Consider the following 57,671-nt stretch of genomic DNA (forward strand, 5'->3'; position numbering starts at 1 on the left):
GCAATCAGCAACGCAACCACCCAAATCGTTGCATTGCTACCTTTTGTATCTTCGGGAGTAGCAAATGTGCCTTCCGTTTGCACCTCTGCTTGAACTTGCGGTGGGCCAGGATCAGGCTTACCCGACAGTACTGCAATTAAGCGATCGCTCGCATCAAGAAACGCCTGGTTGTAGCGATCGCCCTTCCGCAAGGGTTCCATCAACGTATCCTGGGCAATGCTGGCAGCAATACCATCCGTTAGCAGGTGCTTCACTTGATCACCCGCTCGAACGGCGGCATTGTTGGTGAGGGTATCTAACACTAATAATGTTTGATTGGCCTGCTCTTCAGCAGTAGGAAACCAGGTTTCGAATAAATCATTCGTAAAACTTTCAACGGTTTCCCCATAATCCAACCGATGGATCGTCACCAGATGCACCTGATTTCCTGTGGAACTAGCCAAATTTGCTAAGGATCCAGTAATGCTGCTCTGGTTAATACGACTCAGTACATCCGCCTGATCTAACACCCACATAGGTTCATCAGGTGATTGAAGCGGCATTTCATAAACCCCCGTTGCCATAGCGGGTGGTACTATACCGAACCAAGTCTGTAACACTAGAAAACAGGTGGCGATCGCCATCAAACCTTGTTTTGTCCAGCGTTTAAACCCTATTTCCTGATCAAAAAAACTCATTGTTATCCTTTCCTGGCAACCTCATTTTTCACCATACAACAGCCCATGGTGAAATGCAGAAACTTCACTCCGGACTCTTGCATTTTCATGATGAGCTCGAACGGCTCCCTACATGATTCAAAGCCGGTGTATTTTCAAAGCTGCTAGATATGGAGCACGAATGCCAGATTTAGTAGACTTCATCTACTAAATCTGGCATTCAGTAGCGATTACGTTGCTACTCTCACAAGCAAGGATTACAAATTTTTTGTACGCGCTTCCCAGCTCGCCTTTACCCACGATTGAGGAGGGCAAACAGTGCATTGATGACAACCTGAGCTGCTCCCTCAAAAAATTCTGGATCGAGGGTTTCAGGGGTATCTGTTGATTGATGGTAATGGGGATTACGGAAGTTGGCTGTATCGGTCACCAACGCAGCCCCGATGCCTTCATCCCAAAAGGGGGCATGATCACTGCGCAACATATCAGGACGCAACGGCCCCAGGAGTGGCACATTCAGGGTAAAAACAGGAGGAAGGGCTGCATCCAGATATTGATGAAAGGCTGAAGCAATATATCCGTGCCCTTGATCTCCAATAACCGCCAAGAAAGTGCCCGTCTCAGAAGGAGCGGGAATCGGCAAGGGCGGATAGGACTGGCAACCGGGTTCCGTGCAGCGATAGCCAATCATGTCCAGCACAACTGCATCCATCTGACCTGAGTCAGCGAGATTCGTCACAAACGCCTGGCTCCCTAACAACCCTGCTTCTTCCAGGTCAAACAAAACCAGTCGCAGAGTACGCCGCGTATCTAAGCTATGGAAGATACGGGCAGCCTCCAGCACCGCAGCCAAACCTGTTGCATTGTCATCTGCTCCAGGCGATCGCACCACCGTATCGTAATGTGCCCCCAGTATCACCACCCCAGCCATAGGGTCGGTTCCAGGCCGATCTGCCACCAGGTTAACGCCCCATTCAAAGGTCTGCTCAGTCACCGCCCATCCGGCAGTTTGCAGCGCATCGGTCAGGTAACTACGCGCCTGCTCACGACTCACAGGGTCAGCCCGCTCAAAAGCCAGAGCTTCAACATGGGCCAGGAGGCGATCGCCATCCACCCGTAACGCCTCCACCGGATACTCCACCTTCACCTGAGGTGCTGGCTCTGACAACCCTCGAAACCAGCTCCACCCCCCTAGGCTGATCAGCAGAGCCAGAGTAAACAACCCTATTAAGAGCTTAAACCGCCTCATAATTTTCTACTACGTCAAGGGTGCGCCTCCATTCTAGAGACACAGCCCTCAAGCAGCATTTCCAACGTATCCCTTCTCAGAATCTATGTGAAGCTGTTTTTACCCTCAAGCGCAAAAATAACCTTAGAACTTACGCAAGCCCAACCTATTTGGAGCATTGATGTTGTGTGTGGGGTGCTTCGTACAACACATACAACATCAACGCGTAAGCCCTGAAGCAGCTATCGAGGACAGAGGCGATTGCCTTCCCCAGGCTCAGTGTACAAACATCCCCGATAAGTCCCCTCTGGATGATTTGTTGTCGTATAAACCAGCAGCGCTTCGCCCCCCGACGCATCTCCGTGCTGAATCAACAGCTCATTATTCAAATAACCCAACCCAGTAATGCTGTTGAGAGGATACGTCGTGAACTCATCCTGAGGAACCGTCTGCCCTGGAGCCTGCACTCGATACAGTGCATAACCACTATTTTGAGGATCCACCACAAACACAGCGCTCACTTGAGTTTCATAGCACTCTTGCAAAAGCACCGCGACGGCTACATTACCCGTTTGCGCATCGACCGCCACAGATGGGAAAAAGCGGGTCCCTGCAAGCTGCTGCTCAGGGGAAACCTGAGCTTCCTGACAATTCACAGCATTCAACACACGAACATTAAAATCATTTGGGCTCAGAGTGATCCGCTGACGATTCGCGCGGATTTCCAGAGTCATGCCGTCATCACGCACGCGAGCTGTTACCCCATCCTGAGAACGGGAAGCCATTAAGCTAGGAGCGATCGCCCCCAACAGAAGCACAGTCCCCAGAGACATCCACCGGGAAAGCATGGAACGATTCATTTTTTCTTCCTAAGCAATTTAGATCTGATTAAAGTAGCAGACCATCCCGCTCAATTTCTTCGATTACCTGCAGGCCCCGTGCATCACCTACTTTCAAGACCGACAGACGCGCATCTTCGCGGACTCCCAAGTCTTCATCTTCGGCAAACGCCTCAATTAGGGCATCTACTGCCGTGGCATAGATGACGTTAGAAGGTAACTCACGCGCTAGCTGCCCTACTGTCCAGGCACAATTACTACGCACCGCCGCCACCGGGTCGCGCCGTAAAGCTTCAATCAACGGCGGCATCGCTGTAATGATGGCCTCATAACCCACATGGGTCATCTGTACCAGGGCACTGGCCGACCACAAGCGCACTGCAGAGATGTCTGTCTTCAGGGCGTGGAGCAATGGCTCAAGGGCGCGGCGATCGCGACAATTGCCTAAAGCCCACACAATGCCTTTGCGCACATACCCATTCCAGTCTTGGTGCAACTGGTGGATCAGGGGTTCCACTGCTGATGGTGCAGGATTACGCCCCAACCCATAAGCCGCGCTCACCCGAATCAGCGGGCAGGCATCACTCAGTAAAGTAATCAAATCAGGGATGGCACGAGGCTCTTCCAGCTCGCAGAAGGCACGAGCTGCAATCATCCGTTGCTGGTTCTGGGGCGATCGCAACAAAACCAACATCTCCTCTGGATCTGGCCCCGGAAACTCGGCGACTTCCTCCAAGTTCTCCAGTTCATCCAGTGGACTGGCTTCTAATTCAGCCTCCAGAACGGATATGTCATCGTTATCATGCATATTGCCACTTTACAGCAACGGGTGGCCCCAAAGAATGCCCCTTCAGGGAGCAGTTAGTAACGAATTTGCAACGTTACATTTGTCATGACCTCTTGTTCTCCTCCAATAACAGGAGTTGAGGCCTCATCCGCCGCCATAGCTTGGCGAGCTAAGGGGGGGTAAACCGGTGGCTGGGACATGCTGTTGACCTGAATGGTTACAACTTCTTGCTGGGAAAGCCCTAGTGCATCCAAGACCGCTTCAGCTTGATCCTGAGCATCTTCGGTTGCCTCTCGTAGAGCCTGCCGACGCGCCTGCCTCAGTGCGTCATCCGCCGCAATAAAGCTGACACTATCAATCCGTGTTGCCCCAGCTGCCACAGCATCATCCAGAATGGTGCCAGCAACTTCATTCGAAACACGGAACTGCACGCTGTTATTGGCCATGTAACCAATAATGCGTTGATCACCGTCCGTGTAGTTATACATGGGATTTAAGGTAATTCCGGTGGTACGAAGGTTGCTGACGTTGCGCGATCGCAAAAACTCCACTACCGCCGCCGATCGTCGTGCAGCCTCCTCCTGAACTTCCTCGGCAGTCTCTCCCTGCACTTCTACCCCAAGCTGTACCTGGGCTTGGCTCGTTGCAACATTCTCAGTCCCTACCCCCGTTACCGTTATCACACGGGTCAAGGGCTCATCAGCCAACGCCGGTTTCATCGTTACTAAATTCAAACAACCTACAGCTAAAGGCAGGAGAACTTTCCATGACAAAGTTTGAGGTACACGAACCAGGTGATCGGGTTTCATAACAGGCTCCTCACCAATTGTTTGTTGCCAGCTTAAAGCTGGCGGCCATAGTTTTAGTCTGCCACCCGGAAACAGCGTGAGGGGTTTGGTTACGGTTTTTGCAACTTATCTTGCTAGTACTCAACGGCTTAAGATTGCCCCCGGTTTGAAGCGGGGGGTTGCCGCCGCTTAGCGTTAGTTATTTTCTGCTGATCTCAGCTCCGCTTCGGACGCGACCGCTTCGGCTTTGGAACGACCAATGTCAAACCTCGCTCCAGAAGAGCCACCGCCAGATGCTCGTAAGTGAGTTGTGCACCCCCACGTATTGCTAAATGATGGATCGCGGTTTGAGCGATCGCCCGAATCTCTCCACCCGTCAAAGCAAACTGCTGGGCTAAGACTGACCAGTCAAGCCCTTCGGCTAGAGGAACGGTCTTTGGAAAAGCCCGTTGCCAGAGAACTTGGCGATCGCCCATCGGCGGCTTGGAGAACTGGCATACCGTATCTATCTGTCGTTGCCAGCGCAGGGCAACGGCCTCGGCATAGGTCACACTCAACAGCGTAATCCCTGATCGTTGCCGACGTTGGGTTAGCCATCCTTGCAAGGCCTCGGATGATAGCGGTGATGAGCGCCGTAGCCAAAGTTCTGCCCCTCGGATAAGCAACACAGGCAGATTCTCTTGAGCCAGAGCCTGTAACACGTCAGCGTACTGTTCAGGAGCTAAGGTCGCCAAATCTAACTCGGCTAGTGGGAGATTTAAGCTGTGGGCGATCGCTCCCGCCGCTGTGCGCTTACCCGTACCGGGTGGCCCCGTCAGTAGAGCGATCGCTCCCCGGCCCAGGGTAGCGTCAGGTACAGCAAAGCGCGGCTCCAGCGGAGAAGGGAATGCGAGGGGAATTTCTAGTTTTTTACAAAGCCCCTGAAGATCCTGGAGCAAAGACGCAGGCAAAACTAAATCGTCCCAAACCGTTGACGGAATAGAGCTCACCCAGCATGGGGGAGGTGAAATACTCTCAGAGCTCTCATCAGATTTCCCAAGCACTGCATCTAAATCTGTGTTCAGGGGTACCTCGGCCAGCAGAAAATCAACCAGCCTTGGGGCTAATTGAAGTCGTTGGCTGAGCAACGTTTCAGCAGTTTCTGGAAGGAACCGCAGCAGACCCCGCTTCACAAGGGGTGCCTGGGGACGCAAGCACGATCGAGCAGCACGCCATTCGGCATCGTTACGAGATAGCAACCGGAGGACTAAATCAACCGTCGGCAAATCACTCGTATTTGCATCTGGAGCCCCTTGTAAGAATCGATACAGCTGCCCATATCGCCGATTCACTTCGGGGGCCAGGGCCATCAGTACGAGATTCTTCTCGAACACATCCAGGCCAAGGCGATCGCACAGCAATGGTAATGCCAACACTACCCCCTGCTGCTGACTGGCTCGAATGCGTACTTCTAACTGCTGCTGGTAACGGCCCGACCCGTTTTGAGCAGGGTTCTGGGAGGGTGGCCGATGCTCATCATAAGCCCCCTTTCCCCCATCCAGGGAAATCATGCCCCGCCACCAATGACTGCTGACCCGATCTGCAGCCGTCTGGGCTATTCGATCAACTCCCTGGTTCTCTTTGCGCTGTCGAGAAACCGAAACCATCAAGACCCGATCGAGCCAGCTCAGCTCAGTTTTGAGATAGGCCCAGTTGTCCGTAAAAAAGGAAACACTGACAGGTCCAGGGGACATAATGGCACCTAGCGGGCGATCGCGGAGGGAATGCTTCTAATGTTCCCAGTCTCAGTGGCATTCTCAGCAGCTTAAGCCACTCAACTGAATTAAGCATAACCCCCAAATACTGTGCCACCCACGAGGCAGGCAGCACAGTATTTGGGGGTCATGCTTAATAATGCCCACCCACTTACTTGGATTAAAGCCTTCAGATTTGGTGTACCGGGCTGACCTGGCTGGCTTTCTAGCGCACCACACCTGGAGACTCTATCTCCCCTGATACCTTTTAGAACCCGGAGTCTGAGTGTCAGCAGTCGACCGTGTCTCTCCAGGAAAGCCTGTTGAAGAAATCAAAAACCTACTTCAGGGGATGGATGTATTTGCCTATGTTCATGCCAGAATCATTGTGGTCAATTTTCCGTACATTCACTCAGCACCACTGTTAAGTCGGTGCAAGGAAATTTATGTTTGAGGTCGTTGCCCTCGTTTTGTGGTTATCGATTTTTACAGTGCTACCTGCGGTTGGTGAACAACGCTCCCAATCCTCCTCTCCTCGAGAGGTTGCAGTAACCTTCCGGCGCGATCGCTCTTAAACTAACTGTTCTGAATTCATACGCCTTCGTAACCTTGTACAGTCTACCGAGAAGACTAAGGCACAAAGTTTACCAGACATCCCCAAGAAGCCTGACTAATCAATACTGACCCCTCGTACCGTACGCGATCGGGGACGGCTCGCAGGTGGGGCTTGCTCGATAGTGCGGCTACGCACTTGATGGGGCTGAAAGAAGTCTTGCCACATTGCTGGGGCATCCAGCGTCTGACCACCATGCTGAGTCAACCGTTGCCGCACCTGACACAGCACTGGTGTATTGACGCAAGCTCCAGCCATAATTACCTGGCCTTTCGTTAGGGCCGGAAGTTCTTTCAGCAAGTCTCGTCCAGCCGCCTCGACGCCGTACTTCAGGCTGTCCTGATCGACCGGGTTAACAATTCGCATGATGAATTGACTCATACATTGAGACAATACGTCTGAATCTAATTTTCCAGGACGTTGAGTAATCAGCCCGACCCCCAAACCAAACTTACGCCCCTCACTTAAGATCGTGCGCAAAATCATTTTGCACCGAGAGGGTTCATGGGCTGGAGCAAATCGGTGCGCTTCCTCCAGCAAGATAAACACCGGGTACGGCAGGTAGTTTTCGTCTTGGGGGTCCAGCTTCTCCTTCTGCGTGTTCATACGGGCTTGATTGGCCTGCCGAAGGATCGCTGCACAGATCACTTGCTGCTCCTCCTGGCTAATTTCGTTCATCTGGAGCACCGTCACCTGTCCGGGCTGAAACAAATCTTTGGGAGCTAAATGATCAGCGGTGTGGAAGTAATCAGAGCGGGCTAACTTATCCAGCTTCCACTCCAAGGCCTCGGCAGAACTGCCTTTTTTCTCATTTCCATCCTCATCCTGAGAGCGATCGGCATCAAATACCGCATCCATCAGGTCATTGACACTCCAGCGGCGATCGCCCATCCGGTTACGTAAAATTCCAAATGCTTTGCTGAGGATGGATTGCTGGCGATCGCTCATATTAGGGAGCAGGGTCACCACATCATAAAAGTCCAGGGATGACACCCGAATGCGAATATCCTCAGGTTTGAGAATTTTTACCTGAGGAGCATAGCCATCCTCATCCTGAAACGCAGGGTGACCGCGCAGATCCTCGAGCGTGCCATACTCGCCGTGGGGGTCAAAAATAAGTACTGCTGCTCGATTATGAGGAGCCATCAGTTCTTCAACCAGCACACCAGCGGTATAAGATTTCCCCGACCCAGTCCCCGCCAAGATAGCCATATGAGTACTGACGAGCTCTTTTACATCCAGCACCACTGGGACAGCCCCCTGAGATCGCAGCAACAACGAACCCATGTGTGCCGATCCCACATCTCGCACTTGCCGCCGATTCAGTACATGCCGAAGATACCCGTCGCTCGCAAGGTAGACCTTGGCGCCGGGCTTAGGAGCCACCCGAGGGTTGATGAAGCCTAAACGGACATCAAAATAGCCGATGACATCCACGGTCACTTCATAAATCTCTGGATTGGGGTGAGCAAACCCTACTAATGCCGCAATCGTCTCTGGGCTAATTTCGGTATCCGCAAAAATACGGTCAGGCAAATGGTCGATCAGACGGCGCGCCGATATTTTCCCTAAAATCTGGTGGGTTTCATCCGTTTCATCCATCCCGCCCACCTGATAGCAGACGAATTCCCCCACCTTGACATAGCGATTATCCGCTGTGATGAAGACATACTGGTTGCCATTCTCACCCGGACCCTTCACCGTTCCAATCGTTAAGGTAGAGGAATCATTCACGTGGTTGAACTGGTCGCTTGCCATACCCGCTCTCGCCTTACCTCGGTACTACTCTCATGTTTAATTTTGTATCTCTCTAGAGACAGATTACTCAAAAGCTAAAACGTGCATTAAGACACGGTTTCCTTAAAAGAGACATCCACCGTTGAGATCCCCGAAATCTTTAGCCAATCTTTCCCATAAACGTAGAGAATTCACGGATAACCGTCTGTTTTGAACCGTGTAGTCTAGGCATGACAGCCCATCTACTTGCTACTAAGGATCACCATCTAGGGCACCGCTCGATCAGCTGCAGCTCTACATCAGTTACTGTTGTCTCCCTCGTCTGGTAGACCGTCGATATTCTGACGTAACTGCCGCAATTCATATCGTTCCTTGCAGACATAATTGGTGCAGCTGCCCAGGAACAACTGAGCTACCTGCAACATTACGACAAGATCAGGCGTTCTGTTCGATTTTGTCCAAAAATCTATGCTTCTGAAAGACCTTCCCTAGCGACTCCCTATTTCTCTAGTGCAGGCTTTATCTATTTTTCTGGCTTCTTTGATGGTTTACTCAAATTTCCAACCCAACTTTAGACATCAGGCCAATATGGGCTATCTATCAGTTTCTTGATATAGCCAGGTTCGTGGGTTTCGGGTTACCTGGTTATCTTCGTGAGGTCGTTTCTTCTGGCTATGGCACAGCAATCCTTTGCATCTAGCTCGTCACCGTCCGCCAGAACTATCCCTGGAGCGTTACCCACTGACCTGCCTGTTGTCGTATTTGAGCCCGACCTGCTGAAAATGTTGCGTACCAGCAAAACCCCTATAGCGGTCGCCAACACTCTTCTTAGCCGGGCTCATCGCTTTCTACAGATGGATGTATGCCTGCTTGTTGTCACTAGCTTGCACCATTCTTCCCCCACAACCCTGATGTGGCGTCCAGGCGAAGACCTTCAGCCAGTACCGCTGTTCCCTCTAACCCAAGCCATTCTGGAACGACTCGAAGCACTCCCTTTTCCGGGGCTGGGAGAGCCTCTAGCCATTTCCGATATGCAGGAGTGGCTTGGCCCTGAGCGCCATAGCCTGCAATGGGGGAACCCTCCCCAGACCGATGCAGCTAACCCTGCTCAATCCCAAAATTTGGAGACTTGCCCGTCTGCATTAATCTCCAGAGCCCACTATCAGGGAAAAACTAGTGGAACGCTCATTGTGTTGCGTTCTCAATCGCATCCGTGGACCGAAATGGATATGCAAGTTTGCCACACTCTCGCAACACAGATTGCGATCGCCCTTTCCCAAGGACATCTCCAAAACCAAATCGAGCAGCAGCTTCAACAACAATCCTTGATCTATCGGCTGGTTGAAGTGATTCGCGAGGGCTGGGATCTAGAGCGCATTTTTGAACTGGCTGTCGACGGGCTGGTCAATCTCCTGCAGGTGAGCCGGGGGATGGTGCTGTCGTTTAAGTACGCTGATCCTCAACTCAAAGGTCGTCCCCTGGATGGGATTCCCCGCACCCGTGCCACGGTTGACTATCTCTACTCCTCCATCCATCTGCCACCACCAGAGGAAACAGGTCTTTCCACCTGGCTCAACCACTCGTTCCAAATATCAGACTGCGCCATTGGTCGCCAAATCATCTCAGCTGTAGAAAGCCCAGTGGTCATCCCACCCGTAGGGGCTTGCCCTGAAGACTATTCAGGAAACTATGGTGAATTTATCCAGACGGTTTCTCCGCTGCTGGATCTCAGGCTGATGCCCGCTCTGCTCGTCATGCCCCTCGAACATCAGGGGATTGGGTTAGGGTGTTTGATATTGCAACAGCAGCAGTACCGGAGTTGGCATCCCGACGAACTAGCTCTGGTGCGGTTGGTCGCCACTCATATTAGTACGGCGATGATTCAGGCAAAAACCTTGCGCAAAGTGCAGGCTTTAGTCGATGAACGGACAGCCCAACTACGCCATAGTCTCGATGTGCAGGCCAAGCTGTACGAGAAAACCCGGCAGCAAGTAGAGCAATTGCAACGCATGAATCAGGTGATGGAGGAATTCCTCAGCACGGTTAGCCATGAATTGCTTACCCCGTTGACCAGCATGAAAATGGCTATCCGGATGCTAAGAGAGGCGCCTCTAACAACGGAACAGCGCGATCGCTATCTCTCCATCCTGGATCGCCAGTGTACGCAGGAAACTCATCTGATTCGTGACCTGCTTACCATTCAGAAAATCGAATCTCAAAATACAGAACTGCAACTCCATCAAGTCGACCTGCAGTATCTCATTCGCGATCTGCAGCAGTCCTGGGAAGAGCCCCTTACCACGCAAGGGCTCACCTTCCAAACGCATCTGCCCGAGCGCCCCATCCTTATGCGCACAGATCCTGAGAGCTTGCATCGTATTCTAAATGAGCTGATGGCCAACGCGCAAAAGTACAGCCAGCGGGAGAGCACCATCCGCATGCAGGTTGTCGTAGAGTCATCTAATACAGTGCCTCAGGTCACGCTATCTCTCTGGAATACGGGTATTGGGATTATGCCAGATGAGCTCTCGATGATATTTGAGAAGTTTCGTCGGGGACGGGAAGCTATTCATCAAGCCATCCCAGGAATTGGTCTGGGTTTGGCTTTAGCACGTGGATTAGCGGCCCATTTAAGTGGAGCGATCGCCGCTACCAGCACCCCTATTCCCAACTCAAAAGCCTGGGAAACTTGTTTTATCCTGACCCTGCCATTATCTCCAGAGTTGGTATGAATAATGGGCACAGATCACCTTTAACCCTTTGAGCTCTGGATTTCAGAGGGGTGGCACACGGACAAAGCCCATTTCACGTTGTTTGATAATCTGTACTTCTATATTGTTGATGGTGTTGTTCCATGAGTGAGACTGAGTTCCCCGTTGCTAATCGGCCTGAGGAGCCCACTTATGAATGCGAAGCTTCTGATCTGGATGGCGACGAGCTAAGTAGGGAAGTGGCTGTCCATACAGAGCAGCTTGAGGGGCGACGGCGGCGGATCTCTGCAGAGTTGCCGTTGCCCTACTCCTGTCAGCAACTATGGCAAATTCTCACAGACTATGATCACCTGGCAGACTTCATTCCTAGCCTGACCAAGAGCCAGCGAATTGACCATCCTAGTGGTGGCATTCGAGTTGAGCAGGTAGGAGCAGAGACATTTCTACGCTTGAAGGTGTGTCTGCGGGTCGTGTTGGATATGGTAGAGAGCTTTCCGAACGAGATACAGTTCTCGATGGTTGAGGGGGATCTCCGGCAATTTACCGGAGCCTGGCAATTGACACCTCAACCAGAAGCCCGTGGTACCGTATTACGCTATGTAGTCACAGTACAACCCGGCCGAGCTATTCCCATCAGTATTATTGAGCGCAATTTGCGACACAATTTAGTCCGAAACCTATTAGCCATTCGTCAGCGAGCCGATGTTCTGTTCAACAACTCCCTGTAGTTTTGGCATTGCTGAATAGGGAAATGGTATTGAGGTCTCACCCCAATACCATTTCCCTTTTGTACTTAACCTCAGTTCGGGATAAGCTGAAGTGCTCATTTTGGTGTGTACTATGTGAACGCCAAGATGGGCGTTTTCGAGTGCCGCGGCGCGGCACTCGAAAACGCCCTTAACCCGAACTCAGGTTACTTAACCCTGTACTGGGTGACTCCGTAAGAATTGATATTAGAATCGGTGGCCTAGCCCAAGCTGAACGCGGACGGGATTCATTTCCTGACTGCTGGTGGGGTGGTAGCGCACATCTCCGTAAACCACAACACTGCGGTTGATTGCCGCTTCGACACCCGTGCTGAGGACAACTCCGTCGCGATCGCCCAGTACTGTCTGTGCCCCAGGTTGTACCAGGGCATATCCGGCTCCTGCATATACATTTGCGCTACTCCCAACAGGGACGTCATAGGACAGCATCGGCATTACTGCTTCAATGTCATCCCCTAAAACAACAGCCCCCCGAATGGATACTGGGAAACCTTGCACATCAATACGGGTTTGAAGATTGCGCTGTCCCGTATGGCCTGAGGAATTCCGCGAGCCCTCAACCTGATCCTCAACCCAGGCGCGAGAACTTCCAGTACCGAGCAGGCTGCCTAGGCTCTCTCTCATGTTAGAACCATCTACCGTAGCTCCCAGATAACTTCCTTCCAACCCATGCGTCTGGGTACGAATTTGGGGCTGAGTTTGACCTTGCGTTTGGGCGATCGCGGCCTGTTCCCCTAACCCTACTACCCCGAACCCGAGCCCAACCAAGAACCACAACCACCGCTTTTCCATCATGAATTCCCTACAATGCCTAACCCGGCAGAAATCGAACACAACACCCGCCACATTCTGTTTTCTGGCCAGGGCACTCGTTAATTTACGCCCCTGAAGCCCCTTGCTCAGGGCAGTTTAAGAAGATTCAGGGGAACAGCATCACTGTTGCGATCGTCGCTCTCTGCATTTGAACTGATATTCTTTCAAGAGCTATAAAATGGGTTCCCCAAAAGCCGTTTTATAGCTCTAAAGGCCATAAAAAAATCCCCCGATGACGGATCGGGGGATCAGGAGAATTATGCTTGCTGCATCAGATGATGGCGCACCGCAGCCGCACAGTGGCACCTCTGAATCATTAGGCTTGTCGAGAGTAGTACTCAACAACCAACAGTTCGTCAATATTGAGGGCAACCCATTCTCGCTCAATGGTGCTGGTCACCCTGGCGGTTAGCTTAGCTTTATCAAACTCTAAATGAGTTGGAACGTTGGCCAGACCGGGGTATTGCAGGTTTTCTTCTACCAGCTTACGAGACCGTTCCGTGGAGCTCACACCGATTTCTTCACCTGCCCTGATTTGGTAGCTGGGCACGTTAACCCGCTTACCATTGACGGTGATGTGGCCGTGGCTCACCAACTGCCGAGCCGCAGGAATGGTAGGAGCCATACCCAAGCGGAAAATGGTGTTGTCCAAACGCATTTCAAGCAGTTGCAACAGAATCTGACCAGTAGAACCGGGAGTTCTGCGAGCTTTGCGGACATAGCGCAGCATTTGACGCTCGCTGACGCCGTAGTTAAATCTCAGTTTTTGCTTTTCTTTCAGTCGTCGAGCATATTCAGACTCTTTACGACGAGCTGCCCCATGTTGACCGGGGGGGTTGGTTCGCTTGCCAGACTGCCGCCGATCTTTGCGGGTCAGACCGGGAAGAGTGTCCGTTCCGGTACACAAGCGACGAACGATGCGGAGGCGAGGGCCTCGATAACGCGCCATCTAACGTTTTCTCCTAGAAGTGTCCACAAACAATTCATGATAGCAGGGTTTGCCAGAAGAAAGAGGAACACTCAGAAGAATTCAGCAATTCTATTGTGAGCTCTAAAGCTCAAAAACCACTCGCCTGAGACAAGCGGTTTTTGACTTGATTTCAAGAGGAGAATTGCTGAGCCGAATCAGTTATTTAGGCACAGCGGGTTAGTATTAAACCAGACGGACCACTCAATCCACCCCAAGGGACTATTCCAAGACAACCGGAACTGTTTAACTAACCTTGAGGTCCAGAGCATAAAGGGGATAGGAACAATATTAACTTTTTCTAATACCCAAAATAGCTTTACATACAGAAAACGAATAGTTGAGCATTTCATGATAAAAGCAGACGCGGAATCCTGGGGTTCTAGGCTAAGATACGAAGCTGGAAATCAAGACTGACAACTGAGTTACAAGGCTGCCTCTGGAGTTGGGTGCAATTCCTTGAAGGTAGAATAAGTCAGCGATCCCACGTTCATAAGGAATTTGAAAATTTAATGATGGTTAAGGAAGCTGTTGTGAATTCATCAGTTGCGCATCCTATGTCTAAACTCCAGAGACAGGTGCGCTCCCTGGTCGAGTCAAAGATGCTGAAGCCCAACGATCGCCTCTGGAAAATTGCGCTCCTCTACGGCGATGAGTGGGCTTACTGGAAGCACGAGCTGGAAGAGTTTGAATTTACCATGCGAGATCCCATCAGCGATTTGCTGGCTGTGGAAACCTGGGAAGAAGAGTAATTTTGGTGAAAGGGTCAGTGTTCGACGCCATGCTTGAACACTGACCCACGTTATATAGGCTGCCGTTGCAGTATTTTCAGAATGTTCATACCTGTCTAAGAGATAGGGGTTGGTCTTTCAAAACCTACTCTCTATTGCCGATGCCTTAGACCATTTAAAAAACTCTCGATAATGCCTAATACTGAACGGCGGAAATCAACTCATGTTTATAGATGAGGGGTGCTTTGCTCCATCTCCAAACATAGGTTAATCTCTGCCGTTTAGTACTACGTTGATTGAGTTTTGTAGAAGAGATAATTCTTTCATAAGACTCAATCGAACTAAATTCTGAACTACCCCCGGGGTAGTTTGGCTAGATTTGGACGTACTCTGGCTCGCACAACAACAGCAGTAATGTTGTCATGGCCATTATGAGCATTTGCCAAATCGATCAAAGCATTCACGCCTTGCTCCAGATTGACCTGGGTACTGAGCAACGGCTCTATATGGCTATCACAGTATTTTTCGAGTAGATCGTTATCGGTCAGCCCGTCTGAGCACAGCAGGAGCAGCAAATCCTCATTCAGCTCAAGGAATTGCACATCAGGATTTACGAATTGCTCATCCCGAGGGCCAAGCGCCTGAGTGAGTTGGTAGGCATCAGGACGGGCATAGGCGATCGCCGCTTCTACCCCCCGCTGAATTTCCCGCTGGCCAACTTCATGATCTACTGTCACCTGCTCTAGTCCCGAGCGGCGGCTAAAACGGTAGAGACGGCTATCCCCAACGTGGGCGATCGCCACTTGCGTCCCATGAACCAGCACCAACACTAGCGTGGTGCCCATGCGCCCACTACCTGAGCTGTCATTTTTCTGGTTCATCTCGTAGAGGGCACTGTTAGCAACGCGGATCCCCTCACGAATAACAGCTTCAGAAGGCATTTCATCAGCCCAGTTCTGAGCGAAATAATCACGTAGGGTTTGGGCAGCCATTTCGCTAGCGACCTCCCCACTAGCATGCCCCCCCATACCGTCACAGAGGATGTAGAGCCCTTTTACCTGAAGCTTACGCTCGGTGATACTTTCGCTCTTAATGGCTTCGGTTTGAATGCAGAAAAAGTCTTCGTTGTGGTCTCGCTGTCGCCCAACATCGCTACGTCCGGCTTCTTCCAAACTGACCAGAATCATCGGAAGCACAATAGTGGGAATGTCATCACTCTCGCCCACTGGGTCATCCTCATCTGAATCGTTTAATTCAAGACGGGTAGCGCCCATGACCACATTAGTATCTGGGACATCTGAAGCTACTGGAGCTACTGGCTCGACCTCTGCGTATTTCAGCATGGGCTGGGTTGTGTCTTCAGATACGTCCGCTCTGCCAGCGGGTGGGGTAGGAATGGTATTCAGCTCCTCAGGAGGATTTTGTAGCGCCAGGGCGATCAATTCCAGTTGCGATCGCAAAACCTCTGAGGTCGCGACCAGCTCGGCAATCATATCGGTGCAAAGCTGGTTTAGAGCCTGAATGGAAGGATGATCCCCGTAAGTTGCGAGCAGCTGTTGCCAGAACTGCCCGAGTCGCTTCAGGCTGGCATCATCCACGGAGGTGTCTTCAAAGAGCCGCTGCAAATAGAGAAGTTGGTCTTCATCGATCCGCAGATTCCCCGGTTGCAGCAAGCTATCTCCATAGCCTCGGGGTTGCAGAGCCGTCCACAGCTCTGCCATCTGGTGAAAGAGATGAAGAATCTGGAAAGGCGCCAGGGGCTGCTGTTTCCAGACATCAATCATAGGCAGCAAATACTGGCGGTCCTCCAGCAGGACAATGATCAGATTGCCTTCTTCCCAAGCATCGCGGACCGTTGGTAAGGATGGATACAATTGCTGCTCCAGTTCCAGGTAATCCAGAGCAATCGTGGGGATCGGATACTCTTCTGATGTGGAGGTGGACACTCCCTCCGTTGGCAGATCCTGTTCCTTGCAAAGCAGATCCAGACGAGAGGGGCGCAGGGGTTGGCAATCGAGCACCCGCACATCGGCCCCGACGGTTCCTATAGTCGCTACAGGTAGGGGTTCTAGCAGTTGATAGCGCTGTTCTTTATCGAGGTACTCCGCTCGGGGGAAGCTATCGGATTGCCCCTCGGACTGGACAGCGTTATTTCTACTTTGCACCACAGCTCGCCAAAATGTCCCTGTAACGGCATGACATTTTGGGCAAGCTTCCAGGTCTACTGGCACCATTGCGCCGCAAGACAAACACTTCCGCTCTGTCAGTGAAGTGCCACACTTCTGACAGAACCTGTTGTTGTCTGGGTTCTCAAATTGACATTCCAGGCAAACGAGCATGTCGGGGATTCCTTACACTTATCCCAGCTATGGATACCGGTGCAGACACTCCTCCAGGAGCTTAGCGGATTTGTTCTGTAGAATAGCTCAGGACTGCTCAGCACATGCCCTGGAGAAGATCAGACCGTGCGATCGTCGCCTTTCAGATCACAGTGGGTCATTATCTTAAGCCTACACGAGGTACCCCAAACCTGTATCTGTTAGCGTACCCATTGCACTTCTACAGCACAACATTCCTTCTTGATCATCGCCGTCTTTTGACATTTTGAACCATATCAATTTGCAACAGCTTTACATCGGCGGGAGAAAGATAACGCCATTCGCCGGGTTGTAGCCCTGTGAGTCGGAGGTGGGCGATCGCCACTCGCACCAACCGCAACGTCGGAAATCCCACGGCTGCCGTCATTCGCCGCACTTGCCGGTTACGTCCCTCTGTCAATGTCATCTCCAGCCAGGCCGTTGGAACATTCTTACGGAACCGGATCGGAGGTTCTCGGGCCGGCAACTCCGGTTCCTCACATAACAAACGTACTTTAGCTGGACGGGTACGATAGCCGCGAATCACAACGCCCTGCTGCAGTTGATCCAAAGCCGCCGCATCAGGAACTCGTTCAACCTGCACCCAGTAGGTACGGGGGTGGGCGTACTTAGGGTCTAGCAATTGATTTTGTAACTTGCCATCATCTGTAAGCAGCAGTAACCCCTCACTATCGCGATCCAGCCGTCCAACAGGGTAAACATCTGGGACGGGAATGAAATCCTTTAGGGTACGGCAACTCGCTCCAGCAGCCTCATCTGATGGCATATCAGGACGGCTGAACTGAGTTAACACATCGTAGGGTTTGTAGAACACAAGATAGCGGTAAGGCACAAAACTCCAAGGTCTGGCTCTATCATCAGGCCCAATTATTTAACAGGAATTGCAACGAAATGCTGCGTTTTCTAAAACATTTGTTGCGCGGATTTAAGAGAGATTGAGTCGACCTCCTCAAAAAGGAAAACACCCTTTACGCTGATCATCTAATACGTCTGGTTACTCGGTGGGATTGCCATGGATAAGATACAGAGATATCGCGTTTTTTGCACGCTTTCTTTCGGAGATATTTACGGGCAGATTGTCGTCTGGCTAGTGGTTATTTTCTTGAGCCTCGCGAGTGCCATGGCATTGTTAGGAAGTAGCCGCCCTATCTATGCTTTGGCAACAGTAGGACTAATTCTGGTGCTGTCTTTGCCGTTCCTACTATTTGCATTTGTAACGACTCTACTGAACCATATTGAATTTAAGACTGTTGACCCGGCTGACGAAAAGCGGACGACATCTCGTTCATCGAACTCTGGCCAGCGTCCAGCTCAGCTTGCTAGCTAACACTTTCAGTGTAATTTTGTGTACCGTCACCTTACAGAATCAACCTGAAATAAACCCTCTGAATTTTTTATAAAAAGCTCTCTATCCTACGGCAGAGAGCTTTTTTTTGCGACACGATAGAGGTAGTGATGCAAACCCGCCATGCCGGGTCTGACTTTATTCGTTTTCGTTCTTCAGAATTTTCCCCTCAGCATGATTGAACACGACGTCATTATCATTGGTGGTGGCCTGGCGGGATCACGGGCTGCTGTTGAGATTGCCCGCACCGATCCACGGCTCAGCATTGCGGTCATCGCCAAAACTCATCCCATTCGGTCCCACTCTGTAGCAGCTCAAGGGGGCATGGCTGCCAGCCTCAAGAATGTGGATACCGAAGACACCTGGGAAGCCCATGCCTTCGACACCGTTAAAGGCTCTGATTATCTGGCGGATCAAGATGCAGTGGCCATCCTGACTCAAGAAGCCCCGAATGTGGTGATTGACCTGGAACACATGGGGGTCATGTTTTCCCGCTTACCCGATGGCCGCATTGCTCAGCGCGCCTTTGGCGGTCATTCCCATCGACGTACGTGCTATGCCGCCGACAAAACAGGCCATGCCATTTTGCACGAGCTCGTCAATAACTTGCGGCGCTATGGCGTTACCATTTACGACGAGTGGTATGTGATGCGGCTGATCGTCGAGGATGGCCAAGCGAAGGGCGTTGTCATGTTCCGCATTGAGGACGGACGCTTAGAAGTGGCCCGAGCTAAAGCTGTAATGTTTGCCACAGGGGGTTATGGCCGGGTTTATAACAGTACCTCCAATGACTTTGCTTCCACAGGCGATGGGTTAGCTATGACTGCGGCTGCTGGGCTTCCCCTCGAAGACATGGAATTTGTTCAGTTCCATCCCACGGGGCTATATCCAGTTGGGGTGTTGATTTCGGAAGCAGTGCGGGGGGAAGGAGCCTACCTGATTAACAGTGAAGGTGAGCGCTTCATGGAGCGGTATGCCCCAAGCCGCATGGAACTGGCTCCCCGTGATATTACCTCACGAGCCATTGTGAAAGAGATCCGGGCAGGGCGAGGCATTCACTTGGATGGTAGTGCAGGTGGACCATTTGTTCACTTAGATGTGCGTCACCTTGGGAAAGAGCGGATTATGAGCCGCATTCCTTTCTGTTGGGAAGAGTCTCATCGCTTGGTTGGGGTGGATGCGGTGCATGAGCCGATTCCTGTGCGTCCTACCGTGCATTACTCGATGGGCGGCATTCCCACTAACACAGATGGGCAGGTGCGGAGCAGCCCAGAGGGACTTGTAGACGGATTTTTTGCGGCGGGGGAAGCAGCCTGTGTCTCGGTACATGGAGCTAATCGCTTAGGCAGTAACTCGCTACTGGAGTGTGTCGTGTATGGGCGGCGGACAGGAGCGGCGATCGCCCGCTATGTCCAGAACCGCAAGCTCCCTGAAATCCATGAAGCCTATTACATCCAGGAGGCTAATCAGCGAATTCAAACCCTCTTGGATAGCCGAGGGAAAAACCGGGTATCTACTGTGCGGCAAGCATTTCAGGATTGTATGACCGACCATTGCGGCGTATTCCGAAATGAATCGGTCATGCAAGAAGGGCTGATTCGCCTGCAAACAGTACGAGAGCAAGCTGCCGATGTCTATCTGGATGATCGAGGCAAACTTTGGAACTCGGACTTAATTGAAGCGTTGGAGCTGCAAAGCCTACTCACCGTAGGCGAGGTCATTCTTACCAGTGCCCTGAACCGTCAGGAAAGCCGAGGTTCCCACTCCCGAGAAGATTTTCTGGAGCGAGATGATGGTAAATTTTTGAAACACACCCTGGCCTACTATTCGCCAGCGGGGATTGAAATTCGGTATTTCCCCGTGACGATCGCCCAATTTCAACCGCAGGAGCGGAAGTACTAAGGGAGCTGGATTGTGCGTGATAGCGCGCGCAATCCAACCCTCTAGAGTCTTGTCAAAGTTAAGGGTTGGGCAACCAGCCCTTAAATTCCAATGCTAGTGCGTGTTTTAAAGCTTACTGGGAGAGTTGTTTTTCGTGCGCTTTGCACCCAAAAACAATGTTAAAACAGACTCTAGTAAATTCCTCAAGGCCAGAGGTGGTATCGAAGACCACGTTGGTGAAGGCAGACCACCCATATGACCATCGGTACGCGACTGCAGCAAGATTTTCGGTATTTGTTTCAAGGATTTATTAATAGCCTGGTGATGGTGATATTGGCAGGGTTGGCGATCGCTGCCCTAACCCTACTGCTATTGGCGATCGCCCCCGGCAGCATTGGCGAAACCCTGCGCACACTCATTCCTCCCTCACAGCTCATGGCCTGGATGTTATTTGGGGCCATTGTGGAGATTGCCAGCCTCTGGCTCCTACCCCGATATGGGCTGTTTCCTCAGCGTCTAAGCAAGCGATTGTGCTGGTTTACAGGCATCATAACGGTCGTTTCGATGGTGCTGTCAGTCTTGCTCTCAGCAATCACTTAATCCCCACATTTAATCCTTAAAAAAGAGGGTGGAAGATTCGCTTCCACCCTCTTTTTCAACCCAATGGATGAGCGGGATAAGCATAAATTCTGACGTAGGTACATTTCCAAAGTTTATCCGGGAATCATACAAGATGTAATGGATCAGAAAATGGCGGCCTGAGCCGTCTCACAAACATGTGTTCTTTAATACATGCCGTTGTTGGTTCATGATGACGATGTGATGCACAAAGTCGGCTAAATAGTTGTCCAGAGTACGCTTGCGATTGCGCCGTCTGATAAGGATAATTTTCTACGTTTAGCCTTTTCAGAAAATACTCAGCCTGGCTGCATCTGTCATCTCCCTATTCCTTAGTGCATATGTTTTTCTCCCATCTCTTATTCGCTTGATGCCGCTTGGTCTTGTTGGCTTATGGAATCTACCGACATTAAAATTTTGCCCCTTCTTCTGTTATTTTTGGCGATCGCCCTGGTTGCGTTTCTGATCCCACTGGAGCCTACCTCTGTAGGGGTAATGACTCCTTTCCATCGGAGCTTTCAGGGGTTCTATGGTGGTGAGCCTACCGATTGAATATGATGCATGAGATTCTGATGGTGGGAACGCTGCCAATAACGTTCTCGCCATCAGAATCTCATGCACTCGCCCATAGCAAAGCGCTATAGGTGGAGTGAAGCACTCCACCTATAGCGCTTTGGGATTGAAGCAGCTACGGTTGCTTTTGTAAGAACCGCGCGGAGCACAGCTCTCACAAAAGCAACCAGATTTTAAACGCTTAAAAAGCGCTATAAAACACCCTGTATTGCACTCCAATCAGGAGACGAGGCGCGAAACGCTGCGGGAATCGGCTTGTATGTGCCGATTACGGTTATGCATGCGGGTCGCCATATGATTTGTAGGGATCTCAACAATAAAGGTGGACCCCTTGCCTGGGGTAGACTCACATTTGAGGCTTCCCTGATGCTGTTGCACAACGGTTTGATAGCTGACCGCCAATCCTAATCCATTACCCCGGCCTACTTCTTTAGTGGTGAAGAAGGGGTCAAAGATTTTGCTCTGAATTTCGGGTAGGATGCCACAACCGTTATCACTCACGCGAATTTGCACCCAAGAAGACCCTTCAACTCGGGGAGGGCAAAGCGTTGTCGTAATTGTGATGCAGGGGTTGCCGGTCTTCGCATCTTCCAGCGCTTCAGCAGCATTGATAATCAGGTTCATAAAGACCTGATTGAGCGCAGACGGAAAGCACTCCACCAGGGGTAATTCGCTGTAATGTCGGTGAATGGCGATCGCCGGATGCAGTTGATTGCTCAGAATCGCCAACGTACTGTTCAGTCCGTCATGAATATCAACGACTTTGCAGGAGGCTTCATCTAACCGGGCAAAGTTACGAAGAGAGGTGACAATCTCGCGAATCCGGGCAGACCCATCCTTCATGGATTGCAGAAGGCGAGGCAGGTCCTGCCTCAAGAAGTGCCATTCAATCTCCGCCTCTAAGGTTTGTAACTCCGACGCCTCTGCCCCCCCCTGCGATTCGTAATGCTCCACGAGCCGGAGCAAATCGGTCATATATCGCTCTACATAAGGGATATTGCCGTAAATGAAACTCACAGGATTGTTCAGTTCATGGGCGACCCCTGCCACAATCTTTCCCAGACTCGACATTTTTTCACTCTGGATTAATTGCGCCTGGGCCCGCTTGAGGTCTTCCAAGGCTTGAGCCAGATGGCGAGCCTGAGCCGTACTGGCATGAGCCTGTTGGCGAGTTTGATGGTAGAGGTGAGCCTGCTGAATCGAAATAGCCAGTTGATTAGCAACCGCCTGGGCCAGATTCTGGTCATCTCTCGACCAATGGCGGATATGGTTGCACTGGTTGAGGTACAGGATGGCGTAGAGCTGCCCGCTGGTTTGTACCGGCACCACTAGCGAAGACTTGATTTGGGCCTTCTGATACTCGGCATTATCAGCACCAATACGGCCATCTCGGGTAATGTCTGAGATCACAACCTGTCGCCGATGCTCAATCACCCAACGGGTAATCGGGCCATTGGTATCAAAGTCAGTGATAGACGGGGGAAAAGGTTCGCGGCACGCCTCAAACAGGTGCTTGCGACGAAACACATTGGAATCGACAGCAGATGGGGTGCTATCCATGCTGCGCTCATCGTCCTCTGCAACCGACTCCACCAGATGCACTAAGCACCGATCGACCGCTAAGGCTTCCAGAAGTTGAGCGATCGCCTCCGGCAAAATCTTTTTCACATCCAGGCTGAGACGGGTTTGGGTAGTGATGTGATTCACCAGTTTCTCGCGCTGAGCCTGCTTTTGGGTGCATTCGTAAAGCTGGGCCTGGCGAATGGCGATTTCGAGCTGTTGGGCGATCGCCTGCATAAAGTCCAGATCGGCAGCTGACCAGCGCCGGGGACGATTGACCAGACACACAATAAACCCAATCGAATCTTCCTGACCCAACACGGGGACCAACAGTGTGACCTGTTGCCCAAACAGGCGAAGATTCTCTCGCTGCCCGACAAAAACACTCGGATTGAGGAGAAACCCTGCATGCCCGGTGGTCGATTTGCGCCCTCGACCCACCAACCACTGACCCTGCCGGACCAGTGGCGCAATACCCCCCAAATCGTGAAGGCTGTAATGCCCCAAGCAGGATTGTGTTGCCTGAGATTGGGAGTACTCACCGACCACCTGCACCCGTTGCAGCTCGTGAAAGTACCAGAAAAACAGACAGCGATCGATTTCCAGCAGTTCTCCGACTTCCTCAACAGCTGTTTGTAGCACCACGTCCAATTGGAGTGAGTTACGGATGCGGTCAACAATGTAGCGTAACGAAGCAGCACGCCTTGGCAGAATGCCCAATGTAGAGCTTCGCCAATTCAGAAAGCGGGGGAGAAGTGACATTACAGGGAACAGGATTGCTGAATTGTAATAAGACCAAATTTAGGGAAACAGCTTTCCACCGTAGACATCGAGAAGTACGGAAAGCTCGGCTAGCGACACCCTGCTTTTGCCGAAGGCACTTATCCCTTAAAGGATTATCTGCGTGACTGTGGATTTTCTGTAACCGTTCGATCTTTTTAGAACTTTTCTCTTCCTTAGGACAGAGAGCACTTCCAACTTGTATACCAATGCAGATAGTTGTCTACGTGCAGAATAAAAAGACTTCATCAATTCTTCACACTAAGCGACCCGGGTTTAAGTCGCTTAACGTGAAGGTAAAGCCTTATGAGCCAAAGAACTTGAGCATTTCATCCAAACCCTAGTATTTTCTCTAGGCTCTCTAAAAAGCCTTTAGAGGGCTAGTTTTTTCCAATTATGTGAGGAAAAATGCCAGCCCTTCCTCATTACTTTGGGATGGATTCTGAAAAACAGGCTTTCGCTCAACGCTAGCCAGTGTAAAAGTTTGGGGGATTTGTCGTGTGATGCGATCGCTCAAAATCCCTCCTATGTGATTCAAATCACTCAAGTGGGTGCCCTAGATCACCCACTATCCCTTTGTAGGATCACCCGAACATTCCCCTAGAATCACCAAGTGCTTCATCGTTTGATCACCAGGTTTATCCGGGTTTCCCGTCATAGTTATAGGTGTTGATGCCCACCCCCAAAGTTATGATCCCTGTTGCTTTCCCGACTAATGGTTTTCAAGAGATTGCCCGACAAGTACTGAGCACCCGCAGACTGACCCGTGCCCACCAGTCCTATTTCATGACGGCAGCCCTGTCCTCCAACAGCCTGAGTGAGGACGAACTGGCTACCCTCGATCGCCTTTTTCATGCCGTACAGCGTGGTTTAGTGCGAGTTGTAGATTAAATGTCAATTGTGAGCTGCCAGGTTCAGTAGAGTAGAAGCACTGAACGACGACACACTGGCATGACTCACCCACCCACCCTCATCCTGCGCCAGGGACAGTTGCTCTCTCCCACTGGCCCCAGCGACTGTGTAGATATCGCCATTGAGGCGGGACGGATCACCGCGATCGCCCCCCATTTACCCCAATCTGCCGAAGTGGAGCTGAATGTGCAGGGGCAAGTGATTAGCCCCCCCTTCGTGGAATCTCACATTCATCTCGACTCCGCTATGACCGCCGGGGAACCTCGCTGGAACCAGAGCGGCACCCTATTTGAGGGGATTGAAATTTGGCGCGAGCGGAAGCAATCCCTCACCCTTGAGGATGTGAAGGAGCGGGCGATCGCCACCCTGAAACAGCAAGCCATGCAAGGTGTCCTGTTCGTTCGCAGCCATGCCGATGTGAGTGAACAGACCCTCACCGCCCTCAAAGGCCTACTCGCCGCCCGCGACGCCGTGAAGGATTGGATCACGCTTCAAGTGGTAGCCTTTCCCCAGGATGGCCTTTATGGTGGCCCTCAGAATGAAGCTTTGATGGAAGAGGCCATGCGCCTTGGAGCCGATGTCGTCGGCGGCATCCCCCATTATGAATTGACACGGGAGGATGGGGTGCGCTCCATTCACCGCATTTTTGAATTGGCGGAGCAGTACGATCGCCTGATTGACGTTCACTGTGACGAAATTGACGACGAGCAATCCCGCTTTCTAGAAGTTTTAGCGGCCTGTGCCATTCGTACAGGAATGGGTTCCCGCGTTACGGCCAGCCACACGACTGCGTTTCACTCCTATAACAACGCCTACGCCTTCAAGTTGATGGGTTTCTTACAGCGCACCAGCCTCAACTTTATTGCCAACCCTCTGATTAACATTACGCTTCAGGGTCGAGCCGACACGTACCCTAAACGGCGGGGCGTCACACGGGTGAAGGAACTCTGGCAATTGGGACAGAATGTCAGCCTGGGCCATGACTGTATCCAGGACCCCTGGTACTCCCTGGGTACAGGCAACATGCTGGATGTGGTCAACATGGCGATCCATGTTTGCCAGATGACGGGCATCCCAGAAATTGATGCCTGCTACAACATGGTTACCTGGAATGGGGCAAAGACCCTCCAGGTAGAGCCGGAGTATGGCATTGAAGTGGGCAAACCCGCGAATTTGATTGTGCTGGATGCAAGCGATCGCTACGACGCCATCCGTCGCCGCGCCACAATACGCTATGTCATTTCCCAGGGTAAGCTGATTGCTCAGACCACACCTCCAACCCCTCAATGGCAGGGGCCAGAAGAGGTGCAATCAGTTTTTGATCAAACTGGATTGCTCGTGTAAGTCTGGCCCGACGCGGAGAAATCCCCGGCAGGGGCGGGTTTTGCCATTTTCCTAACTGCACCACCAAGGATGACATTCAAACCTACCCTTGCGATCGCCTCTCATGACGATTTTTGCAGGGGCATAGTCATCAGGTTCATGCAACAGGCAAACAGTCATAGCTAAACCCGCCCCTACATTTCCTCCAAAGAATTTTACGAGGTGCGCGTTGCGATAAAGGTAGCCTGCGAGAATGAATGGGTATTGAACGTGTGATAGCCCTATCGTGACGTCTCCCCGTGCTGGATATACCTTGCCCGTCTTTGCCTGTGCGGCGGCGATCGCTGCTCTCCGCTGGCTCCAGGAGGATTTGCGACGACTCAACACAGTTTCCCTGGATCTCGTCAATCCGGCAGAAACCGTTGAGATTCCAATTGAACAGGTAGCCCGACTCGGCCCTCATTCTGCATTGGGGATCAGCCGCAGTGATCCTGGCGATAATGTGGATATGACGCGAAACACCCCAATCTGGGCAATCGTAGAGCGCTTATCAGAGCAGGCTCTTGGAGAAAAGTTGACGATTCGGGGGGGAGAAGGCATCGGTTGGATTACAGCAGAAGAGCGGCCTGCTATCTACCGCTACGCACAACAGGTCATGGAGGCAAATCTGCTGCCGCTGCTGGGGGAGCACGATCGCATCACGGTCACCATCATTCTGCCCGAGGGGCGATCGCTGGCTCAGCGCACCTCCAATGCTGCTTTTGGCGTTGTAGAAGGATTATCGCTGCTTGGCACCTCAGGTCTCTCACAGCCGTTGAGTGCGCCTGACCAATTAGAGGCTTTCCGTGAAGACGTGCGATCGCGTCCCCATCGTGGCTGCCTGGTGTTTTGTATTGGTGAGAATGGGTTGAGCCTGGCACAGCAGATGGGAGTTCCGGCGACCCGCCTGGTCAAAACAGCTAACTGGCTAGGGCCATTACTTGTGGAAGCAGGAATGCAAGGAGTGGAGCAAATTCTGCTGTTTGGTTACCACGGCAAGTTAATGAAGCTGGCCGGGGGCATTTTCCACAGCCATCACCATGTTGCTGACGGGCGGCGGGAGGTGCTGACCGCTTTTTGCGCCCAAGTAGGGCTCTCCCCAGAAAATCTCCAGAAAATCTTCAGTTGTCAAACTGCCGAAGCCGGGCTGGCTCATTTACGATCGCTAGATACCGCCATCGGCAGTTGCTGGGTGGATAGGGTATACGGAGCGATTGCCCAGGAGGTTGACCATCGGGCCGCTGACTACATCCGTAAGCATGCGGAACGAACGGTTTTAGTGGGATCTGTGTTATTTGGAGGCGATCGCCAGGTGATTGTTGTGAGCAAAACCGGATCGGCGATATTAACCAAGTTTTGTTAAGATGTTCCAAATAACTTGTTCGTCACAAACACTTTAAACTTACATTTGCATCGCGCTTAAGTCGTAGATCGCGCGGAGCTAAAAATTTTACAGCTTGGTTTTACCAATTTCCCTTTGATTGCCCCCGTTGTTTTTGGCGGCGGGCCGTTTTCTGAACCGTTTGGTTCACTCGTGGGCAGCAACTGCCCACTTAACCCGAAGAGACATCTATCAGGATTTAGCCACTGTGACTGCTCACCTCGAAACCCGGGACACTGACTCTCCTTCGCTGGAGACCTCCGAGCCTTTAAACCGTCAGAACATCATTATTTTGGACTTCGGTTCGCAGTACTCCGAACTGATTGCACGCCGTATTCGAGAAACCCAGGTTTATTCAGAAGTTCTGTCCTATCGCACACCCATTGAAGAGCTGGTCCGGATTGCTCCCAAGGGTATTATTCTTTCCGGTGGCCCTAGCTCTGTATATGACCCCGGTGCCCCTGTTTGTGACCCCGGTATTTGGGATCTGGGGATTCCTGTGTTGGGGGTCTGCTATGGCATGCAGTTGATGGTGCAGCAATTGGGCGGTGCCGTCGAACGGGCAGAGCGAGGCGAATACGGCAAAGCCTCTCTGCTCATTGACGACCCCACTGATTTGCTGACCAACGTAGACGATGGCTCAACCATGTGGATGAGCCATGGCGACTCCGTGATGGAGATGCCCGAAGGATTTCAGCTGTTGGCTCACACGGACAATACGCCGGTGGCCGCGATCGCCCACCACGAGAAGAAGTTTTACGGCGTCCAATTCCACCCGGAAGTGGTGCATTCTATGGGTGGGCAGGCTCTCATTCGCAATTTTGTCTACCACATTTGCGAGTGTCAGCCGACCTGGACAACAGCCGCGTTTGTAGAAGAAGCAACCCGCGAAATCCGTGCCAAGGTTGGAGATAAGCGCGTTCTGCTGGCTCTCTCGGGTGGCGTTGATTCCTCGACCCTGGCGTTTCTGCTGCACCAGGCCATTGGGGATCAGCTCACCTGCATGTTCATCGATCAGGGCTTCATGCGAAAGCTAGAGCCAGAGCGCTTGCTGAAGCTATTTAATGAGCAGTTCCACATTCCGGTGCATTATGTGAACGCGCGGGAGCGGTTCTTGAACGCGATCGCTGGAGTCGACGATCCCGAAGAAAAGCGCAAGCGCATCGGTCACGAGTTCATTCGAGTCTTTGAAGAAGAATCGAAGCAGCTTGGCCCCTTCGACTACCTGGCACAGGGCACCCTCTATCCTGACGTGATTGAGTCTGCTGATACCAACGTGGACCCCAAAACCGGAGAGCGGGTCGCCGTCAAAATCAAGAGCCACCACAACGTCGGAGGTTTGCCTAAGGATCTGCGGTTTAAGCTTGTAGAACCGCTGCGGAAGCTGTTTAAAGATGAGGTGCGGAAGGTAGGGCGCTCTATTGGTTTACCCGACGAGATTATCAACCGTCATCCCTTCCCCGGCCCCGGTCTAGCCATCCGTATTCTGGGCGAAGTGACCGAGGAGAAGCTGGACATCCTGCGAGACGCTGACCTGATTGTGCGTCAGGAAATCAACCGCCATGGAGTCTATAACGACTACTGGCAGGCCTTTGCGGTCCTTCTACCGATCCGTAGCGTAGGGGTCATGGGCGACCAGCGCACTTATGCATACCCCATCGTGTTGCGTATTGTCACCAGCGAAGATGGTATGACGGCTGATTGGGCACGGGTTCCCTACGATCTGCTGGAGCTAATGGCAAATCGTATTGTGAATGAAGTGCGGGGGGTCAACCGGGTGGTCTACGACATCACCTCTAAGCCCCCTGGCACCATCGAGTGGGAATAAAATTTCACCGTCACTTTCTCAGCGATCACCTGTACTAGATACAGGTGATCTTTCTTTCCACAGGCTCCTGTGGAAAACTCCCCACAACCTGTGGAAAACTTTCCACAGGTTGTGGAGAAGATGATTCAAAAACTTATTTTCCTTGCCGGTGCATAATCGTGCCGTTTACGGAAAGTGCTCTTATATCAAGCTTTGTAGCTTATGCGCTAGTGCAGGCTGTCTCCAATGTAAAGCGAACTGAAGTTTAGTTCTTTTTATGGGAGCCTGTGAAAATCTCAGAAACATTTCATGTAAATTTCCCCATAGAACCCTCTATCACGGGAGCATTTGCTTCTATGATTCATTGATGTGGGGTTATGCAGGGGAGATAGTTCATTGAGAAATATCTATAAGTACTGGAGAGCGATCGCCAGCGATGACAGTTTTCTTTCCCTGCTAAAAGGAACGGAAAGCTTAGTCGCAAAATTGCTATCGCTGGGAATGATCGTCGTTCTGATCGTAGCCAGCGTCGATTTATGGCGTGTCATGATCCGCCAGCTTGTGTTTGAAGAGCCCTACGGCTCCTTCACCTCCTCCCTACTGGAAATTTTTGGCTTGTTTCTGAACGTGCTGGTCGCCCTAGAGGTTCTGGAGAATATTTCTGCATACCTCAAAAAGCACGTTGTGCAAGTCGAACTTGTGATTGTGACATCCCTCACAGCCGTTGCCCGGAAAATTATCATCCTCGATTCCAAGTCGACCACTGGGGTAGAGCTAATTGGGTTAGGTGTTGCAGTTTTAGCTTTGGCAGGCGGTTATTGGATCGTTCGGCATTCCAACCGCCACGATCGCAACCAGAATTCTGAACACGACCAGAATCCCGATCACTCCGACCACGATTAACAAAGACAGGACTCAAGCATTTGTGTTGTGCGGGGTGCTTAGCATCCGCACAACACAAATGCTTGAGTTTTTATCCTGACGACGGTAGCGATCGCTATAGTTTGTAGTTAGCTGACTCGCCTATTGCTCTCTCGCTTGAGCAGAACTCTTTGCGCGAATCATTGCGCCGTTGTCACTGAGGATCGACTTTGATTTCAAAACGCTCTTTTCCAACTCAACAGCTTCATAGCAAGCGCCCTACTACATTAGTCGCTCTGGCCGCAGGGGCGATCGCCCTGTTCCCTATCCACAGCTCACAGGCCAACCCCATTTCCAATGGGGCAGACTTGAAGGCCCCTAAGCTAACCCTTCAGCCAATACTGGAAAACAAATCCCAAACATTGGCTTCCGGGTTGGCGCTTAGCCAGAAAGTGCAACCTGATCCGATCTCCGAGGTTCCTTCAGCTCCGGCTGCGGCTGAAACAACAGCCTCTCCAGTATTTGAGTCTTTTGGGGGATCGGCTCCTGACCCTACAACAGCGGAACTGGCAACGATTCCCATTGTTGCTGAAGCTGCATCACCGGAGTCTACGGAGTTAGCCCAAAATAATTCTTCCGAGCCCATTCCGGCTTACGGGCAACAGGGATCTCAACGCTGGTACGTGCAGGGAGGCGCAGCCAGCAATCTGGATAGCGACGAAACGCGTAATTTTGGGTTGGTGGGCGCAGGTATTTCTCATTTCTTTTTGGATGGCAACAGCATCAACTTCGAGTTAAATGGCATGGCCTTTAACCAACCGGGTGATGATGCCCTAGGTCTTAACCTGGCTGCAATCCTACGCTGGGATTTTATTCGTCAGCAAAACTGGTCTTTATACATTGATGGCGGCGCAGGTCTCATAGGAACAACGGATAGCGTGCCTAGTGATGGCACTCGATATAACTTCACGCCTCAAGCAGGGGGTGGTGCTACCATTCGCTTGAACGAGCGTAACCGTCTTATGGTTGGAATACGTTGGCATCATATTTCCAATGCCGATACCTCTGACAGCAACCCTGGGCAAGATTTGATTTTTGGCTATGTCGGGGTTAATTTTCCACGCTGAGTCATTCGGTTGATAAAACGTGCGTGGCAGCCTGTACCGCGCACGTTTTTACCCATAGCTGAGTGAGAAATAGGATATGGAACCGCGGTTCCACATCCTATTTCCCATTCAGAAATAAGGTTTTTATTCTATGAATGAACTGGCTCTTAAGCTATCCAGATGTCCGTGGAGATGCGTTACAGCATGACGTAGATAAGCAGAGTCATCATATAAAACGCTTAATACCATCGCACCTTCGAGTGTCGAAACAAAGATAGCTGCCAGGGCGTCAATGTTAATGGAATCGGGTAACTCACCCTGCTCGATCGCCTCTCGCGTTTTCTCAATAATTAGGTTCTGAAGTTTAGTCATGGCTTCCTGGGCTTTCTGGCGCAGGGGCAGCATGTGTCGCTTCGCCTCAACAGCCGTATTGAGCACCTGACAACCGCAGGGAAAAAGGGGATTTTGAATGTAGAGATCGGCAAAGGTGGTGGCGATCGCCTTCAATTGCCCCAGAGCGGTTACCTCAGCATTCACTCCCTGCATCAATCGGGTCCCCAATACCGAGCAGGCATACTCAAACGTTTCCACCGCTAACGCTTCTTTGCTGGTGAAGTGATTGTAAATTCCCCCTCGCTGAATGCCGGTCACGTGGGTAATGTCTTGCATCGATGTGGCCGCATACCCCTTCTGGTTGAAGAGAATGGCAACCTTCTGGAGAATCGCTTGCCGCGTTTTGTCACCTTTTCCCATGGAGTTCAAGAAATAATACCGATTGGTCGGTATTATATTACAGTAGGATTAGCCATGTTCGTGAATGCCTGTCTGACCGCCCTATGCATACGCCAGAAAGAATTGTGGTTACGGGACTGGGAGCTGTGACCCCCATCGGGCTCTCGGTTGACGACTTTTGGAAAGCCATGATGCGGGGAGAGAGTGGTGCCGCGCCGATCGCCCGCTTCGATGCCAGCCCCTTCAAAACCCGCTTTGCCTGTGAAGTGAAAGGCTTTGACCCGCTGGATTATATGGAACGGAAACAAGCTTCACGGCTTGATCTGTTCTGCCAATATGCGTTGGCCGCGACACAGCAGGCTATTGACCATGCTCACCTGAACCTGGCGAAGTATTCTCAAGACGTGCGCGATCGCATCGGCGTAGTCCTGGGCTCAGGCATTGGTGGGCTACAAGTGCTAGAAACTCAGGCCAAAGTGCTGATCGAGAAGGGAGCCAACGCGTTATCCCCCTTCATGATTCCGATGATGATTGGCAACATGGCGGCCGGGATGGTCGCCATGCAGCATCGGCTGCGCGGCCCCAGCCACGGCGTTACCTCCGCCTGCACTACGGGCAACGATGCCATTCGCGATGCCATTATGTTGTTGCGGCATGGCCATGCTGACGTAGTTGTATGTGGTGGCAGCGAGGCTCCCATTACACCTCTGGGGGTCGGCGGCTTTGCCTCCATGCGCGCCCTCTCAACCCGCAATGAAGACCCCCAAACGGCAAGTCGCCCCTTTGATGCCAATCGCGATGGCTTTGTCGTGGGAGAAGGCGCCGGGGTGCTCATTCTCGAAACCCTGAGTCACGCCCAGGCCCGTGACGCCACAATTTATGCAGAAGTAGCAGGCTTTGGGGCATCGTCTGACGCCTACCACTACGCCACCCCCGACCCCTCCGGAGGTGGCGTTATTCTCTCCATGCAACGAGCGTTGCAGGATGCAAACATTGCTCCTGAGGCCGTCGATTATATCAACCTGCACGCCACCTCGACGCCATTAGGGGATGTTGCAGAATCAAATGCTATCAAGCGAGTCTTTGGCCCACACGCTTACCAGATGAAGCTGTCGGCGACCAAAAGCATGACTGGGCACCTATTGGGAGCTGCTGGAGCGATTGAGGCGATCGCCACCATCCTCGCCATGCAATACAACCTGATTCCGCCCACCATCAACGTGCAATCTCTGGATGCGGAGTGCGACCTGGATTACACCTTAGAAAAACCCCAGACCAGGGAAATTAACGTCGCCTTATCCAATGCCTTTGGATTTGGCGGGCACAACACTACTCTTGTATTTCGCAGAATTTAGAAAAATCTTGAGCTAAAAATAGCCTGGAAACCCGGTGTTTTAGAAACATTGGGTTTCTCAATATTCAGCCAATGGTTCTGTCTCACACACCATCCACTGTTTAGGAGATTTCTGAGAAACAATATCCCCATTATTTGGAAATCTCCTTAGAAGTTACGCTAGAACGCTCGGTCGTTTTATTACCGTTTGCCATAGGCCACCAACGAAGCCCCCAAAACAACCAGCACAACTCCCCCAATCCGTTCTGGCGTAGCGGGAAACTTCGTCAGCCCGAGAGCTCCTTGCTGATCGAGAAACAGAGCCGCGATCATTTGACCGGCGATCGTCAGGGACAGGGTCAAGGTTGCCCCAATTTTCTGAGTCGCAAAAATCGTTGACCAGACATACAACGTTCCCAAACACCCACCAACCCACATCCACCAGGAGCTTTGAGATAGAGAAATCCAGGTGGGCAAGGGATATTGAGCCACGACACAAATCGTCAGGGATGCCAGCGTTCCCACCAGGTAGGACACAAACGTGACCTGCATGGGTTCTCCTACATACCGTCGTAGCAGAGTATTCAGGGCTACCTGAATCGGTAAAACAGCTCCGCCCGCCAGAGCCGCAAGCAGAAAGATCGTGCGTCCGTTCATTCAAGTCTCCAAAAGCTTTAATAACCCCTGTTTCGGTGCTGTATCGCGATCGCCTACCTGCACAGCCAGAAAAGGCAAAACATTTATCTCGATCTCAAGATATTTTTCATTAAAGCATCTGTTTAGCTTGACATCAAGATATTTGAGATCAAGTAATTAAACTTCAGTTCGGGATAAGCTGAAGTGCTTCTTTTGGCGTGCGCAAAGCGCACGCCAAAAGAAGCGTTTTCGAGTGCCGCGCGTTGCGCGGCACTCGAAAACGCCCTTAATCCAAACTCAGGTTATTTAAAGAACCTGAATTCGGGTTAAGCCCAAAATGGGCTTTTTTAAGGAGCGCGCCCCTCGAAAAAGCCCTTAGCCCCAAGCTCAGGTTAAAGACGTTTATTTATAGATAGGTGCACGAAAAACCATCCTTTTCTGATGCAGGGAGACATCGGCGGGTTGAATAACCCCAAAACCACATATAGAATATGCACGACATAAAGCGTTCGCGGACATACTATATGTGGATAAAGATGATCATGCTCCCTCTATTTGAGGGCGATCGCCACTCCTCAAACATCCTGTCCTCAACGTGGTAAATATGCGAACATACTTACTAACAAGCCGCTAGGCTTGCCAAGCGACGCATCTCCATTCAGCCAATACTCTGGAACAAGACCGGGAATTCTACAAAGATGAACCCGGTGCATCCTACTCCACCTACAATGTTTCTCCCCAATCCCACAGCACCCGTTCTGAAAACGCCTCGTGAGGCTCTCAAGCACTACTTTGGCTACGAGCAGTTTCGCCCTGGGCAGGAAGAAATTATTCAGGCAACTCTCTCCCATCAGGACGTCCTGGTGATTATGCCAACGGGGGGTGGAAAGTCATTGTGCTACCAGCTTCCAGCGTTGCTACGTCCAGGGTTAACGGTTGTCGTCTCCCCCCTGATCGCGCTTATGCAGGATCAGGTTAAGGGGCTACAGGATAACGGCATTGCAGCCACCTTCCTCAATAGCTCTGTGGGTGGGCAGGAAGCGTTTCAACGGCGGCAGGCGGTCCTGGAAGGGCGGGTCAAGTTGCTCTATGTGGCACCTGAGCGCTTGCTGAGTGAGTCATTTCTGGAATTTCTGACGGAAGTGCAGGATACCGTTGGATTGGGAAGCTTTGCGATCGATGAGGCCCACTGTGTATCCCAATGGGGCCACGATTTTCGCCCAGAATATCGGCAGCTGAGTCAGTTGCGCCAACGCTATCCCCGCGTGTCGATGATAGCGCTCACAGCCACCGCTACAGAGCGCGTACGGCTGGATATTGAAGAGCAGTTGGAGTTGCGATCGCCCCACATCCACATTGCCAGCTTCAACCGCCCCAACCTCTATTACGAAGTGCGCCCCAAGGAGAAAAACTCCTACGCAGAATTATTGGATTATATCCGTCGCACACCGGGAACGGGCATCATCTACTGCTTCAGCCGCAAGCGAGTGGATGAGCTATCCTATCGCCTTCAGCAAGATGGAATTGACGCTCTGCCTTATCACGCGGGGATGACCAACAACCTGCGGAGTGAAAACCAGGAGCGATTTACCCGAGACGATGCGCGGATTATTGTTGCCACCAATGCCTTTGGTATGGGTATCAACAAACCAGACGTACGCTTTGTGATCCACTACGATCTCCCTCAAAACCTGGAGAGCTATTACCAGGAAGCCGGACGGGCCGGGCGGGATGGAGAGGAGGCTCAGTGCATTTTATTCTTCAGCTATGGTGATACTCGCTCGATTGAGTTTTTGATTGATCAGAAGCGCCATCCTGAAACCGGCGACCCTCTGGAGGAAGAGCAGCAGATTGCCCGTCAGCAATTGCGGCAGATGGTGGACTATGTCAGCAGCCCCGTTTGCCGTCGCACAATCCAATTGCGCTATTTTGGGGAAACGTTGGAGGGGAACTGCGCCAACTGCGACAATTGCCTGCGCCCCGACCCAATTGAAGATTGGACGGTAGAAGCTCAGAAATTCCTCTCCTGTGTAGCCCGCTGCAAAGAGCGCTTTGGCATGGTCTACATCATCGACGTGCTGCGAGGGGCGAAGGTCAAACGGATTCTTGAGAATGGCCACGATAAGCTGTCTACCTATGGCATTGGGCGCGATCGCTCCAAAGATGACTGGAAGCTGCTGGCGCGATCGCTGCTGCACCAGGGTGTGTTAGACGAAACCACAGACGGCTACAGCATTCTCCGCCTCAACGCGCAGAGTTGGGAAGTTATGCGAGGACAGCGGTCCGTACTGATTTCGGTACCACCCCGAGCCGTACAGACCGAGCCAGACATGGAAGAGGGCGATCGCACCACAAACGACCTGCTCTTCGATACCCTGCGCCGCCTCCGCAAACGCCTTGCTGATGCTCGCAACCTGGCACCTTACATGGTCTTTCCAGACTCTAGCTTGCGCCATATGGCTCGGATGAAGCCCCGTACTCCCGAGCAGTTCATCAAAATTTCAGGCGTCGGTCAGCAGAAGCTAGAACTCTACGGCTTAGCCTTTATGGAAGCCATCCGTCAGATCTGCGGAGACGAGGAGCCCATCACGGCATCCTCCGAGGCTGGGGAGGTAGCAGCAGTCCCCTCGAGCCAGAGGCCCCCCCTACTGGCCCGTACCCAATTTGCCACGCTCGATCTCCATCTGGAGGGCTGCTCTCCTGAAGAAATTGCCACCAAGCGTGGCTTGAAGCTCACGACAGTTTACGACCATCTGGTGCAATTACTAGAAGCCGGCCGACCGGTCAACTTAGATGCTCTGGTAGAGCCAGAGCGACAAACCCCGATTTGGGAAGCCTTCGAGATTAAGGGAGATATTTTCCTGAAGGAGCTGCGGGAGTTTTTAGGGGAGGCCTATAACTATGACGAAATCAAGCTAGTCCGAGGGGCATGGCGGCGATCGCGTCAGGCTCCAGCAGAAGAGTTTTGATCGGCCGCTACAATGGCTTCACCCCAATTAGCAAAGCCATTTCTAGCCATTTCCAATAACAATCCACATCGTCGAAACCCAGCTCTCGAAGCCAAACCAGTTGAGTTTCTACATCCAACAAAATATTTGAAGGGTCCTCTTGATGGGGGTCGTAACCGATCGCTGCCATAAATTGGCGGTGTAAGCGTGGGGTGGGAGATGCAACATGTTCCAGGTTGCAGAAGATGCCACCGGGTTCCAGTCGCTCAAAAATTTCCTGGTACAGCTCCCGCTTACGAGAGTGAGCCAGGTGGTGAATGGCAAAGCTGGAGACAATCGCATCGAAAGAGCCGAGGTCTGGCAACGGCTGATCGAGATTGTGGGCAATGACCTGAGTCGTAGGGTCATTAGCAAAGCGTGAGCGCACTGCGGCCAGCATCGTGTCCGAGAAATCGAGGGCAACGCTGCTAGACTGGGGGCGATCGATCTTAAGAAGCGCTAACAACCGACCATCTCCGGTTCCCAAATCAAGAATACGGCGCACAGTACGGGGTACATGGTCCAGCAATACCCGTTCCCCTTCTGTACGATGGGGAATTTGATCGGCTCGGGCCAGATAGCTCAGGGCATGGTCTGCGGAGGTCCAAAGGTTTGTCATAGCCTGCGGGATATAGCTAGAACCCCATTTTTCTTAAAACTTCTCAATTGCGCAAGTATGGCGATCGCCGTCTTGATTCTCGTTGCCGAATATAGCGCTGTGCGCGTTGATTAAGTACGGTGGTGTGGGGCACAATGTGCCCCACACCACCGTTGCTGATTTATCGCTTTTGGAGGAGCTTAAGCAAAGTCTAAGCTTCTACAAGGTGAGGTATGACTCTGATACGCTCCCTTTATGAAGGATTTTGATACTCGAGAATGGCTGCTCACCAATGGGCTGGGGAGTTTTGCCAGTGGCACCATCGCTGATGCCCACACCCGCACCTATCATGGTTGGTTAATTGCGGCGATCGCCCCCCCTGGTCGCCGTACCCTGCTTCTATCTCACATTGATGCCGTATTGAGCATGGGGGGACAACCCTATGAGCTGAGTACCCATTTATGGGGCAGTGGAGCCATTGCCCCTGTGGGTTACGGCTGGTTGCAATCGTTTAGCCGTGACCCAGTGCCCACCTGGATATGGGGTGATGATACTTGGCAGCTGACCCGCCAGATTGTGATGCCCTGTAGCAATCAGGCAACGGGCTCCGACGGAGCGCCTATTCTCCATAATGGTGTGCTGGTGCAGTACCAGTACCAGGGGCCAGCCCTGGCGGTGTTGACCCTGCGGCCTTTAATTGGCGATCGCAACTTCCATAGCCAGCAGATTAAAACCCAACAGTTGCATTTTTCCCAGGTTGTGGAATCTCAACGGGTGATTTTTCAAGCCTGTCTGGCCGATGAGTTGGGCACCTCCTGGCAACTCAGTTGGAACCGGGGCCAATATATGGCAGATCCGAACTGGTATTACGACTACAGCTATCCTGAGGAGAAAAAGCGAGGATTGGGCGATCGCGAAGATCTCTACAATCCAGGCTATCTCACGGTTCCCCTCAAACCGGGCGAGGCCATTACCGTACAGGCCGTGGTGCGCTCTTCACGGCCCTTTGTTCCCGTCAGCGATACCACCTTTGCCCAGGCACTCGAAACCGAACAGACTCGCCTGAACCGCAGTTTTCCGGCCGTTGCTCCTACCGCCTCCCCCCTGTTGAAGCGCTTATTGAAGGCGGGTGACCAGTTTATTGCTTATCGCAGTTCCATTCAAGGGCCAACGATTATTGCCGGGTATCCCTGGTTTAGCGATTGGGGACGCGACACGTTGATAGCGCTTCCAGGGTTGGCCCTGGCTACCGGACGTTACGAGTTAGCACGGGGGTTGCTGCGCACCTTTGGCATGTATTGCCACAATGGGCTGATTCCCAACACCTTCCCCGATGGCGATGAACGCCCAGCCTATAACAGCATCGATGCCGCGCTTTGGTGGATCGAAACTCTGGGGCTGTATCTGGAAGCTACTCAAGATTGGGACTTTCTGGCACAGCAGTATCCCGTGGTGCAGCAGATCTACAAAAGGTTTATGGTTGGTACCGCCTTCAATATTCGGGTCGATGCATCAGATGGTCTGGTGACCTGGGAAACGCCCGGCGTCGCGCTGACCTGGATGGATGCGGTGGTGGAGGGCCAACCTATGACCCCACGCCAGGGCAAAGCCATTGAGATTAACGCCCTCTGGTATTCGGCCCTGTGCTGGGCTGACCGCTGGGCCGAGCAGTTACAACAGGGCTACCCGGGGGGCGAGCCACCGACTAACTTTGGCAATCATGTACGCCGTTACCGCCAGCAGGCGCTGCAAGTTAGAGCCTCGCTGCAACAGTTCTGGAACGCCGATGCCGGTTATTTCTACGACCTGATTGCTCCTAACGACGAGCGTAATGCTCAAATCCGCCCCAATGCCATCCTGGCCCTCTCCCTGGAGCATTGTGGCTTTCCCGCCGATCAGGCCCGTCAGGCATTGCTGATAGCCCGCGATCGCCTTCTCACTCCCTACGGCCTGCGCTCCCTCGACCCCTCTGACCCGGAATACCAGGGGCGCTACGAAGGGGGCGTATGGGAACGCGATCGCGCCTACCACCAGGGCACCGTCTGGAGCTGGCTCATCGGCCCCTTCATCCGGGCCTGGAAGCGCTATTTTCCGGAAGAACCTCTTCCCTGGTCAGCCAAGCATCTGCTCTATCACTTTGAGCAAGATGCCTGCTTGGACTCCATCTCCGAAATCTTTGACGGAGATGCACCCCATGAAGCGCGGGGAGCGATCGCTCAAGCCTGGTCTGTGGCCGAACTAATTCGGCACTGGGACGATGTGATTGAAGCCTAATAAGCGCTTCGTATGGTAGGTAAAACCTGCCATACGAAGCGCTCACACATCATTACAACAAACCGCGTCGTAATAAATTGCTCAGTGCGTGTTCAGCAGCCTGCTTTTCTGCTTCTTTTTTGCTGCGGCCCTGACCGCGACCAATGAGCTTGCCGCCAACAAAAACTTGGGCAGCAAATTCAGGATTGTGGTCAGTGCCCCCAATTTTCTCGGTGACGTATTGGGGCGGCGTGTGGCCCACATGGGCGTGGGTCCATTCCTGAAGGCGATTTTTAGAATCTAATGTGGAACGACTAGTCATGACCTGTTCGGGTACCTGGTCGAAAAGGGCTTCGATTACGGGGCGGACTCTTTCGATATTGCGATCACAGTCTAAGTAGAAGGCTCCTACTACCGCTTCAAAGGTACTGCTGAGCAAATTGCGGTTTTGGGTGCCTCCATCCTGGGCAATACCACGCCCTAGCCGCATTTTTTGATCCAACCCAATTTCCAGGGCGAACTCTGCGAGTTGAGTCTCATCTACCAGGGCTGCCCGCCGCCGCGTCATCTCGTCCTCTTTGATTTTAGGGAAGCGATGATAGAGATAGTCTCCACAAAGAAACGTTAACAATGCATCTCCCAGGTACTCTAACCGTTCATTGTCAATCGCTCCGTGAGGATGTTCACGCACATAAGAACGATGGGTCAACGCCTGTTCCAGAAGATGTGGATGAGCGAACTGAAGCAAAGGATGAGTTAGGGTAACAGGTTCAGACTTTAGATACATAGTCAACCACGCGAGTTGAAAGGATTGTTTTTTGCCCAGACAATGCCAGGAAAAGCTGTCTGTAGAGCCTGTTTAACAGTCACTCGACAGAGAATCATTCTGGCAGGGCTGCCAGTGATCATCGTTTCAGCAACGTCAGCTTTTCAGGTAAAAGACCTCCCCCACATCAAGCCAACGGTGAGAAGACCAAGGAGGCTATCTGTTTTAGGGTGGGCCAGGGTAACTTGACCGAGCCTTTATAGGCGAACCTGAAACCATAGGGGGCTATAGTTTCCCAAGCCCAAGCAAGAAGGCATATAGCCATCTGACTTGCATGTCCTAGAGGCATTAGGAGCCATTAAGGGGCTATAGGGCAGTAACACTACCGAAGATGGCGCACTCCCGAGGTGATGAATAATGCACGAGGCACTCATCATTAACCTTTCAAGCATCTTCAGATAGCCCTCTATTGAGGCAGGTTCTACGATCTACTTATAAATAAATCCCATGGGGGATTATAAGGGCTCTACCCTAAGATAGATAACCGAAGAAATGGAATATCTTACGACGAAACCATAAGCTTCCCCAGGTCTTCCGGAGCCATGTTGTCATGAATGACCTGCCCATCTCGGAACCAGACGATACGGTTGGTGAGGCGTGCAACTTCAGGTTCGTGGGTGACCATGACTACAGTAATACCAGAAGTGTTCAAATCCGCAAAAATATTCATCACTTCCTGGGTGGTGCGAGAGTCTAAGGCCCCAGTTGGCTCGTCAGCCAGCAGGAGAACGGGACGGTTGACTATGGCGCGGGCGATCGCCACACGCTGCTGCTGCCCCCCTGAGAGCTGATTGGGACGGTTATTGAGGCGATTCCCTAAACCCACCCGCGTTAAGGCTTCTGCAGCCCGTTCTTGCCGTTCTCGTTGAGGTACGCTGGCATATACCATCGGCAACATTACATTTTCCATCGCCGTCAACTGGGGCAGCAGATGAAATTGCTGAAACACGAACCCAATTTTGCGATTGCGAATATGAGCCAGCTCCCCATCGGGAAGTTGGGCTACATCCACCCCATCCAGGTCATAGCGCCCTTCTGTGGGCCGATCTAGACAGCCAATGATATTCATGGCCGTTGATTTCCCTGACCCCGATGGTCCCATGATGGAGCAGTACTCCCCCGAGTCTATCGTCAAGTTAACATCCGAGAGAGCCCGTACCTCTGTATTACCTGAACCATAGGTTTTAGAGATGTGTTCAAAACGAATGATAGTTTTCATAGAAAGATAAGAGGGAAAGGGCAAGGGGGCGAGGGAACAAGGAGACCGTAGGGTACTTCTGGGAAATGGTGACGACAATGCACAGATCGCTTCCGAATACTTCACCCCACTAGGAGTTTATTCATGTTCGCAAAAGTGACCGGGCAACCCTCGCACCCCACCCCCCCACAGCGTTAAGCACTGCGCAACGCAACAATGGGATCCAACTTAGCGGCCTGACGGGCAGGGACAACCCCGAAGAATAAACCGATTCCACCGGATACTCCCACAGCCAGCAGAATGGCACTCGTTGAAATACCGGCTTCCAGGGGCGTCACCGCGCTCACCAGGGCTACACCACCAATGCCGATCGCCGTTCCCGCTAGCCCTCCCAAAGCCGCCAGAATCGTCGCCTCGATCATGAATTGCAACAGAATGTCTTGCTCTGATGCGCCGATCGCCTTCCGCAAACCAATTTCCTGAGTCCGTTCGCGTACTGACACCAGCATGATGTTCATAATGCCAATACCACCGACCAGGAGGGAGATGCCTGCGATCGCCGCCAGCATCACCGTTAATGCCCCCGTTACGTTGCCAATTAGCTGTAGAGCATCTTTCTGGTTGCGTACCGTAAAGTCATCCTCGTCCGCGATTTTGTGGCGTAGCCGCAGCAAATTCACAATCTGGAACTGAGCCGCCGTCATAGACTGCTCATCCCGAGCATTGACGGAAATGAAGGTAACTTCCGTCCCATAGGGAGAGTTATTTCCAGTGATTTGATTGGAGAGGGTTGTCAGGGGTGCGTAGGCAACATCATCCTGGTTGTTGCCCAGGAAGGCTCCCTTTGCCACCATTACGCCGATCACTTCAAAGCTAATGTTTTTGATGCGAAGGGTCTTGCCAATGGGATTCTGATTGGGAAATAGGTTCTCCGCCAGTTCTGGCCCCAGGGCCACAACACGGGTACCCCGCTCTACATCCTCCTTGGAAATAAATCGCCCATTGGCGACTTCAAAGCTTCGAACCACCATGAAATCAGGGGTAACCCCAATGATGGTGGAACTATTGCTGCGGTTTCCTGCAACGATGGCTTGCTGCGTTTGCAGTTGTGGGGCAACCGCTGACACTGTGGGCACCTGAGTATCAATCGCCTCTGCATCTTCCAGGGTCAGGGTTTTGGGCCGCTCCAGTGTTCGCTCCTGGGAGTCTTGACTACCAGGAATGATGAACAGCACATTCGGCCCTAGAGATTCAAACTGCCCTGAGGCATACTGCCGCGCCCCTTCACCAACCCCGACCATGGTAATGACCGATGCATTGCCAATAATGATGCCTAACATGGTCAGGGCACTCCGAAGCCGGTTAGCCGTCAGGGTTTTAACAGCCATCTTCGTGCTTTCTAGAAAATCAACCATCAGGCGTTTCCTTGCCTTTCTCTCTGGCGTTCTTACAGGATTAAATTTTCTGTACGCTACACGTTCAAAAAATTAAAATTGCATTTCTCTCCGGCATTCCTACCAAGTTCATTGCTGATGTGTAATGCGCATCAGCAATGAACGTTTTACTGATCATTCGGGTTCATCCACTTTTTGGCTTCCTCGGGAGGCAGGTCAATGAAGACGCGCTCGCCAGGATTCAGCCCCTGCAAAACTTGGGTCTGATCACCGATCGCACTACCCAGGGTGACTGGACGAAATTCGGGGGTACTGCGCTCATCGGGTACGAGGACACCGGATTGGCCGTCTTTCGTCACGATCGCCACGGTCGGTACAACGATGGAGCTATCGAGGCGATCGCCCAAAAAAGTCAGATCCACGTTCATTCCCGATAACAGATCTGCTTCCCCAGTGAGCACTTCGACTCGCACCTGGAAGGAGGTGACATTTTGTTCCACCACTGCTTCCGGAGCAACGAGCCGCACCCGTCCCTTAAATACCTTGTTAGGCAGCGCATCGGCACGGATCTCGACCTGCTGCCCAACGGTAATCTGGCCAATATCCACTTCCGGCACTTCCGCCAGTACCTCTAGCCCGTTTGCCAGCGCCACGATCGCCGTGGATGTCGCCGAGGAGGCATCCGATGCAGATGTGGTTGGCGTCACGAAAGCCCCTTCTGTAGCGTACTTCTGGGTGACAATGCCAGTGAAGGGGGCACGAATGATGGTGTCTTCCAGCTGTACCTGGGCCGATTGCAAATTGCCGATCGCCTCTTTCAACTGAGCTTCGGCCTCTGCAATATCTTCGGTACGGCTCCCACTACGGGAGAGGGCGTACCGCTCTTCAATGGCCTGTCGGTTGGCCTGGGCAGAGGCCAGATTAGCGCGGGCGCTGCGGGCTTCCTGCTCAATCGCATCCAGGTCATCCTGGGAGATGGCCCCTTCTGCTTGTAGCGTGCGATTGCGGTTTAATCGGGTTTCTGCCAGGGAAAGGCGGGTTTGGGCGTCAGCTACCTGGGCTTCTGCCTGGCTCACTTCAGCACGGCGCTGGGCGGTTTCTTGAGGGCGATCGCCCGCCTGTACCCGCGCCAACTGAGCCCGAGCTTGCTCAACTCGTGCCTCAGCTTGCGTCAGCCGAGCCTGTAAATCAGAGCTTTCCATACGGGCAATGATCTGACCTTTTTGGATACGCTCACCCTGCTCCACCAACAATTCTTCTAAAACACCTGCATTTTTAGGGCTCAGGTTGACCGTTTGAACGGGCTGCACTCGGCCATTTGCTGTAATCTGCACGGTTAAGGCTTGGGCCTCGACCGGAACGGTCAGAGCAGAAATATCTACGGGTTCAGACTTCTGCCGAACGGTAATGACCCCAGCAGTACCCAACCCAACAACCCCAGCGGCAATCAGAGCTAGAAGCCAAGCGGGAGGTTGCTGCCCTTTTTTAATCATTGGAAACTGTGCTGCCATACCTGCCTATTCCTTGCATCAGTAATCATGTCCCCCCGAATTACAGGCCGGGGAAGCCTTATCGAACCGAGCTTGGATGCGCCGTCAAATTGGGGGTCGAGAATGCTCTCGCTCCCGTTGCTCCTCTTCCCATCGTTCGTGGAGCCGAGGCAACTCCCGCTCCCAAAACGCATGGATATCTCGCATTTCCCGTAAACGTCGCTGGGCTTCAGGGCCGCCTTCCACCAGGCTCAAGCCCCGATCAGCCAACTCTCGAAAGGCGGCAATCTGGGTTAGCCGTTGCTGGGTCATCTGCGACCAAGCATTGGGCTTGATCTGGAAATAGTCACGACGATCGCCGGGCAACGCAACCCGCTCAATCAGCCCAATCTGAATCAGCATCCGGGTGATGGTACTGATCGATCCTTTGCTGGCTTGCAAAACCTCCACCAACTCCCCACTCGACTGCAGGGGTGGATTGGCAATCAACAACCAAGCCAGAATGCGACCCGCCATTCGAGGCATCCCGAGCTGTTCAAACATCAGCCCCATTTCTTCAATGAAGTGGGATTGCTCTGAAGGTTGCGATCGCGTCAACGGACTCTCACCCAAACCGTTACTTTTCTTTACGTAGGGTAACACAGATTCAGTAGGTTCAGTCTGTTCAGTAAACATTGAACTTAAGACGTAGAATCTCTCCGCAAACCTGAATATATCTAATCTAGCTCGGGGGTTTGGGGATGTCGTCCCTCTACCGATTCACCCAGATGGGGGATTTGCGATTCGCAGGCTCATAATTTGGGGCTGCATGGCACCCTTCATGGGGTATCCGTCTTATTTGACTTCGCCCATCCGTGAGCCGAGCGGGGTACACCAACAACCGCTTTTTGGGCTAGCAATGGGTAACGTCCGCTGAGCCCCGTCATCAGTAGTAAAGCGAGGCGGCGTAAGAGGGGCACGCGTTGCATCAGGCGTAATCCAAGCCGACGCAGGACGACGAGAGGAGGCCAGGGAGACGAGAAACTGCGGTCGAGGAAGTCAGTGAATGCCAGAATGAGAAGATTTTCTCGCTGACGCCAGCGTTCGTAGCGGCGTAGTACCTGGGGGGCACCCAGGTTCTCACCCTGCTGGTGAGCCTGTTGAAGGACTTCTGCGAGGGCCACAGCATCGCGGATACCTAAATTTAAGCCCTGCCCCCCAACCGGGTGGCACGCATGAGCCGCATCACCGACCAGAGCTAGGCGGCGCTGGCTGTAGCGATCGCACTGCATCCACTTCACCGGAAAGAGGGCGCGATTGCCGAGCAGTTCCAACCGACCTAACTGCCCACCATAGCGACGATTGAGCTCGGCTAAGAATTCTACTTCATCTACCTCTAACCAGTGCTGAGCTTCGGCATGAGGGGCTGTCAGCACAATCTGGCAGCGGTTCCCTGGCAGTGGTAGGGTGGCGAAGGGACCGCTGGCCCAAAAGTGCTCACGGGCAATATTTTGATGGGATTTTTCAGGACGAATTACGGCCGTGACGCAGGATTGCCAGTACTGCCAGCCTCGGGTGCCGATACCTGCCGCCTGACGAATGGGCGATCGCGATCCATCAGCCGCTACCAGCACGCCCACTCGCACTGTGCGAATTTGGTTTTCGACGGAGAGGGTCAGATGCACAGCATCTTCCCGGTAGTCCGACTCCATCAAACTGGCAGGGTAGTACCAATCGAGGTTAGACGCATCTTTCAGGCAATTAAGCAGAGCGCGCACCAACACATGATGTTCGCCCACATAGCCCAACTCTGCCGTGCCCAGATCTGCCGGTTGCAAATTGACGATCGCCGGACAGGTTTCATCGGCTAGACGAATTTGATCAAAAGTCGTAATCTGCGGCAGGATCTCGTCCCAAATTCCTAAGCCCGTGAAAATACGCCCAGTCATCAGCGTTAGGGCATAGGCACGATTAAATGTCAGACCGGCTTCGAGTGGGCGTGCTTCAATCAAGGCAACCCGTAAGCCAGAATCCTTTAGGGCTGCAGCCAAGGTCAGACCTACGGGGCCTCCTCCGGCGATCGCCACGTCATAATCCAGAGGAGCCGGAACCGAGAATTCCGATTGAGCAGAGGAAACTGTTTGCGAATCGAGCACCATCAGCAGTAATAGGTGACGGACAGAACACTTCAAAGCCAGTTACAGCCTGAAGCAAGGGGAATATTAATTATTGTGGCGCGATCGGCTGATGGAAACAAGGTTGCGGTGAAAACTTGAACACCCAGTGTTCTTAAAACACCGGGTGTCGGCGAGAAGAGCGGTTATACCAAACTCAATGTCATCAACTCATCGGACATTTCAAAGTTGGCCGTGACCGATTGCACGTCCTCCAAATCTTCTAGCGCATCCATCAATTTGAGAAGGGCGATCGCGTGGTCAGAGTCCGTCACTTCGACGGTGTTCTGAGGGATCCAGCGCACCTCGGTCTGTTCGATGGTGTAGCCCTGCTCTTTGAGGGTCGTTTGCAGGGTTTCCAAATTTGGAACGTCAGTGAACACGTCTGCGGCGGGTTCCTCGTCATCAGTTTCGGTCATGGCATAGGTGTCGGCACCGCCTTCAAGGGAGGCTTCCAGTAACACGTCCTCATCAAGATTGCCGGAGACCGTGACAACGCCCTTTTGCTCGAACATCCAGCCGACACAGCCTGTCTCTCCCAGGTTGCCGCCCCGCTTGCTGAAAGCAGCACGCAGGTCCGCAGCCGTGCGGTTGCGGTTGTCTGTCAGGGCTTCGATCAAAATCGCTACCCCGCCCGGGCCATAGCCTTCATAGCGGATAGATTCCAGGGCGTTGTCAGAACCCAGTTTGCCTGCACCTTTGGCGATCGCTCGGTCAATATTGTCGTTGGGAATCCCAGCAGCCTTCGCCTTATCGATGGCGGTTCGCAATTGGAAATTCCCCGCTGGATCGGGCACCCCAGTGCGGGCTGCGACGATAATCTGTCGGGAAATTTTGGCAAAAACTTTGCCCTTGACGGCATCCACCCGCGCTTTCTGGCGCTTGATGTTAGCCCATTTACTATGTCCTGCCATAGGAGTTGCGCTTCACAGTACGGTTGGAACGGTTCCTCAGATTTCCATTCCTCAGTTCAACATAGGAATTTAAACCTAGGATAAACTCCCGGCTTCCCTGACGACCATTTATTCTCAGGTTCAGTTTCGTGAGAGCCGACGCACGTCACTGCTCCTCTAACAAAACTAAATCTGTATGAACGCACCCGCAATTCTCATCATGAGATTCAAAGCTAAGAGTTTGTGCTTTACAGGCACAAACTCTTAGCTTTGAATCCCGAAAACCGCTTGCCTCAAGCGAACAGTTTTCGGGCTCGATTGCAAGATGAGAATTGCTGGAACGTGACCTTATAGGTTGCGTTAAATTTTGACCGGATCACTCCAATCGACTTAGAAGATTAGCGTACCTTGGAAAAGCCATATTCCTGCGAATCGCCACCCCTGGGGGAACCATGCAGCCACTCGTTTCTCTAATCCTACTGAGCTACAACCGAGAAACCTATTTAGAAGAAGCGATCGCCAGCGTCTTAACCCAAACCTATCAGAACTTCGAACTGGTCATTTGGGATGACGGCTCTCGCGATCGCTCCCTCCAAGTTGCCCGGGCCGCAGCTCAGCGTGATCAGCGGGTACGCGTCGTCGCAGCAGACCATTGCGGCAAAATTGCCAACCTACGGACACGGGCCATCGCCCAAACCTCAGGCCAATATTTGGGCTGGGTGGATAGTGACGATCGCCTTACCCCAACCACCTTAGAGCGCACAGTAGCGGTCTTGGAGGCTCGTCCTACGGTAGGCATGGTCTACACCGACCACAGAATGATGAACGCCCAGGGGCAGCTAGAAGAATATGGCCAGCGGTGCCGCATTCCTTACTCGCGCGATCGACTGCTGGTCGACTTCATGACCTTCCACTTTCGGTTGCTGCGGCGCGACGTGTATGACCGCATTGGCGGCATCGATCCAACCTGTGAGTATGCCTACGACTACGACCTCTGCCTGCGGCTATCCGAGGCAACAGAGGTGCATCATCTGCCCCTGCCGCTATATCACTATCGACGGCACCAGGCCCATCAATCGCGTCAGCATCGACTTGAACAAATCCAGGGGTCACAGCGGGCAATTAACCGGGCGATCGCGCGGCGAGGATTGAGCGATCGTCTCCGGTTAGACGTGCAACTGTATCAGGGACCGAATGGAGTCGCAGCGACCTTCCGATTGTTAACGCATCAGCGCCAACGACCCACTGTAAGCAGGCCCCTACAGTGGGCCAGCGCTTTTCTAGCAGCCCTACCGCTGGCCGGTGCATTGAGTGGTCCCGTACTAGCCCAATCTGTAGCGCCAGCGAACGATGGCACGGGCACAGTCGTTAATCAGAACGGCAACCAGTACACCATTACGGGGGGGCAGCGATCGCAGAGCAACCTCTTCCACAGCCTGGAACGTCTGGGCCTGAGCCAGGATGAAATTGCCAACTTCCAGTCTGATGCCCAAATTCGCAACATCTTGACCCGCGTCGTGGGCGGCGACCCGTCCGTCATTGACGGTCTCTTACGGGTAAGCGGTAGCGATGCTAACTTGTTTATCTTGAACCCGGCGGGGGTTATTTTTGGCCCCAATGCCCGGTTAGATTTAGCTGGTTCCTTTACCGCCTCAACCGCAACGGGGTTGGGCTTTAACAACGGTTGGTTCAACATCAACGGCACCCCGAATTACTCAGCTCTTACCGGAGACCCCACCAATTTTGCCTTTGCCACCCTCTCGCCCGGAGTGGTACTGAATGCAGGAAACCTGGAGGTGGATGCGGGCGAGTCCCTGACGTTGCTGGGGGGTATGGTAGCTAATACAGGACGGGTGGCTGCTCCAGGCGGCACCATTACCCTGGCCGCTGTCCCAGGGCAAAACCGTGTACGTCTGAGCCAGGAAGGTAGTCTGCTGAATTTGGAGTTTGCCCCCCTACGACGCAACGCCCCCGGAGTCTCAGGAATTTCCTTCACACCGCTTTCATTGCCCGAGTTGCTGACGGGGGGTACAGTTAATGTCGCAACTGGCATCAGCGCACAACCCAATGGCACAGTACGTCTGACCAGCTCACAGACGGTCATCCCCACAGACCCGGGAACGGCGATCGTGTCGGGGCAGGTAGTTGCGGCCTCAAATCAGGCTGGAGCAACACCGGAGATTAATGTGCTGGGCGATCGCGTCGCACTGCTAGATGCCCACCTCGACGCCCGTAGCCAGACCGGAGGCGGGACGGTCCGAGTGGGGGGCGCCTATCAGGGCGGAACCAACCTGCCTACTGCAACAGTTACCGCTGTCGATGCTGAAAGCACGATCAACGCCAGTGCGACAGGCAACGGCACTGGCGGTAATGTTATTCTCTGGGCAGATGGCCTGACCGCTTTTCAGGGAAGCATTCAGGCCCGAGGCAGAAATGGGAATGGAGGTTTCGTTGAGGTATCGGGAGCTCAGGATCTCGTCTTTCAAGGACAGGTGGACGTGAGTGCCGCAAATGGCACAACCGGAACGTTGCTACTAGACCCCACCAACATCTTGATCAGTGACGCTCCCAGTAATCCGGCAGCAGTGGATACGTCTCTTCCCACAATCCTCGCCGGAGATTTTCCGGGTCAGTCGATTACCCTCAACGCAAATACCCTTGAGAACCAGTTCGCAACCATTGTGCTGGAGGCCACCAATGATATCCGAGTCGCCGATGGTTTGTCGCTTAACTTCGGCAGTTCCGGAAACGGCATTATCTTCCGGGCCGACAGCGACAATAGCGGAGCTGGAGGGTTCTTCATGGACCGGACCCAGACCTTGACCACCAATGGACGCGACTTAACAATCACCGGAGCGATCATTGACGCCGGAAACCTGGATACCTCTAGTCCCTTTTTCAGCGAAGTCCCAACGGACGGCACAGCGGGCAATCTTCGTCTGGATGCAACGGGAACTATCACAACAGGACAGCTTTCTGCCAATGGCAGTGGCTTTGGGGGGGGTGATGGCGGACGGATTACCCTAACTGCTGATGACGACATTACAACCGAGCAGATCATTGCCACAGGCGGTGGTTACGGTGGCAATGGCGGCCAGGTTAACTTGATTAGCCCTCGAGGCACCATCAGCGTCAATAGTATCAACGTCCTCGGTCGGGGGGAGGGTGGAACCGGGGGCCAGGTGTTTGTCAATGCCGACCTGTTCAATGTCCGAGACACGGTTGGCGATGGCCAGGCGGACATCAATGGTAGCATTCTGGCCTCTGGAGGCACGGTTGAAATTATCCACCGAGGTGGCCCCGAGAACATTCCTTTCATTGTGGGCCAGGGGACAGGAGTGGAAAATGGGACGGCCGGACCAATTTTTGCCGGCACGGGGGATACTCTGAGTACAGGCAGCTATCCCGTATTAGAGAATGGCGGCGACGCTACCCTCCCCCCGGCAGTCAATGGCGTTACGCTACGTTCCATTAACAATGCCCCAATCCTGTTGGAGAACACCTCCCAAACCTTTTCCACCACGGCTGGTCAACCCATCACCATCAACTTGCAGGATCTGCTGGTGGCGAGCGCTGACCTGGATGGCGATCGCACCGTCACACGTTACGAGGTCGCATCCCTACCAGCAGGAGCAACCCTGACCGTGAATGGAGTCCCTGTTCAGCCCGGGGATACCTTTGACTCCTCTGCTCAGCTGGTCTTTACCCCACCCCCTGGATTTACAGGCAGCCTCGAAGGGTTTTCTCTACAGGTTAGTGACTTGAACCAGGGTCAACCAGTTTTAGCCACCTCAGCTCCCTTCACCGTCTCCTTCCAGGTCAACCCAGAACCCGTCGACCCGGTTGACCCCGTCGATCCTGTCGATCCGGTTGACCCGGTCGATCCGGTTGACCCCGTTGACCCAACCGAACCGGACGATCCTGACTTCCCAGATACTCCAGAACTCTATGAGGACCCAGCCACTCCCAACCCATTCGTCATCCCGTCGGGGGGAGGCACCATTATTGACTGCTGCATGAGTTCAATTGAGCGGCAGTACAATCGCGAGTTCACCGATTATTTGGGTGTTGCACCCGTTCAAACGGCGACTGTTGAACAAGCAGAAACCATTGCTCAAGACATTGAACGGGCTACTGGAGCACGGCCTGCCTTTGTCTATATCAGTTTTGTACCGCCCGAAAGCACCCTGCGTGGTGATGTTCCCGTTCCTCAGGATACGGATCAGCTGGAACTGGTGATTGTGAGCGCTCACGGAGGATTGATTCGCTATCGGGTGCCGGAAGCGACGCGATCGCGCCTGATGGAGACTGCCCGTACCTTCCGCAATGACATTACCAACCCCGTCAACATCAACAACACCCGCTATCGCACCTCGGGCCAGCAGTTATATGAGTGGATTATTTCGCCCATCCTGGCAGATTTGCGCCGTTTGGAAATTACTAACCTAGTGTTCTTACCGGAAGCAGGGTTGCGATCGCTTCCCTACTCCGCTCTCTACGACGGTCAGCAATTTTTAATTGAGCAGTTCAGCGTTGGCCTGATGCCTAGCATCAGCCTCACGGATACTCGCTATGTGGATATTCGCGATAGTTCTATGCTGGCAATGGGTATTGCCGAAAGCACTCAGGGCCAAACGCCACTTCCAGCAGTACCGCTAGAGGTAGACGCCCTGGCCCTCCAGGTGTGGGGCGGCAAGGTACTCCTCAATAATGAGAGTACGCTTCAGAACCTTCAGGACGCCCGAGAGCAACAGCCGTTTGGCATTATCCACCTGGCTACCCATGCTGACTTCGTGGCGGGGGATGCAGGTGAATCTTACATTCAGCTCTGGAATGAGCGGCTCCGTATGGACCAGGTGCGGCAGTTGGGTTGGAATAATCCGCCTGTGGAGTTGCTGGTGCTGAGTGCCTGCCGTACCGCCCTGGGGAACGAACAGGCAGAGTTAGGCTTTGCTGGGTTAGCCGTTCAAAGCGGCGTGAAATCGGCAGTCGCAAGTCTCTGGTATGTCAGTGATGCTGCTACAGCCGCTCTCATGGCCCGCTTCTACGAAGGCCTCCAGGTAGAGCCGATTAAAGCGGAAGCGCTGCGCCAAGCCCAGATTGCGATGGCACGGGGAGAAGTTGCTGTAGATGAGAACGGCCAACTGGTGGGATTAGGCAAAGTAGAAAGCCTGCGGCTTCCCCCAGAAAGTGCCCGTGCTGTGATCGGGCAGACATTGTCGCACCCGTATTACTGGGCAGCCTTTACGCTAATTGGAAACCCCTGGTAGGAAACCTGAGTTCGGGTTAAGGGCGTTTTCGAGTGCCGTGCGTTGCGCGGCACTCGAAAACGCTCATTTTGGCGTGCGCTTTGCGCACGCCAAAATGAGCACTTCAGCTTATCCCGAACTGAGGTGAGGTTAGGAAAGCACGCCCAGCAATAAAAAGAGGGGGGCCAAGCCTCCCTCTTTTTATTGCTGGGAAGAGGAAGGCCAAGCCTTCCTCTTCTATTAATTGGCTGGACAGCTCTCCAGTAAGGGGGCATCTGTCAGGTTTTCCAGACCGATGGAACCCAGTAACGTATTCCACTGCTCAAGCGAGCTCATGTCCTCTGGTTGTAGGCAACGCTGCTGTGCCGCCGTGTTTAACGCATCAAACCAGACACCCGCCTGAGCCAATTCCCCTGCATGTTGAGTAGGCGGAGTGGTTGTGAGCTGAGCTTCCAGAGAGGTTTCCGCAGGAATGCGACGCACCCAGCCCTCTGAGATGACGTCACCGGAGCGATCGCTGGTATCACACACCACGGAGAAGAACCAGTGATAGTCTTGATTGGGCGTCAGGCGCGAAAGGGTGGAATTTTCAGCAGCCGGAACCTCGACCCCAACAATGCCCGGTGTCTCATTGGCCGGTAATGTCTCAAGATAAACCTCGTCTCCGTCCTCATCCAGCAACACAAACTCTAATGCCTGAGCATTCACTGCAGGCACATACCAATAGAGTTTGGGGGTTTCTGATACCGTAGTGCCATAGATCGATACCGTACCATCCACCACAAACTGAGGAGCCAGGGCTGTGAGAGGGCGATCGCTCGTCGCACAACCATTCCCGCGAGTTCCTCCTCCTTCCCGGCGACCGGGTAACCCGCGATCAGGCGGTGTATATTGGGCCTGCACCGGCAATGGCAGCACACTCCATAGGGTTGCCGTCAACAGAGTCAGCGAAATAGCGGCACGGCTGAGGGAATGGAACGGAATACCCATAGGAAACTCCTGAGCAATTTACGTAAGAGCGGATAGAGCTAGTAACAAGCCAATCCCAGAGATTGGTTTTCGCTTAGTTTCAAGATACCCTCAGCCTGATAGAAAACTAATTGCTTGGACGAGCATCTACTAAGCCATGTTTTAGAGCTTGCTGGCAGGGTTGTTTTTTATGGGTGAAGTACACGCAAACAACCTTATAAAGAAGACCCTAGAACGGTAGGTCCATCAAAAACTCTTGGGGTCGTAGGCCTCAAAAATTCTTGATATTTAACAACGCATTAAAGCACTTAGTGCCCAGCCGTTAGGGCTGGTTCTGAGCCAGTAGGATGGGCCGTAGACGTCAGAGGTAACAATGCGTCGGGAACTAATTCTTCTGCCAATACAGTCAGGCCAACAGAGTTGAGCAAGGTTTGCCAGCGAGCTAGCAGGTTTGGCAGTTGAGACACATTATCGTGTGAAGCACCCGCCTCGGGATTAGCGAGGCTAGCCAGCGTGTTGTACCAGATACCCCGACTGGCTAGTAGTTCGGGAAGCTGATCTGGAGCCGTGGCTTGCAGTTCTGCCTGAAGTTGGGTCGAAGGCTCCATACGTTGAATCCAACTGTCAACTATCAGGTTAGCCGAGGCATCATCTGCATCACAGACCAGGGTGAACGCCCAGTTATAGTCCTTTCCGACCTCTAGAGGAGCCAAATTAGCGGTTTTGGGTAGGTCAATGCGAAGCACACCTGAGCGATCGGAAACCCGGTAGGAAGCATGATAAACCGACTCGCCGTCCGCATCCATCAGGTCAAACTCCGCAGCGGCCGCCTGCTCCGCAAAAGACTTCGGCACATACACAAAGAATGAGGGATATTCATCCAGGGTATAGCCGAAATTTTCTGCAGGTACCAGAGCGACCAGGCCGCTACGGCTGGGATCGTTGGGGTTATACCCCCAACAGCCTCGGGTACCGCCTCCTTCACGACGACCGGGCATGCCTCGATTCGGAGGTACAAAGGTCTGGGCCTCCGCTGGCATAGGAATGGCCGAAAGCAGCAGACCCAGCAGCAGCAAAAAGCGTACAGCAAAGCGCCCTGACGAACAAAACAAGGTAAACAGCAATCTAGGTTGGGTAATATTCATGGAAGCGGGCTGGAGGAATGATAGGGGATAAGAATAAGTGAAGCTTGCAGGCACAACTGTTAGACCGATGATTACAACCATCGATCTGGCCAACAACACTCTCAAAAAGCCATTCAGCCTGACAGGGAACCCTGATAGGAACCCAATCGAACCTGAATGCACTGAGCCGAAACTTCGGAATGACCCTCAGATCAAAAACCTCTGTTCCATAGAAAATTAAAACTGGAAGCAGACTTTAGGATGCTAGCAATTTGACCCTGAATACTTAACATCCGAACACATTTGTTTCGAATACTTACGCTCTATAGATTCATGTCCACCTGGATTGTTTCCGGTATTTCCCAGATTTACAGAAACTACACAATTTTACGGCTCTGAAGCTTGGGTGGTAGAGGTGCGCGTACAACACCTTTACCACCAAAGCTTTAGAGCATAGGACTGTTCTCAGAAATACAGATTAGACGCTTGTGCTACGACCCTCTTCAGGAACCGGGATCACGTCAATCGGCGGTGGAGGTAGCAACGCATAACCCAACACCCGATAAATATTGATTTGCTGCTGCTTCCCGTGGAGTGACATAGGCCCCCAGGATTCCACCTCAAAATGCTCTTTGATGTGCACCAGCGTTTCTTCAGCGATCAAGATGCGGCAGGGATCTACCTGCCGTTCCTTTGCACAGCTCTCTAAGCGGGAGGCAATGTTGACACTATCGCCAATCACACCGTATTCCATGCGATCGCGCCCTCCCAAACTTCCTACCACCACTGGCCCCGTGAAAATACCCACCCGCATTTCCACCGCCGAAAATCCCCGCTCCTCCCAGCCTTTGTTCAACAACCGTAAACGTTTCGCCATGGCCAGCGCACACGATACCGCCCGGTATGCGTCCTCATCCACTTCCCGCTCTTCCAGGCGCGGCATCGGTACCCCAAACACCGCCAGCAAACCATCTCCCGTAAATTTGTTGATAATGCCCTGGTGCCGCTGAATTTCTTCTGTCATCGCTTCCAAATATTCGTTCAGCCATTCCAGTAACGCTTCCGGAGCCATTTGCTCGGAAATGTGGCTAAATCCACGAATATCGGTAAAAAGCATCGTGGCAACCAGCCGTTTTCCCGGCAGTTTGCCCGACTCGAGTAAGCGATCGCGCGACTGCCACAACGCATTGGCAATCTCAGGAGAGGTATTTTGACCTAGTAGCGTCATCACCATTTTCTGTTGCTGATGCGCTTGCTGCGCGCGATTGGTAACCACTAGTCCCGCACTGAGAAGAGCGGCGATCGCTGGAGCCACCGTCGGGACCCATCGATCTTGCTGAAACTGAAGCACGCAAGAACCCACCAGCAATACTATCAACCCTGAAGCACTCAACCCCAAGGCCACCGGATGCCGGACCATCCAGGCTAAACTGCCCGCCAGCAGTGACCAGGCCAGAATCCACAACCATTCCTGGGGGTCACTCCAGAACTGGAACAACGGCTCACCATCCAGTACTGTACTGATGATCTGAGACACCATCTGGGCATGAATCACAACCCCGGCCATCTGATGGTCTTCTTGCTCTCCAGCACTGTAAGGGGTGTAGAACAAGTCTTTCGCACTCGGGGCAGTGGTGCCAATCATGACCACCTTGTTACGGATCCAGGATGCTGGCACTTCATTGCGCACTACCTGAGTGAGCGTAACCGTCCGGGCTACATCCCATCGCCTCCGGTACTTGAGCAAAACCTGATAGCCTCGATCATCCAGTTGCTCATAAGCTCCTGACGATTTTCCGAGGGGATGGAACTCAACCGAGCCTATCTGCATTACGTTGGAATCCGTTGCGCTGGGTGCTGGGGTTATCCCTTCGGGTTCCAAATAAGACAGGGCCAGCCGCAACGCAAAGGAAAAGAAGGTCGTGTCTTCTGTCGAGGCAAACAGCAAATTACGCCGCACAATGCCATCTTCATCGACAGGTAAATCATTAAAACCAATGCGTTCCTCTGGCACATGAGGGGGTGGAGGCACAGCATCGGCCCGTTCGCCTAGCTTGGTAATGGCAATCAGGTGCGGTGATTTGAGTTGTTGTTGCAGTTCGGCATTTCCAGGTTCCTGTGGAACATCCCGATGCAGGTCTAACCCAATGACGCGGGGTTCGTACTGTTCCAGGTTGCGTAGAGCTTTGGCCAGGGTGGCATCGTCGGGGGTAGAACGAGCCATCGCTTGAATATCACTTTCCGTAATGCCGACAATTAACAGCCGGTCATCGGCAGGCTGGTCTTCTCGAAGCCGCACTATACGGTCAAAAGCTTTTAATTCTAGAGGCTGCAACCAACCCAGTTGCTTGGCGCCAACGACCAAACTCACAACGGTCAGGCTGGTCACGCCAATAACACGCAAGCCGGGTAAAACTTGCGGTTTCTGCTTCTCCCAAATCTGTTTGATTTGGCGGAGATCGATCCAGTTCACAGGGGAATCCCTTGAAGAGTAGATGAACAGTAGCGTGATGCACCCAGGTTGAAGCAACGCTTAGGCTAACCTGGCCCTCTAGCACAGGCAACCCCTAAGCCTGAAATCAGCGACAGATAAGCACCTCTGCAGCCAATAAAACGAACACTCTCACAACCAAACGCGGGGATCTCACCGCTTACTTCATACAACTCATCAATGCGCTGATCCTGATGAGATTTCTATTTTGATCCGATCATCCTTATTTTCCCCAGATTTTTGCCATTTCTACCACTGACAATTTCTGAAGATTAAGTAGATTCACTGGTAATAGTACCCCGAACGAGCAGAACAGTGGAAGAACTGTTACGGGCGATCGCTTCGGGTATATTCCCTTGCATCACTTGAGCTAATAACCCTTCTCGACTGGCTCCCAGCACAATCACATCG

At 52.6% G+C, this 57,671-nt stretch carries 45 protein-coding genes (2 of these 45 cut by a window edge); 18 read left to right on the forward strand and 27 right to left on the reverse strand.

The genetic code is table 11. The features are described 5' to 3' along the window. The 6 genes from NDI52_RS08600 to NDI52_RS08625 form a co-directional block, all read right to left on the reverse strand. On the reverse strand, positions 1-623 hold the 5' portion of the coding sequence (locus tag NDI52_RS08600) for a TPM domain-containing protein (protein ID WP_199307683.1). 52 nt of this gene lie to the left of the window's left edge; the window shows 623 of its 675 coding nt (coding positions 1-623); the start codon lies at positions 621-623; its stop codon lies off the left edge, out of view. 325 nt (positions 624-948) lie between these two features. Continuing rightward, positions 949-1,905: a M20/M25/M40 family metallo-hydrolase gene (locus NDI52_RS08605; protein WP_190771733.1), complete on the reverse strand. Its 957-nt coding sequence runs from the start codon at positions 1,903-1,905 to the stop codon at positions 949-951. Positions 1,906-2,126: 221 nt separating this feature from the next. Further along, entirely contained in the window at positions 2,127-2,744 is a 618-nt protein-coding gene (locus tag NDI52_RS08610; protein ID WP_190771732.1) for a hypothetical protein, read from the reverse strand. Between the two features lie 28 nt (positions 2,745-2,772). Then, positions 2,773-3,531 (reverse strand): HEAT repeat domain-containing protein, encoded by a 759-nt coding sequence (locus tag NDI52_RS08615; RefSeq protein WP_190771731.1) that lies wholly within the window; start codon positions 3,529-3,531, stop codon positions 2,773-2,775. Positions 3,532-3,584: 53 nt separating this feature from the next. Next, positions 3,585-4,319: an SIMPL domain-containing protein gene (locus NDI52_RS08620; RefSeq protein ID WP_190771730.1), complete on the reverse strand. Its 735-nt coding sequence runs from the start codon at positions 4,317-4,319 to the stop codon at positions 3,585-3,587. 194 nt (positions 4,320-4,513) lie between these two features. Continuing rightward, positions 4,514-6,031 carry an AAA family ATPase gene (locus NDI52_RS08625; RefSeq protein WP_190771729.1) on the reverse strand — a complete coding sequence of 506 codons (1,518 nt, stop codon included), beginning with the start codon at positions 6,029-6,031 and terminating at the stop codon, positions 4,514-4,516. 446 nt (positions 6,032-6,477) lie between these two features. Here NDI52_RS08625 and NDI52_RS08630 point away from each other — a divergent pair, with 446 nt between their 5' ends. Beyond that, positions 6,478-6,606 (forward strand): hypothetical protein, encoded by a 129-nt coding sequence (locus NDI52_RS08630; protein ID WP_277874367.1) that lies wholly within the window; start codon positions 6,478-6,480, stop codon positions 6,604-6,606. A gap of 95 nt (positions 6,607-6,701) precedes the next feature. Here the strand turns inward: NDI52_RS08630 and NDI52_RS08635 are convergent, their stop codons facing one another. Together NDI52_RS08635 and NDI52_RS08640 are read right to left on the reverse strand one after the other, a co-directional pair. Beyond that, positions 6,702-8,402 carry a DUF87 domain-containing protein gene (locus NDI52_RS08635; protein WP_190771728.1) on the reverse strand — a complete coding sequence of 567 codons (1,701 nt, stop codon included), beginning with the start codon at positions 8,400-8,402 and terminating at the stop codon, positions 6,702-6,704. 278 nt (positions 8,403-8,680) lie between these two features. After that, a complete protein-coding gene (locus NDI52_RS08640) occupies positions 8,681-8,806 on the reverse strand; it encodes a hypothetical protein (protein ID WP_277874841.1) in 126 nt (41 codons plus the stop codon). Between the two features lie 249 nt (positions 8,807-9,055). Between NDI52_RS08640 and NDI52_RS08645 the strand changes: the two genes are divergently transcribed. Together NDI52_RS08645 and NDI52_RS08650 are read left to right on the forward strand one after the other, a co-directional pair. Next, positions 9,056-11,113 (forward strand): GAF domain-containing protein, encoded by a 2,058-nt coding sequence (locus NDI52_RS08645; protein WP_190771727.1) that lies wholly within the window; start codon positions 9,056-9,058, stop codon positions 11,111-11,113. Between the two features lie 122 nt (positions 11,114-11,235). After that, the gene (locus NDI52_RS08650) at positions 11,236-11,820 is read left to right on the forward strand and encodes an SRPBCC family protein (RefSeq protein WP_190771726.1); all 585 of its coding nucleotides are present in this window, start codon (positions 11,236-11,238) and stop codon (positions 11,818-11,820) included. Positions 11,821-12,045: 225 nt separating this feature from the next. Here NDI52_RS08650 and NDI52_RS08655 read toward each other — a convergent pair whose 3' ends face one another. Continuing rightward, the gene (locus NDI52_RS08655) at positions 12,046-12,654 is read right to left on the reverse strand and encodes an outer membrane beta-barrel protein (protein ID WP_190771725.1); all 609 of its coding nucleotides are present in this window, start codon (positions 12,652-12,654) and stop codon (positions 12,046-12,048) included. A 334-nt stretch (positions 12,655-12,988) separates the two neighbouring features. Continuing rightward, positions 12,989-13,621: a 30S ribosomal protein S4 gene (gene rpsD, locus NDI52_RS08660; protein ID WP_190771724.1), complete on the reverse strand. Its 633-nt coding sequence runs from the start codon at positions 13,619-13,621 to the stop codon at positions 12,989-12,991. Between the two features lie 551 nt (positions 13,622-14,172). Here rpsD and NDI52_RS08665 point away from each other — a divergent pair. Continuing rightward, positions 14,173-14,391, forward strand: a complete 219-nt coding sequence (locus tag NDI52_RS08665) for a DUF4327 family protein (protein WP_190771723.1) — start codon at positions 14,173-14,175, stop codon at positions 14,389-14,391. A 332-nt stretch (positions 14,392-14,723) separates the two neighbouring features. On the opposite strand, the gene NDI52_RS08670 is transcribed toward NDI52_RS08665, so the two are convergent. After that, positions 14,724-16,709, reverse strand: a complete 1,986-nt coding sequence (locus tag NDI52_RS08670; protein ID WP_190771722.1) for a serine/threonine phosphatase — start codon at positions 16,707-16,709, stop codon at positions 14,724-14,726. Positions 16,710-16,953: 244 nt separating this feature from the next. Then, entirely contained in the window at positions 16,954-17,580 is a 627-nt protein-coding gene (locus NDI52_RS08675) for a pseudouridine synthase (protein ID WP_190771721.1), read from the reverse strand. 180 nt (positions 17,581-17,760) lie between these two features. Between NDI52_RS08675 and NDI52_RS08680 the strand changes: the two genes are divergently transcribed. The 4 genes from NDI52_RS08680 to NDI52_RS08695 all read left to right on the forward strand — a co-directional run bounded on the left by NDI52_RS08680 (position 17,761) and on the right by NDI52_RS08695 (position 21,144). Next, positions 17,761-18,075: a hypothetical protein gene (locus tag NDI52_RS08680; RefSeq protein ID WP_190771720.1), complete on the forward strand. Its 315-nt coding sequence runs from the start codon at positions 17,761-17,763 to the stop codon at positions 18,073-18,075. Between the two features lie 192 nt (positions 18,076-18,267). Then, positions 18,268-19,995, forward strand: coding sequence for a succinate dehydrogenase/fumarate reductase flavoprotein subunit (locus tag NDI52_RS08685; RefSeq protein ID WP_190771744.1), 1,728 nt, complete (start codon positions 18,268-18,270; stop codon positions 19,993-19,995). Between the two features lie 234 nt (positions 19,996-20,229). Continuing rightward, entirely contained in the window at positions 20,230-20,574 is a 345-nt protein-coding gene (locus NDI52_RS08690) for a hypothetical protein (protein WP_190771719.1), read from the forward strand. A gap of 411 nt (positions 20,575-20,985) precedes the next feature. Further along, positions 20,986-21,144: a hypothetical protein gene (locus NDI52_RS08695; RefSeq protein ID WP_190771718.1), complete on the forward strand. Its 159-nt coding sequence runs from the start codon at positions 20,986-20,988 to the stop codon at positions 21,142-21,144. Between the two features lie 240 nt (positions 21,145-21,384). Here NDI52_RS08695 and NDI52_RS08700 read toward each other — a convergent pair whose 3' ends face one another. Further along, a complete protein-coding gene (locus NDI52_RS08700; protein WP_190771717.1) occupies positions 21,385-23,487 on the reverse strand; it encodes a GAF domain-containing protein in 2,103 nt (700 codons plus the stop codon). Positions 23,488-24,177: 690 nt separating this feature from the next. Between NDI52_RS08700 and NDI52_RS08705 the strand changes: the two genes are divergently transcribed. From NDI52_RS08705 to NDI52_RS08730, 6 genes are all read left to right on the forward strand, one after another. Continuing rightward, a complete protein-coding gene (locus NDI52_RS08705; protein ID WP_190771716.1) occupies positions 24,178-24,396 on the forward strand; it encodes a hypothetical protein in 219 nt (72 codons plus the stop codon). A gap of 60 nt (positions 24,397-24,456) precedes the next feature. Beyond that, positions 24,457-25,761, forward strand: a complete 1,305-nt coding sequence (gene codA / locus NDI52_RS08710; protein WP_190771715.1) for a cytosine deaminase — start codon at positions 24,457-24,459, stop codon at positions 25,759-25,761. Between the two features lie 265 nt (positions 25,762-26,026). Further along, complete coding sequence (gene cbiD / locus NDI52_RS08715; protein WP_190771714.1) at positions 26,027-27,142, forward strand: cobalt-precorrin-5B (C(1))-methyltransferase CbiD; 1,116 nt, start codon at positions 26,027-26,029, stop codon at positions 27,140-27,142. 226 nt (positions 27,143-27,368) lie between these two features. Then, positions 27,369-28,988, forward strand: coding sequence for a glutamine-hydrolyzing GMP synthase (gene guaA, locus NDI52_RS08720; protein WP_347280016.1), 1,620 nt, complete (start codon positions 27,369-27,371; stop codon positions 28,986-28,988). Between the two features lie 375 nt (positions 28,989-29,363). Then, positions 29,364-29,870 (forward strand): phosphate-starvation-inducible PsiE family protein, encoded by a 507-nt coding sequence (locus NDI52_RS08725; RefSeq protein ID WP_206754911.1) that lies wholly within the window; start codon positions 29,364-29,366, stop codon positions 29,868-29,870. A gap of 188 nt (positions 29,871-30,058) precedes the next feature. Beyond that, a complete protein-coding gene (locus NDI52_RS08730) occupies positions 30,059-30,955 on the forward strand; it encodes an acyloxyacyl hydrolase (RefSeq protein ID WP_199307681.1) in 897 nt (298 codons plus the stop codon). 123 nt (positions 30,956-31,078) lie between these two features. On the opposite strand, the gene NDI52_RS08735 is transcribed toward NDI52_RS08730, so the two are convergent. Beyond that, on the reverse strand, positions 31,079-31,687 hold the full coding sequence (locus tag NDI52_RS08735; protein WP_190771713.1) for a TetR/AcrR family transcriptional regulator: 609 nt from the start codon (positions 31,685-31,687) through the stop codon (positions 31,079-31,081). Positions 31,688-31,770: 83 nt separating this feature from the next. On the opposite strand from NDI52_RS08735, the gene fabF reads away from it, so the two are divergent. Beyond that, the gene (gene fabF, locus NDI52_RS08740) at positions 31,771-33,021 is read left to right on the forward strand and encodes a beta-ketoacyl-ACP synthase II (protein WP_190771712.1); all 1,251 of its coding nucleotides are present in this window, start codon (positions 31,771-31,773) and stop codon (positions 33,019-33,021) included. 179 nt (positions 33,022-33,200) lie between these two features. On the opposite strand, the gene NDI52_RS08745 is transcribed toward fabF, so the two are convergent. After that, positions 33,201-33,656: a DMT family transporter gene (locus NDI52_RS08745; protein WP_190771711.1), complete on the reverse strand. Its 456-nt coding sequence runs from the start codon at positions 33,654-33,656 to the stop codon at positions 33,201-33,203. Positions 33,657-34,363: 707 nt separating this feature from the next. Between NDI52_RS08745 and recQ the strand changes: the two genes are divergently transcribed. Continuing rightward, positions 34,364-36,604, forward strand: coding sequence for a DNA helicase RecQ (gene recQ / locus NDI52_RS08750; protein WP_190771710.1), 2,241 nt, complete (start codon positions 34,364-34,366; stop codon positions 36,602-36,604). 7 nt (positions 36,605-36,611) lie between these two features. Here the strand turns inward: recQ and NDI52_RS08755 are convergent, their stop codons facing one another. Next, complete coding sequence (locus NDI52_RS08755; protein ID WP_190771709.1) at positions 36,612-37,241, reverse strand: class I SAM-dependent methyltransferase; 630 nt, start codon at positions 37,239-37,241, stop codon at positions 36,612-36,614. 234 nt (positions 37,242-37,475) lie between these two features. On the opposite strand from NDI52_RS08755, the gene NDI52_RS08760 reads away from it, so the two are divergent. Beyond that, positions 37,476-39,494 carry an amylo-alpha-1,6-glucosidase gene (locus tag NDI52_RS08760; RefSeq protein WP_190771708.1) on the forward strand — a complete coding sequence of 673 codons (2,019 nt, stop codon included), beginning with the start codon at positions 37,476-37,478 and terminating at the stop codon, positions 39,492-39,494. Between the two features lie 52 nt (positions 39,495-39,546). Here NDI52_RS08760 and rnc read toward each other — a convergent pair whose 3' ends face one another. The 7 genes from rnc to NDI52_RS08795 form a co-directional block, all read right to left on the reverse strand. Further along, positions 39,547-40,260, reverse strand: coding sequence for a ribonuclease III (gene rnc, locus NDI52_RS08765; protein WP_190771707.1), 714 nt, complete (start codon positions 40,258-40,260; stop codon positions 39,547-39,549). Positions 40,261-40,801: 541 nt separating this feature from the next. After that, complete coding sequence (locus NDI52_RS08770) at positions 40,802-41,518, reverse strand: ABC transporter ATP-binding protein (RefSeq protein ID WP_190771706.1); 717 nt, start codon at positions 41,516-41,518, stop codon at positions 40,802-40,804. Positions 41,519-41,691: 173 nt separating this feature from the next. Then, positions 41,692-42,912, reverse strand: coding sequence for an ABC transporter permease (locus NDI52_RS08775; protein WP_190771705.1), 1,221 nt, complete (start codon positions 42,910-42,912; stop codon positions 41,692-41,694). A gap of 146 nt (positions 42,913-43,058) precedes the next feature. Next, positions 43,059-44,402 (reverse strand): efflux RND transporter periplasmic adaptor subunit, encoded by a 1,344-nt coding sequence (locus NDI52_RS08780; RefSeq protein WP_190771704.1) that lies wholly within the window; start codon positions 44,400-44,402, stop codon positions 43,059-43,061. An 84-nt stretch (positions 44,403-44,486) separates the two neighbouring features. Continuing rightward, positions 44,487-45,056, reverse strand: coding sequence for a MarR family transcriptional regulator (locus tag NDI52_RS08785; RefSeq protein ID WP_190771703.1), 570 nt, complete (start codon positions 45,054-45,056; stop codon positions 44,487-44,489). Positions 45,057-45,199: 143 nt separating this feature from the next. Beyond that, positions 45,200-46,552 carry an FAD-dependent hydroxylase gene (locus NDI52_RS08790; RefSeq protein WP_242035672.1) on the reverse strand — a complete coding sequence of 451 codons (1,353 nt, stop codon included), beginning with the start codon at positions 46,550-46,552 and terminating at the stop codon, positions 45,200-45,202. Between the two features lie 128 nt (positions 46,553-46,680). Further along, entirely contained in the window at positions 46,681-47,448 is a 768-nt protein-coding gene (locus NDI52_RS08795; protein WP_190771701.1) for a YebC/PmpR family DNA-binding transcriptional regulator, read from the reverse strand. Positions 47,449-47,879: 431 nt separating this feature from the next. Between NDI52_RS08795 and NDI52_RS08800 the strand changes: the two genes are divergently transcribed. Further along, on the forward strand, positions 47,880-52,697 hold the full coding sequence (locus NDI52_RS08800; protein ID WP_348256386.1) for a CHAT domain-containing protein: 4,818 nt from the start codon (positions 47,880-47,882) through the stop codon (positions 52,695-52,697). Between the two features lie 219 nt (positions 52,698-52,916). Here NDI52_RS08800 and NDI52_RS08805 read toward each other — a convergent pair whose 3' ends face one another. From NDI52_RS08805 to NDI52_RS08820, 4 genes are all read right to left on the reverse strand, one after another. Next, on the reverse strand, positions 52,917-53,666 hold the full coding sequence (locus NDI52_RS08805; RefSeq protein ID WP_190772697.1) for a DUF928 domain-containing protein: 750 nt from the start codon (positions 53,664-53,666) through the stop codon (positions 52,917-52,919). Between the two features lie 287 nt (positions 53,667-53,953). Next, positions 53,954-54,790 carry a DUF928 domain-containing protein gene (locus tag NDI52_RS08810; RefSeq protein WP_190772696.1) on the reverse strand — a complete coding sequence of 279 codons (837 nt, stop codon included), beginning with the start codon at positions 54,788-54,790 and terminating at the stop codon, positions 53,954-53,956. A gap of 457 nt (positions 54,791-55,247) precedes the next feature. After that, positions 55,248-57,242 (reverse strand): adenylate/guanylate cyclase domain-containing protein, encoded by a 1,995-nt coding sequence (locus NDI52_RS08815; RefSeq protein WP_199308011.1) that lies wholly within the window; start codon positions 57,240-57,242, stop codon positions 55,248-55,250. 290 nt (positions 57,243-57,532) lie between these two features. Then, on the reverse strand, positions 57,533-57,671 hold the 3' end of the coding sequence (locus NDI52_RS08820) for a chloride channel protein (RefSeq protein ID WP_190772695.1). 2,504 nt of this gene lie beyond the right edge of the window; the window shows 139 of its 2,643 coding nt (coding positions 2,505-2,643); its start codon lies off the right edge, out of view; it ends in the stop codon at positions 57,533-57,535.

The organism is Leptolyngbya sp. PL-A3, assembly GCF_039962325.1.
GTDB lineage: Bacteria > Cyanobacteriota > Cyanobacteriia > Elainellales > Elainellaceae > Vacuolonema.

Excerpts from the sequence above, each read along its gene's own strand:
- NDI52_RS08605 (WP_190771733.1), bottom strand. The coding sequence starts at position 1,905 with ATGAGGCGGTTTAAGCTCTTAATAGGGTTGTTTACTCTGGCTCTGCTG.
- NDI52_RS08610 (WP_190771732.1), bottom strand. The coding sequence starts at position 2,744 with ATGAATCGTTCCATGCTTTCCCGGTGGATGTCTCTGGGGACTGTGCTT.
- NDI52_RS08615 (WP_190771731.1), bottom strand. The coding sequence starts at position 3,531 with ATGCATGATAACGATGACATATCCGTTCTGGAGGCTGAATTAGAAGCC.
- NDI52_RS08620 (WP_190771730.1), bottom strand. The coding sequence starts at position 4,319 with ATGAAACCCGATCACCTGGTTCGTGTACCTCAAACTTTGTCATGGAAA.
- NDI52_RS08625 (WP_190771729.1), bottom strand. The coding sequence starts at position 6,031 with ATGTCCCCTGGACCTGTCAGTGTTTCCTTTTTTACGGACAACTGGGCC.
- NDI52_RS08630 (WP_277874367.1), top strand. The coding sequence starts at position 6,478 with ATGTTTGAGGTCGTTGCCCTCGTTTTGTGGTTATCGATTTTTACAGTG.
- NDI52_RS08635 (WP_190771728.1), bottom strand. The coding sequence starts at position 8,402 with ATGGCAAGCGACCAGTTCAACCACGTGAATGATTCCTCTACCTTAACG.
- NDI52_RS08640 (WP_277874841.1), bottom strand. The coding sequence starts at position 8,806 with ATGTTGCAGGTAGCTCAGTTGTTCCTGGGCAGCTGCACCAATTATGTC.
- NDI52_RS08645 (WP_190771727.1), top strand. The coding sequence starts at position 9,056 with ATGGCACAGCAATCCTTTGCATCTAGCTCGTCACCGTCCGCCAGAACT.
- NDI52_RS08650 (WP_190771726.1), top strand. The coding sequence starts at position 11,236 with ATGAGTGAGACTGAGTTCCCCGTTGCTAATCGGCCTGAGGAGCCCACT.
- NDI52_RS08655 (WP_190771725.1), bottom strand. The coding sequence starts at position 12,654 with ATGATGGAAAAGCGGTGGTTGTGGTTCTTGGTTGGGCTCGGGTTCGGG.
- rpsD (WP_190771724.1), bottom strand. The coding sequence starts at position 13,621 with ATGGCGCGTTATCGAGGCCCTCGCCTCCGCATCGTTCGTCGCTTGTGT.
- NDI52_RS08670 (WP_190771722.1), bottom strand. The coding sequence starts at position 16,709 with ATGCTCGTTTGCCTGGAATGTCAATTTGAGAACCCAGACAACAACAGG.
- NDI52_RS08680 (WP_190771720.1), top strand. The coding sequence starts at position 17,761 with ATGGATAAGATACAGAGATATCGCGTTTTTTGCACGCTTTCTTTCGGA.
- NDI52_RS08685 (WP_190771744.1), top strand. The coding sequence starts at position 18,268 with ATGATTGAACACGACGTCATTATCATTGGTGGTGGCCTGGCGGGATCA.
- NDI52_RS08690 (WP_190771719.1), top strand. The coding sequence starts at position 20,230 with ATGACCATCGGTACGCGACTGCAGCAAGATTTTCGGTATTTGTTTCAA.
- NDI52_RS08695 (WP_190771718.1), top strand. The coding sequence starts at position 20,986 with ATGGAATCTACCGACATTAAAATTTTGCCCCTTCTTCTGTTATTTTTG.
- NDI52_RS08700 (WP_190771717.1), bottom strand. The coding sequence starts at position 23,487 with ATGTCACTTCTCCCCCGCTTTCTGAATTGGCGAAGCTCTACATTGGGC.
- NDI52_RS08705 (WP_190771716.1), top strand. The coding sequence starts at position 24,178 with ATGCCCACCCCCAAAGTTATGATCCCTGTTGCTTTCCCGACTAATGGT.
- codA (WP_190771715.1), top strand. The coding sequence starts at position 24,457 with ATGACTCACCCACCCACCCTCATCCTGCGCCAGGGACAGTTGCTCTCT.
- NDI52_RS08735 (WP_190771713.1), bottom strand. The coding sequence starts at position 31,687 with ATGGGAAAAGGTGACAAAACGCGGCAAGCGATTCTCCAGAAGGTTGCC.
- fabF (WP_190771712.1), top strand. The coding sequence starts at position 31,771 with ATGCATACGCCAGAAAGAATTGTGGTTACGGGACTGGGAGCTGTGACC.
- NDI52_RS08745 (WP_190771711.1), bottom strand. The coding sequence starts at position 33,656 with ATGAACGGACGCACGATCTTTCTGCTTGCGGCTCTGGCGGGCGGAGCT.
- recQ (WP_190771710.1), top strand. The coding sequence starts at position 34,364 with ATGTTTCTCCCCAATCCCACAGCACCCGTTCTGAAAACGCCTCGTGAG.
- NDI52_RS08755 (WP_190771709.1), bottom strand. The coding sequence starts at position 37,241 with ATGACAAACCTTTGGACCTCCGCAGACCATGCCCTGAGCTATCTGGCC.
- NDI52_RS08760 (WP_190771708.1), top strand. The coding sequence starts at position 37,476 with ATGAAGGATTTTGATACTCGAGAATGGCTGCTCACCAATGGGCTGGGG.
- rnc (WP_190771707.1), bottom strand. The coding sequence starts at position 40,260 with ATGTATCTAAAGTCTGAACCTGTTACCCTAACTCATCCTTTGCTTCAG.
- NDI52_RS08770 (WP_190771706.1), bottom strand. The coding sequence starts at position 41,518 with ATGAAAACTATCATTCGTTTTGAACACATCTCTAAAACCTATGGTTCA.
- NDI52_RS08775 (WP_190771705.1), bottom strand. The coding sequence starts at position 42,912 with ATGGTTGATTTTCTAGAAAGCACGAAGATGGCTGTTAAAACCCTGACG.
- NDI52_RS08780 (WP_190771704.1), bottom strand. The coding sequence starts at position 44,402 with ATGGCAGCACAGTTTCCAATGATTAAAAAAGGGCAGCAACCTCCCGCT.
- NDI52_RS08785 (WP_190771703.1), bottom strand. The coding sequence starts at position 45,056 with ATGTTTACTGAACAGACTGAACCTACTGAATCTGTGTTACCCTACGTA.
- NDI52_RS08795 (WP_190771701.1), bottom strand. The coding sequence starts at position 47,448 with ATGGCAGGACATAGTAAATGGGCTAACATCAAGCGCCAGAAAGCGCGG.
- NDI52_RS08800 (WP_348256386.1), top strand. The coding sequence starts at position 47,880 with ATGCAGCCACTCGTTTCTCTAATCCTACTGAGCTACAACCGAGAAACC.
- NDI52_RS08805 (WP_190772697.1), bottom strand. The coding sequence starts at position 53,666 with ATGGGTATTCCGTTCCATTCCCTCAGCCGTGCCGCTATTTCGCTGACT.
- NDI52_RS08810 (WP_190772696.1), bottom strand. The coding sequence starts at position 54,790 with ATGAATATTACCCAACCTAGATTGCTGTTTACCTTGTTTTGTTCGTCA.